This is a genomic window from Kitasatospora sp. NBC_01246 (genome assembly GCF_036226505.1).
Taxonomy (GTDB): Bacteria; Actinomycetota; Actinomycetes; order Streptomycetales; family Streptomycetaceae; genus Kitasatospora.
The window spans coordinates 288,358-343,187 of the sequence record NZ_CP108484.1; the positions used below are offsets into that span (position 1 = coordinate 288,358).

At 74.1% G+C, this 54,830-nt stretch carries 56 protein-coding genes and 1 pseudogene (1 of these 57 running past the window's edge); 31 read left to right on the top strand and 26 right to left on the bottom strand.

From position 1 onward, the window contains the following. From OG618_RS01240 to OG618_RS01260, 5 genes are all read right to left on the bottom strand, one after another. Window positions 1–38 carry the 5' end (the start) of a glutathione S-transferase C-terminal domain-containing protein gene (locus OG618_RS01240; protein ID WP_329485209.1) on the bottom strand. The gene continues 817 nt to the left of window position 1, outside the view, so the window shows 38 of its 855 coding nt (coding positions 1–38); it begins with the start codon at window positions 36–38; the stop codon falls past the left edge of the window. A gap of 104 nt (window positions 39–142) precedes the next feature. Then, entirely contained in the window at window positions 143–265 is a 123-nt protein-coding gene (locus tag OG618_RS01245) for a hypothetical protein (protein WP_329485210.1), read from the bottom strand. 317 nt (window positions 266–582) lie between these two features. Continuing rightward, on the bottom strand, window positions 583–1,602 hold the full coding sequence (locus tag OG618_RS01250; protein ID WP_329485211.1) for an LLM class flavin-dependent oxidoreductase: 1,020 nt from the start codon (window positions 1,600–1,602) through the stop codon (window positions 583–585). 269 nt (window positions 1,603–1,871) lie between these two features. After that, a complete protein-coding gene (locus OG618_RS01255; protein WP_380391752.1) occupies window positions 1,872–2,210 on the bottom strand; it encodes a beta/gamma crystallin domain-containing protein in 339 nt (112 codons plus the stop codon). A gap of 343 nt (window positions 2,211–2,553) precedes the next feature. Next, window positions 2,554–3,276, bottom strand: coding sequence for a TetR/AcrR family transcriptional regulator (locus OG618_RS01260; RefSeq protein ID WP_329485213.1), 723 nt, complete (start codon window positions 3,274–3,276; stop codon window positions 2,554–2,556). A gap of 131 nt (window positions 3,277–3,407) precedes the next feature. Here OG618_RS01260 and OG618_RS01265 point away from each other — a divergent pair, with 131 nt between their 5' ends. Beyond that, window positions 3,408–4,580 carry an FAD-dependent oxidoreductase gene (locus OG618_RS01265; protein WP_329485214.1) on the top strand — a complete coding sequence of 391 codons (1,173 nt, stop codon included), beginning with the start codon at window positions 3,408–3,410 and terminating at the stop codon, window positions 4,578–4,580. Window positions 4,581–4,640: 60 nt separating this feature from the next. On the opposite strand, the gene OG618_RS01270 is transcribed toward OG618_RS01265, so the two are convergent. Continuing rightward, window positions 4,641–6,113: an FAD-dependent monooxygenase gene (locus OG618_RS01270; protein ID WP_329485215.1), complete on the bottom strand. Its 1,473-nt coding sequence runs from the start codon at window positions 6,111–6,113 to the stop codon at window positions 4,641–4,643. Between the two features lie 91 nt (window positions 6,114–6,204). Here OG618_RS01270 and OG618_RS01275 point away from each other — a divergent pair, with 91 nt between their 5' ends. Continuing rightward, window positions 6,205–6,846, top strand: a complete 642-nt coding sequence (locus OG618_RS01275; RefSeq protein ID WP_329485216.1) for a TetR/AcrR family transcriptional regulator C-terminal domain-containing protein — start codon at window positions 6,205–6,207, stop codon at window positions 6,844–6,846. Window positions 6,847–6,883: 37 nt separating this feature from the next. Here OG618_RS01275 and OG618_RS01280 read toward each other — a convergent pair whose 3' ends face one another. Further along, a complete protein-coding gene (locus OG618_RS01280; RefSeq protein ID WP_329485217.1) occupies window positions 6,884–7,630 on the bottom strand; it encodes a phosphotransferase family protein in 747 nt (248 codons plus the stop codon). Window positions 7,631–7,830: 200 nt separating this feature from the next. Here OG618_RS01280 and OG618_RS01285 point away from each other — a divergent pair, with 200 nt between their 5' ends. After that, the gene (locus OG618_RS01285; protein WP_329485218.1) at window positions 7,831–8,043 is read left to right on the top strand and encodes a hypothetical protein; all 213 of its coding nucleotides are present in this window, start codon (window positions 7,831–7,833) and stop codon (window positions 8,041–8,043) included. Window positions 8,044–8,113: 70 nt separating this feature from the next. On the opposite strand, the gene OG618_RS01290 is transcribed toward OG618_RS01285, so the two are convergent. Both OG618_RS01290 and OG618_RS01295 read right to left on the bottom strand, forming a co-directional pair. Further along, window positions 8,114–8,779 (bottom strand): response regulator transcription factor, encoded by a 666-nt coding sequence (locus tag OG618_RS01290; protein WP_329485219.1) that lies wholly within the window; start codon window positions 8,777–8,779, stop codon window positions 8,114–8,116. Next, window positions 8,776–10,065: a sensor histidine kinase gene (locus tag OG618_RS01295; protein WP_329485220.1), complete on the bottom strand. Its 1,290-nt coding sequence runs from the start codon at window positions 10,063–10,065 to the stop codon at window positions 8,776–8,778. The genes OG618_RS01290 and OG618_RS01295 overlap by 4 nt, the downstream gene beginning before the upstream one ends. A 326-nt stretch (window positions 10,066–10,391) precedes the next feature. Here OG618_RS01295 and OG618_RS01300 point away from each other — a divergent pair, with 326 nt between their 5' ends. Beyond that, complete coding sequence (locus tag OG618_RS01300; RefSeq protein WP_329491974.1) at window positions 10,392–11,885, top strand: alpha/beta hydrolase family protein; 1,494 nt, start codon at window positions 10,392–10,394, stop codon at window positions 11,883–11,885. Window positions 11,886–12,075: 190 nt separating this feature from the next. Then, entirely contained in the window at window positions 12,076–13,365 is a 1,290-nt protein-coding gene (locus OG618_RS01305; RefSeq protein ID WP_329485221.1) for an amidohydrolase family protein, read from the top strand. Between the two features lie 66 nt (window positions 13,366–13,431). On the opposite strand, the gene OG618_RS01310 is transcribed toward OG618_RS01305, so the two are convergent. The 3 genes from OG618_RS01310 to OG618_RS01320 all read right to left on the bottom strand — a co-directional run bounded on the left by OG618_RS01310 (window position 13,432) and on the right by OG618_RS01320 (window position 16,011). Further along, the gene (locus OG618_RS01310; RefSeq protein ID WP_329485222.1) at window positions 13,432–13,893 is read right to left on the bottom strand and encodes an ester cyclase; all 462 of its coding nucleotides are present in this window, start codon (window positions 13,891–13,893) and stop codon (window positions 13,432–13,434) included. A gap of 322 nt (window positions 13,894–14,215) precedes the next feature. Further along, on the bottom strand, window positions 14,216–14,971 hold the full coding sequence (locus OG618_RS01315; RefSeq protein WP_329485223.1) for a dienelactone hydrolase family protein: 756 nt from the start codon (window positions 14,969–14,971) through the stop codon (window positions 14,216–14,218). 398 nt (window positions 14,972–15,369) lie between these two features. Then, complete coding sequence (locus OG618_RS01320) at window positions 15,370–16,011, bottom strand: DJ-1/PfpI family protein (protein WP_329485224.1); 642 nt, start codon at window positions 16,009–16,011, stop codon at window positions 15,370–15,372. 71 nt (window positions 16,012–16,082) lie between these two features. On the opposite strand from OG618_RS01320, the gene OG618_RS01325 reads away from it, so the two are divergent. After that, window positions 16,083–17,036, top strand: a complete 954-nt coding sequence (locus OG618_RS01325) for a DJ-1/PfpI family protein (RefSeq protein WP_329485226.1) — start codon at window positions 16,083–16,085, stop codon at window positions 17,034–17,036. Between the two features lie 221 nt (window positions 17,037–17,257). Here the strand turns inward: OG618_RS01325 and OG618_RS01330 are convergent, their stop codons facing one another. Together OG618_RS01330 and OG618_RS01335 are read right to left on the bottom strand one after the other, a co-directional pair. Beyond that, window positions 17,258–17,479, bottom strand: a complete 222-nt coding sequence (locus tag OG618_RS01330) for a hypothetical protein (RefSeq protein ID WP_329485227.1) — start codon at window positions 17,477–17,479, stop codon at window positions 17,258–17,260. 103 nt (window positions 17,480–17,582) lie between these two features. Then, entirely contained in the window at window positions 17,583–17,975 is a 393-nt protein-coding gene (locus OG618_RS01335; RefSeq protein ID WP_329485228.1) for a hypothetical protein, read from the bottom strand. A 214-nt stretch (window positions 17,976–18,189) separates the two neighbouring features. On the opposite strand from OG618_RS01335, the gene OG618_RS01340 reads away from it, so the two are divergent. Beyond that, window positions 18,190–20,571, top strand: coding sequence for an FHA domain-containing protein (locus tag OG618_RS01340; RefSeq protein WP_329485229.1), 2,382 nt, complete (start codon window positions 18,190–18,192; stop codon window positions 20,569–20,571). Between the two features lie 75 nt (window positions 20,572–20,646). Here OG618_RS01340 and OG618_RS01345 read toward each other — a convergent pair whose 3' ends face one another. Continuing rightward, window positions 20,647–20,811, bottom strand: coding sequence for a hypothetical protein (locus OG618_RS01345; protein ID WP_329485230.1), 165 nt, complete (start codon window positions 20,809–20,811; stop codon window positions 20,647–20,649). A 451-nt stretch (window positions 20,812–21,262) separates the two neighbouring features. Here OG618_RS01345 and OG618_RS01350 point away from each other — a divergent pair, with 451 nt between their 5' ends. Genes OG618_RS01350 through OG618_RS01360 form a run of 3 tightly spaced genes read left to right on the top strand, consistent with a single transcriptional unit; the run spans window position 21,263 to window position 23,780 of the window. After that, window positions 21,263–22,066: an alpha/beta fold hydrolase gene (locus OG618_RS01350; protein ID WP_329485231.1), complete on the top strand. Its 804-nt coding sequence runs from the start codon at window positions 21,263–21,265 to the stop codon at window positions 22,064–22,066. Further along, a complete protein-coding gene (locus OG618_RS01355; protein ID WP_329485232.1) occupies window positions 22,066–23,472 on the top strand; it encodes a PP2C family protein-serine/threonine phosphatase in 1,407 nt (468 codons plus the stop codon). The genes OG618_RS01350 and OG618_RS01355 overlap by 1 nt, the downstream gene beginning before the upstream one ends. Next, a complete protein-coding gene (locus OG618_RS01360) occupies window positions 23,469–23,780 on the top strand; it encodes an STAS domain-containing protein (protein WP_329485233.1) in 312 nt (103 codons plus the stop codon). Before OG618_RS01355 ends, OG618_RS01360 begins: the two co-directional genes overlap by 4 nt. Window positions 23,781–23,978: 198 nt before the next feature. On the opposite strand, the gene OG618_RS01365 is transcribed toward OG618_RS01360, so the two are convergent. Together OG618_RS01365 and OG618_RS01370 are read right to left on the bottom strand one after the other, a co-directional pair. Beyond that, the gene (locus OG618_RS01365) at window positions 23,979–24,152 is read right to left on the bottom strand and encodes a hypothetical protein (RefSeq protein WP_329485234.1); all 174 of its coding nucleotides are present in this window, start codon (window positions 24,150–24,152) and stop codon (window positions 23,979–23,981) included. Between the two features lie 116 nt (window positions 24,153–24,268). After that, a complete protein-coding gene (locus OG618_RS01370; protein ID WP_329485235.1) occupies window positions 24,269–25,573 on the bottom strand; it encodes a helix-turn-helix domain-containing protein in 1,305 nt (434 codons plus the stop codon). Between the two features lie 327 nt (window positions 25,574–25,900). On the opposite strand from OG618_RS01370, the gene OG618_RS01375 reads away from it, so the two are divergent. Both OG618_RS01375 and OG618_RS01380 read left to right on the top strand, forming a co-directional pair. Further along, window positions 25,901–27,151 (top strand): L,D-transpeptidase, encoded by a 1,251-nt coding sequence (locus tag OG618_RS01375; protein WP_329485236.1) that lies wholly within the window; start codon window positions 25,901–25,903, stop codon window positions 27,149–27,151. Between the two features lie 39 nt (window positions 27,152–27,190). Continuing rightward, a pseudogene (locus tag OG618_RS01380) lies at window positions 27,191–27,325 on the top strand (nuclear transport factor 2 family protein); the annotation flags it as partial. A gap of 125 nt (window positions 27,326–27,450) precedes the next feature. On the opposite strand, the gene OG618_RS01385 reads toward OG618_RS01380, so the two are convergent. Next, window positions 27,451–29,043: an AMP-binding protein gene (locus tag OG618_RS01385; RefSeq protein WP_329485237.1), complete on the bottom strand. Its 1,593-nt coding sequence runs from the start codon at window positions 29,041–29,043 to the stop codon at window positions 27,451–27,453. A 427-nt stretch (window positions 29,044–29,470) separates the two neighbouring features. Between OG618_RS01385 and OG618_RS01390 the strand changes: the two genes are divergently transcribed. After that, window positions 29,471–30,109 (top strand): hypothetical protein, encoded by a 639-nt coding sequence (locus tag OG618_RS01390; protein WP_329485238.1) that lies wholly within the window; start codon window positions 29,471–29,473, stop codon window positions 30,107–30,109. A gap of 291 nt (window positions 30,110–30,400) precedes the next feature. Then, entirely contained in the window at window positions 30,401–30,631 is a 231-nt protein-coding gene (locus OG618_RS01395) for a hypothetical protein (RefSeq protein WP_329485239.1), read from the top strand. Between the two features lie 137 nt (window positions 30,632–30,768). Here OG618_RS01395 and OG618_RS01400 read toward each other — a convergent pair whose 3' ends face one another. After that, window positions 30,769–31,233, bottom strand: a complete 465-nt coding sequence (locus OG618_RS01400) for a phage tail protein (protein WP_329485240.1) — start codon at window positions 31,231–31,233, stop codon at window positions 30,769–30,771. Window positions 31,234–31,888: 655 nt separating this feature from the next. Next, window positions 31,889–32,845: a LysR family transcriptional regulator gene (locus tag OG618_RS01405; protein ID WP_329485242.1), complete on the bottom strand. Its 957-nt coding sequence runs from the start codon at window positions 32,843–32,845 to the stop codon at window positions 31,889–31,891. A 102-nt stretch (window positions 32,846–32,947) separates the two neighbouring features. Here OG618_RS01405 and OG618_RS01410 point away from each other — a divergent pair, with 102 nt between their 5' ends. Next, a complete protein-coding gene (locus OG618_RS01410) occupies window positions 32,948–33,841 on the top strand; it encodes an NAD(P)H-binding protein (protein ID WP_329485243.1) in 894 nt (297 codons plus the stop codon). A gap of 95 nt (window positions 33,842–33,936) precedes the next feature. Beyond that, the gene (locus OG618_RS01415) at window positions 33,937–34,302 is read left to right on the top strand and encodes a darcynin family protein (RefSeq protein ID WP_329485244.1); all 366 of its coding nucleotides are present in this window, start codon (window positions 33,937–33,939) and stop codon (window positions 34,300–34,302) included. 206 nt (window positions 34,303–34,508) lie between these two features. Here OG618_RS01415 and OG618_RS01420 read toward each other — a convergent pair whose 3' ends face one another. Both OG618_RS01420 and OG618_RS01425 read right to left on the bottom strand, forming a co-directional pair. Continuing rightward, window positions 34,509–35,543, bottom strand: a complete 1,035-nt coding sequence (locus OG618_RS01420) for a hypothetical protein (protein WP_329485245.1) — start codon at window positions 35,541–35,543, stop codon at window positions 34,509–34,511. Window positions 35,544–35,845: 302 nt separating this feature from the next. Continuing rightward, window positions 35,846–36,016 carry a hydrophobic protein gene (locus OG618_RS01425; protein ID WP_329485246.1) on the bottom strand — a complete coding sequence of 57 codons (171 nt, stop codon included), beginning with the start codon at window positions 36,014–36,016 and terminating at the stop codon, window positions 35,846–35,848. 251 nt (window positions 36,017–36,267) lie between these two features. Between OG618_RS01425 and OG618_RS01430 the strand changes: the two genes are divergently transcribed. Together OG618_RS01430 and OG618_RS01435 are read left to right on the top strand one after the other, a co-directional pair. After that, window positions 36,268–36,579: a DUF4193 domain-containing protein gene (locus OG618_RS01430; protein ID WP_329485247.1), complete on the top strand. Its 312-nt coding sequence runs from the start codon at window positions 36,268–36,270 to the stop codon at window positions 36,577–36,579. A gap of 52 nt (window positions 36,580–36,631) precedes the next feature. Beyond that, entirely contained in the window at window positions 36,632–37,261 is a 630-nt protein-coding gene (locus OG618_RS01435) for a hypothetical protein (protein WP_329485249.1), read from the top strand. A 314-nt stretch (window positions 37,262–37,575) separates the two neighbouring features. On the opposite strand, the gene OG618_RS01440 is transcribed toward OG618_RS01435, so the two are convergent. Continuing rightward, window positions 37,576–38,484 (bottom strand): GlxA family transcriptional regulator, encoded by a 909-nt coding sequence (locus OG618_RS01440; protein ID WP_329491975.1) that lies wholly within the window; start codon window positions 38,482–38,484, stop codon window positions 37,576–37,578. A gap of 141 nt (window positions 38,485–38,625) precedes the next feature. Here OG618_RS01440 and OG618_RS01445 point away from each other — a divergent pair, with 141 nt between their 5' ends. The 10 genes from OG618_RS01445 to OG618_RS01490 all read left to right on the top strand — a co-directional run bounded on the left by OG618_RS01445 (window position 38,626) and on the right by OG618_RS01490 (window position 50,223). Next, window positions 38,626–39,219, top strand: a complete 594-nt coding sequence (locus OG618_RS01445; RefSeq protein WP_329485251.1) for an MBL fold metallo-hydrolase — start codon at window positions 38,626–38,628, stop codon at window positions 39,217–39,219. 1,603 nt (window positions 39,220–40,822) lie between these two features. Continuing rightward, window positions 40,823–42,211 carry a nitroreductase family protein gene (locus OG618_RS01450; RefSeq protein ID WP_329485252.1) on the top strand — a complete coding sequence of 463 codons (1,389 nt, stop codon included), beginning with the start codon at window positions 40,823–40,825 and terminating at the stop codon, window positions 42,209–42,211. Continuing rightward, the gene (locus OG618_RS01455) at window positions 42,192–43,658 is read left to right on the top strand and encodes a class I adenylate-forming enzyme family protein (RefSeq protein WP_329485253.1); all 1,467 of its coding nucleotides are present in this window, start codon (window positions 42,192–42,194) and stop codon (window positions 43,656–43,658) included. Before OG618_RS01450 ends, OG618_RS01455 begins: the two co-directional genes overlap by 20 nt. A gap of 27 nt (window positions 43,659–43,685) precedes the next feature. Continuing rightward, a complete protein-coding gene (locus tag OG618_RS01460; protein ID WP_329485254.1) occupies window positions 43,686–43,949 on the top strand; it encodes a hypothetical protein in 264 nt (87 codons plus the stop codon). Then, window positions 43,942–44,661 (top strand): dihydrodipicolinate reductase C-terminal domain-containing protein, encoded by a 720-nt coding sequence (locus tag OG618_RS01465; RefSeq protein WP_329485255.1) that lies wholly within the window; start codon window positions 43,942–43,944, stop codon window positions 44,659–44,661. Before OG618_RS01460 ends, OG618_RS01465 begins: the two co-directional genes overlap by 8 nt. Next, window positions 44,658–45,407, top strand: coding sequence for a class II aldolase/adducin family protein (locus tag OG618_RS01470; RefSeq protein ID WP_329485256.1), 750 nt, complete (start codon window positions 44,658–44,660; stop codon window positions 45,405–45,407). The genes OG618_RS01465 and OG618_RS01470 overlap by 4 nt, the downstream gene beginning before the upstream one ends. A gap of 89 nt (window positions 45,408–45,496) precedes the next feature. Then, window positions 45,497–46,765: an MFS transporter gene (locus OG618_RS01475; protein ID WP_329485257.1), complete on the top strand. Its 1,269-nt coding sequence runs from the start codon at window positions 45,497–45,499 to the stop codon at window positions 46,763–46,765. A 46-nt stretch (window positions 46,766–46,811) separates the two neighbouring features. Further along, window positions 46,812–48,263 carry a condensation domain-containing protein gene (locus OG618_RS01480; RefSeq protein WP_329485258.1) on the top strand — a complete coding sequence of 484 codons (1,452 nt, stop codon included), beginning with the start codon at window positions 46,812–46,814 and terminating at the stop codon, window positions 48,261–48,263. After that, complete coding sequence (locus OG618_RS01485; RefSeq protein WP_329485259.1) at window positions 48,260–49,087, top strand: HAD family hydrolase; 828 nt, start codon at window positions 48,260–48,262, stop codon at window positions 49,085–49,087. Before OG618_RS01480 ends, OG618_RS01485 begins: the two co-directional genes overlap by 4 nt. Continuing rightward, on the top strand, window positions 49,084–50,223 hold the full coding sequence (locus OG618_RS01490) for an acyl-CoA dehydrogenase family protein (protein WP_329485260.1): 1,140 nt from the start codon (window positions 49,084–49,086) through the stop codon (window positions 50,221–50,223). The genes OG618_RS01485 and OG618_RS01490 overlap by 4 nt, the downstream gene beginning before the upstream one ends. 117 nt (window positions 50,224–50,340) lie before the next feature. On the opposite strand, the gene OG618_RS01495 is transcribed toward OG618_RS01490, so the two are convergent. Continuing rightward, on the bottom strand, window positions 50,341–50,844 hold the full coding sequence (locus OG618_RS01495) for a GNAT family N-acetyltransferase (RefSeq protein WP_329485261.1): 504 nt from the start codon (window positions 50,842–50,844) through the stop codon (window positions 50,341–50,343). A 505-nt stretch (window positions 50,845–51,349) separates the two neighbouring features. On the opposite strand from OG618_RS01495, the gene OG618_RS01500 reads away from it, so the two are divergent. The 3 genes from OG618_RS01500 to OG618_RS01510 all read left to right on the top strand — a co-directional run bounded on the left by OG618_RS01500 (window position 51,350) and on the right by OG618_RS01510 (window position 53,134). Continuing rightward, entirely contained in the window at window positions 51,350–51,724 is a 375-nt protein-coding gene (locus tag OG618_RS01500; RefSeq protein WP_329485262.1) for a hypothetical protein, read from the top strand. 397 nt (window positions 51,725–52,121) lie between these two features. Beyond that, the gene (locus OG618_RS01505) at window positions 52,122–52,448 is read left to right on the top strand and encodes a hypothetical protein (protein WP_329485263.1); all 327 of its coding nucleotides are present in this window, start codon (window positions 52,122–52,124) and stop codon (window positions 52,446–52,448) included. Then, the gene (locus tag OG618_RS01510; RefSeq protein WP_329485264.1) at window positions 52,448–53,134 is read left to right on the top strand and encodes a rhomboid-like protein; all 687 of its coding nucleotides are present in this window, start codon (window positions 52,448–52,450) and stop codon (window positions 53,132–53,134) included. Before OG618_RS01505 ends, OG618_RS01510 begins: the two co-directional genes overlap by 1 nt. Before the next feature lie 135 nt (window positions 53,135–53,269). On the opposite strand, the gene OG618_RS01515 is transcribed toward OG618_RS01510, so the two are convergent. Then, window positions 53,270–54,157, bottom strand: coding sequence for a carbon-nitrogen hydrolase family protein (locus tag OG618_RS01515; RefSeq protein WP_329485265.1), 888 nt, complete (start codon window positions 54,155–54,157; stop codon window positions 53,270–53,272). Between the two features lie 184 nt (window positions 54,158–54,341). Then, window positions 54,342–54,740 (bottom strand): VOC family protein, encoded by a 399-nt coding sequence (locus tag OG618_RS01520; protein WP_329485266.1) that lies wholly within the window; start codon window positions 54,738–54,740, stop codon window positions 54,342–54,344. Between the last annotated feature and the right edge of the window lie 90 nt (window positions 54,741–54,830).

Here is a 54,830-nt window from a genome sequence, read left to right on the forward strand (position 1 = left end):
CGGAGGGAGGGGACGGCGGAGGAGGAGGCGTCGGACATGGGTCTCCCAGGGGTCGGGGGTGCGCGCACGCGTGTGCGACGCATCGGGTGCGGGAGGAGCGGGGGAGGGCGGAACTCGGGGCGGGCGAGTGCCCGGTGGGGAATCAGACGGCGAGGGCCGCCGGGCCGTGGGGAGCGGGCGCTCCTGCCAGGCTGCTGCAGACCCGCTGCAGGTCGATGTGGCGGCGGCACGTCAGCACCGGGCGCAGCCGGACAGCGTGGGCCACGCCATCGACGACCGGCTCCGCGTGCCTCACGGCTCTCCCACCCACGTTCGAGGATTCCTGCTCCGGAGTGTCATCCCGGATCCGCGCCGCGTCAAGGGCCCCGGCACCGGAGGACCGGCCGTCCCGCATGGTGGGACGCGCGTCCCGCTCCGGCCGGACCGGCGCACCCGCAGAAGACGGAGGCTCATAGCGAACGCCGGTGCGCCGGCCGTGGGTTCACCCCCGGGTCCCGGCGGGGCCGCCGAGGAGCGGGGCCCGGCCGGCGCCCCCTGACTTCACGTCAGGCGCGCCGCGGGGACGGCCGCGGCAGGGGTGTCTCAGTGCGCGGGCCGCCAGCCGAGCGCGGGGCCGAGGCCGGTGGCGATGTCGGTGAGGATCTGGACGTAGTCCTCGAAGTCGAAGGAGAACGGCAGTGCGAAGACGACCTCGTCGACCTCCCGGAACCCGGCGTGGGCGTAGAGCTGCTCGGCGATCTCGGCGGACGTGCCGATCAGGTCCGGGGCGAAGAGCATCCGCGCCGGCCCCTGCGGGGCGGTGGTGCGCGGGATCCGACTCCGCACGTACGCGCGGTACTTGGCGCGCTGCTGCGCCGAGGCCCCGTCGGTGGGGATGACGACCAGCCCCTGGGAGACCCGGGCGCTGGCACCGGCGGGGTGGTGGGCGCGGAAGGCGGCGATCTGCGAGCGCTGGATCTCGGCGAAGTCCTCCGACTCCTCGGCCCGCACCACGCTGCTGGTGAGCAGGCTCAGCCCCTGCTCGCCCGCCCACCGGGCCGAGCGCAGGCTCCCGCCGCCGTACCACAGGCGGTCCGCCAGGCCGGGCGCGACGGGCTGGACGCGGTCGGAGTACACCTCGATGCCCTCGGTCCCGCTGAAGTCGGTGGCCCGCTCGCCGCGGACGAAGTCCAGCAGCCGGCGCACCCGTTCGTAGCTGAAGTCCTCGGCCTCGGCGGTGTCGGGGTAGAGCGCGGGGGCGATCCGGTCGTAGTGCCCGGGACGGCCCACGCTGACACCGGGGTTGAGCCTGCCGCCGGACAGGAGGTCGACGGTCGCCAGGTCCTCGGCCAGCCGCAGGGGGTTCTCCCACCCCAGCGGGATGACCGCCGTGCCCAGGTGGATGCGGCTGGTGCGCTGGGTGGCCGCGGCCAGCACCGCGACGGGCGAGGAGATCCCGTACTGCAGGTGCCGGTGGCGCAGCCAGGCGCTGTCGAATCCCAGGCGCTCGCCGAGTTCGACGAGCCGCAGCGTCGACTCGTGCCCGTGGCGGGGATCGGCCGGGTCGAACAGGCCGATGGTCAGGAATCCCAGCTTCCGAAGCGGTTGCGAGGGCGAGGGCACCGGTTCCTCCGTCCTCCGCGACGGGCCCGGTCGGAGCTGCGCGGTTCGACTGTCACGGCCCGGATTTCGATCACCGGACGTCGGCCCCACACTCACACAACGCCCGGCGGCGCTCAAGTGCTCCACCGGAAGCGCAATCCGGGGAAACACGCACGTGACGCGCCCGTCAAGGACCGCGCGGTCCGGGGGCGAGAGACGTCGCCCGGTCGGTTCCACGTGGGCCGCCGCCCGCGCGCAGGGCGGCGGACCGCCGGGGAACCGTCAACGCGTCAGAGGATCTGGATGTCCTTCACCTTCGGAGGGTTGTTGGGGAAGGTGATGTCGTGCCAGCGGTCGATCCGCACCGAGTCGCCGTTGGCGTCGTAGTAGATCAGGTCGTTGTTCCCGGTGGAGATGCGGTCGACCCACCAGTTGCCGAAGCTCGTCCTTCCGGCGTTCGCGTAGCAGTCGACGCTCTGGCGCCCGTCGAGGTGCGACCAGATCTTCAGGAAGTCCTCGCCGCCGACGCACTCCACGTGGTTGATGGCGTAGGCGTTGCCGCTCGGCAGGGTGATGGTGAACGCGGTGGCCGTGGCGAGTGCCACGGCCAGGGAACGCGCGAGCCTCATCTTCTTCGAAAGCACGAGCTCTCCTTGCTGGGGGGGGACCGACGCATGGTGCCCGGCCCGTCGGCGGTGTCGCGCCCTGGCGGAGCGTTGAGGTCGCCGAGGCACGGAACCGGCGGGAGACCGCCCCGGGCCCCGGCCGGGGCCGGGGCCGAGGGGGTCCGGGACAGCCAACATAGCGACCGCCGTTCCCCCGTCCGGCGGATACGTTCCGGACACGAATGACCGGGGAGGAATTTCACCCGTTCGTGGAGAGCGGCTCCCACGGGGCCGGCCGAGGAGCCGGGGATTTCCGGATCCGGAGCCAGTGGCGACGGTGCGGCACCCGGCGGCCGAACGGCCGGGGTCAGACCTCGCGCGCGGGCCCGGTCGCCGGCGGGGCCGCCGCTCGGAGCCGGGCGGTGATGCCGGTCAGGATCAGGTCGATGCCGGTGAGGAACTCCTCGCGGTCGTCGTGCTCGCGCATCTGGCCGGCGACGGTGCGGACGAACGCGAACTCGTCGGGGTCGAGCTCCGCCCAGGCGGTGGAGGTGGCGGCCAGGAAGGCGGTCCGGCTCGTCGGCGGGCGGTGGGTGGCGGCCGCGACGGCGTTGGCGGCGTTCTGGTTGCTCACCCCGAGGATGTAGTGCAGCAGGGCGGACGCCGAGCCGAACAGCTCGGGTTCGGGGACGCCGAGGGCCTGGACCTGGCGGCCGATGCCTTCCATCAGGCGCAGCAGCGGCGACGGCGAGAAGGGCCGGGCGAGCTGGGCGCCGGCCCAGGGGTGGGCGTCGATCGCGTCGAAGACGCCCAGCGCCAGGGAGCGGACGGCCTGCTGCGGCGTGCTGCCGGGGGCGGCGGCGGTGAGGGCGCCGGTGAGGACGGCGGCGGTGGCCGCGCCGAGGAGCTCGTCCTTGTTCGCGATGTGCCAGTAGATCGCGCCGGGGCCGGTGGCGAGCTGCTGCGCCAGGGCGCGGAAGGTGAGACCGCCCTCGCCGGACCGGTCGAGGAGTTCGACGGCCGTCTCGACGATGCGCTCGCGGGAGAGCGGCTCCTCCCGCCGCTCGGCGCGGCGCGCGCTGGTTGCCATGCCTCCATCCTGGCACACCTGGAACACCGTTCCAGTTTGACAGGGCTGGAACGGTGTTCCAGTCTGGCCCTGGAACGACGTTCCATGGTTCGGCCAGGCGGAGACCGCCCGCGAGTAGAGAGGGCACCGCCATGACCACCGCACCGACCGTGCCGAACGCGCCCGGCACTCCCGGCACTCCCGTCACGATCATCGGCGCCGGGCTCGGCGGACTGGTGCTCGCCCGCGTCCTGCACGTCCACGGCATCCCCGCGACGGTCTACGAGGCCGAGCCCTCCCCGCAGGCCCGGACGCAGGGCGGCCAGCTCGACATCCACGAGCACGACGGGCAGCGCGCGCTGGCGGCGGCCGGCCTCACCGAGGAGTTCCGCGCGATCATCCACGAGGGCGGCGAGGCCTCCCGGGTGCTCGACCGGCACGGCACGGTGCTGCTGGACGAGCCCGACGACGGCACCGGCCGGCGCCCCGAGGTGCTCCGCGGCGACCTCCGCCGGATCCTGGTCGAATCGCTGCCCGAAGGGACGGTCGTCTGGGGGCGGAAGATCGCCGGGGCCCGGCCCCTCGGCGGCGGCCGGCACGAGGTGGCGTTCACGGACGGGTCGGCCGTGACCACCGGACTGCTCGTCGGCGCCGACGGCGCCTGGTCCCGGATCCGGCCCCTGCTCTCCGGGGCGGAGCCGGAGTACCTCGGCACGTGCTTCGTCGAGACCTACCTCTACGACGCCGACGAGCGGCACCCGGCGGCGGCCGCGGCGGTCGGCGCCGGGTCGATGTTCGCGCTCGCCCCCGGGCAGGGGATCTCCGCCCACCGGGAGGCCGAGGGAGTGCTGCACACCTACGTCCAGCTGACCCGCCCCGCCGACTGGATCTCCGGGATCGACTTCGCCGACGCGGACGCGGCCAGGGCCGCGGTGGCCGCCGAGTTCGAGGGGTGGGCGCCGCAGCTCACCGCGCTGATCACCGAGGGCGAGAGCGCACCCGTCGGGCGCGCCCTGCACACACTGCCGGTCGGACACCGCTGGGACCGCGTGCCCGGGGTGACGCTGCTCGGCGACGCCGCACACCTGGCGCCCCCGGCGGGCGAGGGCGCCAACCTCGCGATGCTCGACGGCGCCGAGCTCGGGCGGGCGATCGCCGCGCACCCCGGCGACACCGAAGCGGCCCTCGCCGCGTACGAGGCGGAGCTGTTCCCCCGCAGCGCGAGCGCCGCCACGCGTGCGTCCGCGATCCTGGACCTCTGCATCGGCGACCGGGCACCGTACGGGCTGGTCGAGTTCTTCACCGGCGGCGGACCGGTGGGGTGAGCCGCCGGTCCGGTCATGGACGGGGACTCCCCGAGGTTCGGGGCGGGTGCGGCGTGCGCGTCAGCGGGCCGCCACCGCAGCGGTTCCGACGCCGACCGACCGGAGGTAGCCGGCGAGGTCGGCGGCGTCCTCGGTGGCCAGCCCGACGTAGCCGTCCGGCCGGATCAGGAACAGCCCCCGGCCGTAGCCGTCCACCCGTCGCGAGCGGACCCCGGCCGGCACCGCCGGCGGTTCGCAGCCGGCCGCCACGAGGGTGAAGTGCGGCCCGCGCAGGACGTCGAACAGCCGGTCGCCGTTCGGGAGTTCCGCGTCGGGGGCGCGGTCGCCGGCCCGCACGGCGTCCTCGGGCAGGCCGCTGCGGCGCTCGATGCTGAGCGGGCCGCCCCGGTAGGCCAGGCCGAGTTGTTCGGTGCGCTCGCCGCGTCGGACCTGCTGCCCGTCGCCGTCACTGTCGGCGCCGCTGCGGGCGCGGTGCAGCGAAGTGCTGATCTCCAGCACGTCCGAGGCCACCGGCAGCCGTTCGGCCTCGTAGCTGTCCAGCAGGGCGGGGGCCGCGCCGTGCCCCAGCACCTGGCCGAGCTTCCAGCCGAGGTTGTAGGCGTCCTGGACGCTGGTGTTGAGGCCCTGACCGCCGGCCGGCGAGTGGATGTGCGCGGCATCGCCCGCCAGGAACACCCGGCCCTGGCGGAAGCGGTAGGCCAGTGCGGCGCGCGGGCGGAACCCGGAGGCCCAGCGGACCTCGGTCACCGCCGCCTCCGGAAGGTGGGTGCGGTCGGCCACGAGGCGCCGGATCGCGTCGACCGAGGTGTCCGGGGCGGTGTCGGGGTCACCGTCGTCGAACAACGCGAACAGCTGGAAGCCCGGCGTGCCGGGCAGCGGACAGAGCAGCAGGACGCCGCCCGGCGCCGTCGGCCAGATGTGCCAGTCGTCATGGTCCAGACCGCTGATCCGTACGTCCGCCACCAGGGCCGGGCGCGGATCCACCGTCTCACCGGCCATCGGGATGCCGACGGCCCGCCGCACGGTGCTCCGCCCGCCGTCGGCGGCGACCAGGTAGTCGGCGGTGACCGTGCGCGGGGCGCCGTCCGGGCCGGTGAGCCGCGCGGTCACGCCGTCGTCGTCCTGGGTCAGGTCGGTGAGCGCGGTGCCGAAGACCGCCTCGCCGCCCAGTTCCCGCAGGCGGGTGTGCAGGATCTCCTGGGTGCGCCACTGGGGCAGCATCCAGACTTCCGGGTACGGCACCGACGGGTCGCCCGGCTCCCGGCGTTCGATCAGGTCCCAGCGGGCGCCGCGCTCGCCGTCCGCCCAGCTCTGCATCCGCGGGTAGCGGCCGCCGGCGGCCAGCACCGCGTCGATCACGCCGAGGTCGTCGAGCACCTCCAGGGTGCGGGGCTGCAGGCCCTTGCCGCGGGAGCCCGGGAACAGGCCCGTTGCCCGGTCGACGAGCAGTGCGGACACGCCCCGGCGGGCGAGGTCGCAGGCGAGCGTGAGGCCGGTCGGCCCGGCCCCGACGATCAGCACTTCGGTGTGCATCCCAGTCTCCTTAACGTTGTTAAGTTGCGGTGCCCCGAGCGTGTCCTTAACGGTGTTAGATTGTCAAGCGGCGACGACGAGGAACGAGGACATGGCACCGAAACTGGACCGGGCACAGGTGGCCGACACCGCCCTGCGACTTCTCAACGAGGTCGGTCTCGAAGGCCTGACCCTGCGCCGGATCGCCACCGAGCTCGACGTCAAGGCACCCGCCCTGTACTGGCACTTCGCCAACAAGCAGGCACTGCTCGACGAACTCGCGACCGAGATGCTCCGCCGGATGCAGGCCGCCGGCCCCGCTCCCGCCGCCGACGCCCCCTGGGCCGACCACCTCACCGCCGCCTGCCGCGGACTGCGCCGCGCCCTGCTCGGCTACCGCGACGGCGCCAAGGTCTTCAGCGGCACCCGGCTCACCGACACCGGCCACGCCGCCGCGCTGGAGGGGTACCTCGCCGCCCTCCGCCGGGACGGCTTCGACCTGCCCGACGCCGTCGACGCCTACTTCACCGCCTACAGCTTCACCATCGGCTTCGTGATCGAGGAGCAGGCCGTCCACCCGATGCCCGGCGAACGCGCGCCCGGCTACGACGCCGCCGAACGGGCCGAGCGGATCGGCTCGGCCCACCCGCTCGCGGCCGACGCCGGCGCGGACCTGTTCGGCGGGTACGACCGGCGGTTCGAGCGCGGCCTGGCCATCCTCGTCGCCGGCATCGCCGCCCGGCCCGGGAGCTGAACAGGGCGACGACGAACTCGGCGGACCGGCAGCAGCCTCACATCCGGGCTCTCAGCACATCGACCTCACAGCCCGGTGCGAAGGGGTCGAAGCCGTGCTCGATCAGCCAGCGAACCGCCAGCAGGCTCCGCAACGACCACCACGCGTGGATCACGTCGAGGTCGAGGTCGGTGCCGTAGCCGCCGATGACGTCGTCGAGGTGCTCCTCGTGCCCGAGCGTGAAGGTGGCGAGGTCGTACAGGGCGTCACCCCGACCCGCCTCGGACCAGTCGATGATGCCGGTGACCTCGCCGCCGTCGACGAACACGTGCGCGATCTGCAGATCGCCGTGCGTGAACACCGGAGTCCACGGCCGGAGCGCGGCCTCGGCGACCCGGCGGTTACGGGTGACCAGGTCGCCGGGCAGGACGCCGTTCGCCACGAGCGCCTCGCACTCGGCGTCGAGTTCCGCCGCCAGCGCGACGATGCTCCGGCCGGCCCGGCCCGTTCGGGGCGGCAGCGGCGCGTCGTGCAGCTTCCGGATGGCGGCGCCCGCCGCGGCCCACGCCGCCGGTGACCCGGTCGACGGCCCGCCGAGGCGCCCGAGCGTCGCCCCCGGGAGCGCGGCGATCGCGAGCACCGGCGGCTTGCGCCACAGGACCTTCGGGGTCGGGACCGGCGCGAGGGACATCGCCTCGACCTCGACGTCGATGCGCGACTGATCGGCGTCCACCTTCAGGAACACCCCGCCGACGCGCAGGGTCGCGCGCTCGGAGTGGGCGACCACGACCTCGACCTCATCCATGGCCGACCAGTATCCCGGGGACGCCCGCCGATGTCGCCGGATTTGTCGTGTGCGGGGACGCGCCCCGCCCGACCGCGTCCCGCTGCCGAGCCGGGCGGCCCGGCTCGCCGCACGCACCCGCCCGGCTGCCCCGGGCTGGGGCCGGTGGAAGGCTGGAGGTGTGCACGCGCGGGGCAGCCGTGCCGCCGCTCACGCCGCCCGTGCCGCAGCAGCCTCGGGGGACGGCCGCCGCCGGCCCGCGCTCCCGTGCCGGGCACGGGGTGATCGCCGGGACGGCCGCCACCGTCCGGCGCGCGGCGAAAGGGGACCACGATGACGGGACGAGAATACTGAGCTGCGCCACCATGAAGAAGCCGGTCAAGCTCGGCAGTCGGGAGATCGCCTCCGAGGAACGGACGTTGGACGACCTGTGACAGGACCTCGGCGCCCTGCAGGGCTCACCCGACGCCACGGCCGCCCACCTCGCGCTGCTGCGACAGCGGATCACGCCGGGTGGATGAGGCGGCTGTCGTAGGCGAAGATCACGGCCTGGACCCTGTCGCGGAGTTCGAGCTTCTGCAGGATCCGCCCCAGATGGGACTTCACCGTCCCCTCCGCGAGGTACAGGGTGGCCGCGATCTCGCTGTTGGACAGGCCGCGGCCCACCTGGACGAGCACCTCGCGTTCACGGGCGCTGAGCCGGCTCAGCCGGTCGTCGCCGTCGGTGCCGCTGCCGCCGCCGGGGATGTGCGGGCGGAAGTTCTCCAGCAGGCGGCGGGTGATCCGCGGGGACACCACCGCGTCGCCCGCGGCGACGTTGCGTATCGCGGTGAGCAGTTCCTCGGGCCTGGTGTTCTTCAGCAGGAAGCCCGAGGCTCCGGCGTTGAGTCCGGCGAAGGCGTATTCGTCCAGGTCGAAGGTGGTGAGGATGAGCACTCTGCTCTGCGGGGCGGTCTCGACGAGCTGCCGGGTCGCCTCGATCCCGTCCGTCCCGGGCATCCGGACGTCCATCAGGACGACGTCGGGGCGCAGCTCCCGGGCGAGGCGCACGGCCTCGGCGCCGTCGGCGGCTTCGCCGACCGGTGCCATGTCGGGCTGGGCCTCCAGGACGGTGGCGAAGGCCATCCGGAGCAGGGCTTCGTCGTCGGCGATCAGGATGCGGATGGTCATGCGGACGACGCTCCGCCGCTGTCGAGGAGGAGGCGGGTACGGACTCCCCAGCCGCCCTCCGGGAGAGGTCCGGCCTGCAGCGCGCCCCCGTAGGCGGCCGAGCGCTCGCGCATGCCGGGGATGCCGTGGCCGGACGGTGCGGCGGCGGGCCGTGGCCGGTGGGGGCCGCTGTCGGTGACGTCCACGGTGACGGCCTCGGTCGAGCACCGGATCCGGACCGTCGCGCGGGTGCCGGCGGGGGTGTGCTTCAGGGTGTTGGTCAAGGCTTCCTGTACCAGGCGGTAGACGGTGAGTTGCGCGGTGGCGGGGATGTGGGTGTGGCCGCCGTGGACCTCCAGGCCGGTCGGCAGCCCGGCGGCGCACATCTGGTCGGCGAGCGCCTCCAGTTGGGCGATGCCGGGCAGCGGGTGGCGCTCCGCGTCCGGCTCGTCGGTCCGCAGGATGCCGAGCGAGCGCCGCATGTCGGTCAGGGCCTGTCGGCCGGTCTCGGAGATCTGGAGCATCGCGGCGGTGGCCTTGTCGGGCGACCGGTGCTGCGCGTAGACGGCGGCGTCGGTGAGCGCGACCATGACGGACAGGTTGTGGGTGACGATGTCGTGCATCTCCCGGGTGATGCGTGTCCTCTCCTCGGCGACGGCCAGGCGCGCCTGCTGGTCCTGTTGCTGTCTCAGGCGGTCGGCCCGTTCCTCCAGGGCCGCGAGGTAGGCGCGCGTGGTCCGCACGTTCACACCGAGCACGGCGGCGGCGACGACCATCGCGGTGACCGCGACGAAGGGGGTCAGGAACGCGCCGTGCGGCGCCCAGCGCAGGCAGGCCAGCAGGGCGCCGGCCTCGACGAGGGCACCGGCGACGAGCGTCCCGCGGCGGCCCGAGTTCGCGGCCGCCGTGTAGAGCGCCACCAGCAGGGCCACGTCGGCGGGCAGTTGGATGCCCATCAGCCACTGGACGAAGGCCGCGGCCGTCACGGCGGCGAACACCGTGAGCGGGGCCCGGCGCCGCCACAGCAGGGGCAGCGCGAGGGCGGCGGTGAGGGCCACGGCCGCCGGGAACTCGTGCGACCCGTCCGTGGTCACGATGTTGAGCAGCAGGAGCGCCGGCAACAGCGAGTCCCAGACCAGGGGTGGCAGCCGGACGCCCCGGCGCCAGGCGGCGGGTGCCGGTCGCGCCGCCCGCCCGGTGGCCGGGTCGGCGTACCGCGCCGGCCGCAGGGCCGTACGCGCCAACCGCCCCCGGTCGCGGCGGCGGCCCGGGTGGGTGGCGCCGGGTTCCGCGGCCGCCTCGGTCATCACACGTCCCTGTCGTTCCAGCACCGGCGTGGCCCCGGCCGGGGCCACGTCCGCGTACCACCCGCAGCCGAGGCGGGTACGGTAAACGTCCGCCTCGCGCCGCACGGCAGGTACCGCGGCCCTGCTCACGGTAGGTCACGGGCCCCGCGACGCACATGAGTCCAGCGACTGATCGGCACCGGGCCGCATACGACCGCAGGAGGAGCCGCGCCACCTCCCGTGGTCGCAGGCCGGCCGCTGGTCCGGCGCAGCCGGTTGCCACCGCGGTCGTACGGGGCCCGCTCCGGATGACGACCGCGGTCGTGCCCGGCGACGACCCGGGATCGATGTGGCGGCGCAGGCCCGGCGCCGACGATGGGCGGGTGACCGAGATCATCACGGGGCTGTCCATGTCCCCCCTGGAAATAGTTGTCCTGCTGGGCGCCGTCGCACTGGTGGTGGCGCGCTGGCTGCCCCCCGCCGCCCGCCCGCGCGTCACGATCGCGGCCGGGGCGGTCGAGGTGCTGTCCGCGATCCTGCTGGCCATGGCGGGAGTCCGCTGGCAGATGCTGCCGGTACTGGCGGGCGCCGCCTTCGCGTTGCCGTTCGCCGTCCTTCCCCTGCGGCGACGCCGTACCGGCCGGCCCGCGTGGCGGGCCCGCTGGTGGCTGGCGCTGCCCGGATCACTGGCCTGCGCCGGCCTGATCGCCACCGGCCCGGCGGCCGCCTGGGCCTTCCCCGTACCCGTCTTCCCCGAGCCGTCGGGCGACTTCGCGGTCGGCACCCGGGTGGTGCAGTGGACCGACCCGCTGCGCCCCGAGACCTTCACCGCCGACCCGGACGACCGGCGCACGGTCGTGGTCCAGCTCTGGTACCCCGCGCAGCGGAGCCCCTCGGGCACGCGGCGGGCCCAGTACCTCGGACGCACGGAGCAGGAGGCGCGTACCGTCTCCGACGCCCTCGCCCGGGGGGTCGGCCTGCCGGGATTCCTGGTCGACGGGGTTCCGCGCGCCCGCTCCCGCTCGGTCTTCGACGCCCCGGTGGACGGTGGCGGGGGCCGGTTCCCCGTCGTGCTGTTCTCTCCCGGGTCGGGCGGGGTGCGCACCCAGAACACCGCCTGGGCGGAGGAACTGGCCAGCCACGGGTACGTGGTCGCCGCCCTCGACCATCCGTACGACTCCGCCGCCGTCGTCCTCGCCGACGGCCGGACGATCACCACCGAGACCGCCTCCAGCGGCGACCCGGACGAGGACGAGAAGCTCGCGGCCGGCTGGACCGCGATCCGGGCCGCCGACCTCGGCTTCGTCCTCACCCAGTTGGACGGTCTGGACCGCGGTGCGATCGCCGACCCGCTGAACGGACGCCTGGACACCGGCCGGGTCGCGGTGGCCGGCCATTCCATGGGTGGGGCCGCGGCGCTGCAGGCGGCCCGGCAGGACCGCCGGTTCGACGCCGTCATCGACCTGGACGGCTTCCCCCACGGCCCGACCTCGCCGTCCCTCGTCCAGCCGGTGCTCGCGCTCACCCAGGCCATCACCCCGGCGACCGACGCCCGCTACCTGCCCCGCCTCACCGAGGCGCTCGGGTCCAGTACCGCGACGAGCTACCGGCTCACCGTCCCCGGCGCCGCGCACCTCACCTTCATGGACGGCCCCCTCTATCTGCCGCCCGTGCCCTCGATCGTCGGCACCCTGGGCCGCGTCGAGAGCCCGCGCGTCGTCGCCGCGGCCACCCGCGCCTTCCTGGACGCCGTCCTGCGAGGCGCACCCGGCGACCAGGCCGGCGACCTGGCCGCCGTCCTCCCGGCGTACGGCGAGCTCAGCGTCCACCGCCCCGGATAGCCGCCGCCGAAGAACCGCTGAGCTCGTGTGGGGTCGGTGCCGTCCGCGGACGGCACCGACCCCGCACCGGTGGGTCGGTGCGGGTCGTAGACTCCCTGCGTGGCGGGCGGCTTCCGCGCCGGTGAGGTCGAGGACCTCGGGTGGCCTCTCGCCGTCCCGCGCTCTTCAGGATCCCCCGGGGGTGGACGCCATGGCCACGGCAACGACGATCGTGAACGCCAAGGTGTTCGACGGCACGAGGTCGCGGGACTGGACTTCGGTCCGGTTCGCCGACGGGCTGATCACCGAGTGCTCGGCGGCCCCGGCCACCCGGGACGGCGACGACGTCGTCGACGCGGGTGGCGGAACGGTGTTCCCCGGACTGATCGACGCGCACGTGCACCTCGTCCCCGGCGCCCTCGCACAGTCGTTGGCGTTCGGCGTCACCACCGTTCTCGACATGTTCAGCAAGCCCGACCTGGTGGCGCGGGCCAAGGAGCAGGCCGGTTCCCGTCCGGACGTGGCCGATGTGCGTTCCTCGGGTGTCGGTGCCACGGCGCCCGACGGACACCCGTCGCTGATGTACGCCCCGTTCCCGACCCTGACCGCCGCCGACCAGGCCGAGCGGTTCGTCGCGGAGCGGATCGCGGCGGGTTCGGACTATCTGAAGATCATCTCCGGCACCGGCGGTCTCTGGCCGTCGTTGGACTCCGGGACCGTCACCGCGCTGGTCACCGCCGCGCATGCCCGCGGCCTGCTCGTCGTCGCCCATGTGAGCTCGGTGGCCGGCGTCGAGGAGGTGGTGGCCGCCGGTGTCGACGTGCTGGCCCACGTCCCCGTGGACGCCGAGCTGGGCGAGGCTCTGGTCGGACGCATGGCCGAGGCCGGGATCGCGGTCGGTCCGACGCTCGCCACCATCGAGAACACCCTCGGTGAACCGGGTGGCGCGGCCGTGGCGGGCGACCCGCGGCTCGCCGGGCCGCTCGGCGAAGCCTGGACACGGCGGTTGACCTCGGCCGCCCCGGGCCGGCGCGGCCGGGCGATGCCTCCCTACACCCGGGCCGAGGAGAACGTACGGCGGCTGGCCGACGCGGGGATCACGCTGCTGGCGGGCACCGACGCCCCGAACCCGGGGACCGTGTTCGGGGCGAGCCTGCACCGGGAGCTGGAGCTCCTGGTCCGGTGCGGCATCGGCCCGGCGCGGGCCCTGGCCGCCGCCACGGCCGAGCCGGCCCGGGTCTTCGGCCTCGCCGACCGGGGACGCATCGCGGCCGGGCGGCGCGCGGATCTGGTCCTGGTGTCCGGTGACCCGTTGACGGACATCACCGCGACCCGCGCGATCGAACGGATCTGGCGCGGGGGCACGGCCTGTGACCGACGCACCTTCGTCGCGAGCCCCGCCGAGGCCGAGCAGCTCGACGCCTTCGACGCCCAGGTCGCCAGGGCGGTGGCGGCCGTGCGCGAACGCCGGTCCCCCTTCGCCCCGAGGAGGGCCCGCTGACCGCGAGCCGGCACGACGCGTGGTCCCCGGCCGCTCCGACCGGCGCAGCCTGGGCCTGGCAGGGTGTCAGCCGGGACCGCTCCCGGGCGCCGCTCTCGCGGCGGCCCTGATCTCCTCGGTCGACAGTCCGGCCTGTTCGCAGAGCGTGGCGAGGTCGAAGTAGATCCGCTCGCCCGCCATCCGGCCGTCCTTGAACGGCGCGACGTTGGCGAACGGCACCACGAACGACCCGCCACCCGGCGGGACACCGAGCCAGGGGCCGCCGCTCGTGCCGCGCAGCTCGCCCCAGACGACGATCACGTCGTCGCCGAAGGTCATGCCCTGGTCGACGGGCACGATGTCGGGGAAGGCGGTGAAGAAGGCCGCGTAAGCGGCACGGGTGGCCGCCTTCCCCTCGACCCGGCGTCCGAGGGCAACCGTCTCGAAGAAGCAGTCGTCGGTGAAGGTCGCGAGCACGGCATCGAAGTCGCGCGCTCTCTCGGCTTCGCGGTGGACCTCGAAGAGGTGCAGCATCTCGTCACGTTGCATGCCAACGTTCTCCCGTCGGCCGGGCCCCGCCCAACGCAAGAGACCCGTTCATCAGCCGTTCGGCCCCCGGCGTCACGCGACGGACCGGCGGACCGGCGGGCGCCGCCCGAGCCCGTCGAGTTCTCCCCGGTGGACGTGGTCCGCGGCGACATCCCGCCGGACACCCGCCGGGGCCGACGTCGGGACGGTCCCGGCCCTGCCACACGCGCGCAACAGGGCGTGCCCGGTCCGGGCCTGCGGGCTCTTCTCCCACGTGACGCACGGCGGCGAACACCGGTGTCCCCGACACCGCCTCGTTCGCACTCCATGCCAGCCAGGAGATTCACCCGACCCGTCCGTTTCGGACCGGCGTGGCCACGGTGCGGTCCAGGAGTGGGAGCAGCCGGTCCCAGTGGCGCTCCAGCCCGGACGGGCTGAAGGCGTCGGTGTCGGCCATGGTGAAGCCGTGGAGGGTGCCGGGGTAGATCTCGGAGGTGTGGTCGACACCCGCGACGTCCAGGGCCCGGTTGAGCTCGGCGAGTGCCTCGGGTGTCATGTCGCCCTCGGCATGGCCGAGGTGGACCTGGGCGGTGAGCCTGGAGAGGAGGCCGGGCCCGTCGGCGCCCACGGGGCCGTGGAACGCGGCGACGGCGGCCACCCGGCCGGGGTGGGCCGCGGCGGTGCGCACCGCCAGGAGACCGCCGACGCAGTAGCCGGTCACCGCGACCGGACCGTCGCCGACCTCGGGCCGGGTGGTCAGGAATCCGAGGTAGGCCTCGGCGTCGCTCAGGGCGCGCTCGGCGGTGTGCGCCTCGATCAAGGGCATCAGCTGGGCGAAGACCGCGGGCCGGGCCTCCGCTCCGATGTGCGCGGGAAGGTCGAGCACCGGTGTCGGGCCGTGCCGGTAGAGGACGTTGGGGACCAGCACGTAGTATCCGTGCCCGGCCAGTTCGAGGGCCAGCTCCCGCAGCACGGGCCGGATACCGAAGCCGTCGGCGTACATCAGCACCCCGGGGTGCCGCTCGCCGTCGTCGGGGAAGGCGGCGAACGCGTCGGCCTCGCCGTCCGGGGTGGGAATCCGCAGCGTCTCGATGGGCATGAACTCTCCTGTCGTGGTTGATGTGTCGAACCCGTGGTCAACACGACAAGGGGTGGAGCCCGGGCGGCGGCGCCGGGTGCGGGCCGAGAACCCGGGCGCCGCGACGCGCCGGGCGGGCCGCTCCTCGGCCGGCCGGGCTGCCCTCCCTCGAACAGCCGTCCCGTACCGGCCCGTTCGGCGCTCAGGAGAGCACCGGGTCGCCGATCCGTGTGTGGCGCGAGGCCGTCCCGGTAGTCATGGTCACGAAGCGTAGTCCACCGGACCGGGCCGCGGCCGGGACGGCATGCCGACTTGGCGGTTGGCAAGGATGATCTCGGCCAACGGTGCGGGGGCGACCTGGCGGCGTCCGGCCCGCCGCCGCGCGACCGGGCCGGACGGGATCCGGACACCCACCGCGATCAGGGCCGCCCGGCCCCGGCGGCGGTGCTCTCGGGCGTCCAGGTGTATTCCATCTGGCGGGCGGTGCGGCGGGCGAGCCGTTCGCCGAGGAGCCGGCCCACGAGGTGCAGGCTGGCGTCGATCCCCGCGCTGATCCCGGCGGAGGTGACGATGTCGCCGTCGTCGACCCACCGGACGTCGGTGCGCACCCGGATGCCGGGCCAACGCCGGGCCAGCTCCTCCTGGTCCTCCCAGTGGGTCGTGGCCGGGCGGCCGTCCAGCGCTCCGGTGGCGGCGAGCAGGAAGGCCCCGGTGCAGATGCTGAACGTCAGCGCGGAGGTCTCCCGGCGCCGGGCCAGCCAGTCGATCACCTCCCGGTCCGCCTCGACCGCCGTGGTGACACCGCCGGGGATCACCAGCACGTCGAAGGGCGGATCCTCGTCCAGGGTGTGATCCGCCAGGATCCCGAGCCCGCCGCGCGCACGGACCGGGCGGTCGCCGGCCGCGACCGTCACGACGCGCAGCAGGGGCCTGTCGTCGGCGGTGCGGGCCAGCCGGCCGGCGGTGCTGAAGACCTCGAAGGGGCCGCCCATGTCGAGGACCTCGACCTCGTCGAAGAGGAGCATTCCGAAGGTGAGCGGTGCGGTGCTGTCGATTGGCATGCCATCAGGTTCGGGCCTCGCGGGCCTCGCCGGACAGTGTCGGAAACGACGCGTGCCGCTAGGATTCCGCCATGCGTAGCCACCGGATCGCCTGCCTGGCCTTCGACGGCATGGCTCCGTTCGAACTCTCCACGGTCGCCGAGGTGTTCGCGGTCCCCCGGCCGGAGCTGGCGGTGGACTGGTGGTACCGGTTCGAGCTGTGCGCCGAGACCCCCGGACCGCACCGGGTCGTCGGGGGCTTCGACATCGTGGTGCACCACGGGCTGGACCGCCTCCGGTACGCCGACACCGTCATCGTCCCGGGGGTCGCGGACGTGCGCCGTGAGGTCGCCCCGGCCGTGCTGGACGCGCTGCGGGACGCGCACGCGCGAGGAGCGCGCGTGGTGTCCATCTGCAGCGGCGCCTTCGCCCTGGCCGCCGCCGGCCTGCTGGACGGGAAGGAGGCGACCACGCACTGGCGGCACGCGCGGCTGCTCCAGGAACGTCATCCGGCGGTGGCGGTCGACGCGTCGGTGCTCTACGTCGACCACGGGTCGGTCGTCACCGCCGCCGGAACCGCCGCCGGCATCGACGTCTGCCTGCACCTCGTCCGCACCGACCACGGCGCCGACGTCGCCGCCCGGGTGGCCCGCCGCATGGTGGTGGCCGTACACCGCGAGGGCGGCCAGGCCCAGTTCGCGGAGCATCCGGTGGGCAGGGCGCCGTCCGACGATCCGGTCGACACCGCCATGCGGTTCGCGCGGGACAACCTGCACCGGCGCCTCGCCGTCGAGGAACTGGCCGGGCTCGCGCACCTGTCGGTCCGGCAGTTCGAACGCCGCTTCGTCGACGCGGCCGGTCTGCCGCCGGGACGCTGGATCACCCGGGAGCGGATCCGGGCCGGCGCCGTCCTGCTGGAGTCCGAGGACCAGCCGATCGAGGGGGTGGCCGCCCGGGTGGGACTGACCGTCGCGGGCTTTCGCCACCACTTCCGGGAGACGATGGGCGTCAGCCCCGCCGTGTACCGGCGCCAGTTCCGGCGCTGACCGGCAGGGTCGACGCCTCCGGGCGTCACGTGGTCCTGGTGGCCCCGGCCCGGCGACTCGTCGTGTGGCCGGTCCAGGTCCGGCAGCCCGGCCGCGCCGGCGAAGCGAGGTCGCCGAAGAGAGGTCGCCGGAGTGAAGTCGCCGGAGAGAGCGCGGCGAACGCCCGGGTGATCGGGCGGCCGCCGCAGGTCAGGACCACGCGGCGGCACGCACGGAGCCGGTCAGATCTGCCGGTCCGGGTCGGAGAAGGTCAGGCCGCCGACGCCGAGCGGGCGCCGCACCGGGGCGGGCTCGTCGACGGTCTCGGTGGGCGGCTGGCGGAAGTCGGCGCCCTGCTCGACCGGCAGCGGTCGGTGGCCGCCGGACTGGGCGGGCACGGCGGAGGCATCGGCGACGGGCTCGGAGAACGCGGGCAGCCCGAGGCTGCGACGGTCAGGGGTCATGATCCCAGTCTCGCAGCAGAGCGGCGTGAACCAAAGCACGATCGACGTGACGAAGATCCGGCCCCGCCGGCGGCACGGACCCCGGCCCGCTTCGTCGGGCCCGCTACCAGAGGGTGGCCGGTCCGGTGAGGACCCAGCCGGTGTCGGTGGGCCTGACCCAGAAGCCCAGGGCCAGCTCGATCCTCCGGCCGCGGCAGGTGAGCTCCACGTAGAGGTGGCTGCTGGTGGGCCCCCAACTGAAGTCGGCGAGGTCGAGGTCGCCCAGCCAGGACAGGTCCCGCTCCCACGCGTCGGCCGCGGGGCCGCGCACCGCCCCGGCCTCCTCGGCGCCGGTTTCGCGAGCGCCCGCCCACAGGGACGTGAGCACGTGCCGGACCGGCGCGTGATCGACGAGCTGTTCGGCCTCGGAGATCCTTCCGGACCGCAGCAGGCCGAAGTAGCGGCGGACGACGGCTTCGACATCGGTCTCGGCGGGGAGCTCAGTCCAGGTCTTCACCAGCGGGATCGTAGACGCCCTCCGGCGCCGGTCCGCGCGGGGCGGCCGACCGGGGCACGGGCGGGCTCGTACGCGGGCCGCTGTCCCGGTCCCGGGGGTGACCGGAACCCCGGCCGTCACCCGCCGTAACCGAGCGCCGCCCCCACGTCCGCGGCCCCGCCGGGGGCCCGGCCGGCTGGGGAACTATCGGGCCGACTCGTCTAGCATCGGTGGTATGGCAGAGCGAGAATTCGCGCTCACCGCGCCGCAGCTCCTCATCGAGACCGACAGTGACTCGCAGGTGATGAGCCCGGGGCACAGCTACGCCGTCGGGCGTGACCCCACCAGCGACGTCGTGCTCACCGACCCAAGGGTGTCCTGGCACCACGCCGTCCTGCACGTCGACGACGGCCACTGGATGCTCGACGACGCCGGCTCCACCAACGGCACCTTCTGCCAGGGCCACCGCGTCCGGCACCTGGACGTCGGCCCCGGGTACATCCTGCGGTTCGGCAACGCCTCCGACGGCCCCTGTTGCACCCTGAGCGCCCTGCACAAGCCGACCGTGGTCAGGGACCCGCAACCCTCCGCGCTGACCGCCATCACCGGCCTGGACCGGCCGCCGACCAGCGTCCGCCGGCTGCCCGCCAAGGTGATCCGGATCGGCCGGGCGCCCGACAACGACCTGGTGCTCGGTGACCTGTCCGTCTCCCGGCACCACGCCGAACTGCGCGCCCATTCCGACGGCCGGTACGAGATCGCCGACCTGGACAGCCACAACGGCACCTACCTCAACGGCCTGCCGATCCGGCAGGCCCTGGTCGGCCCCGCCGACATCGTCGGCATCGGCCACTCCGCCTTCTGCCTGGTCGGCGACCAGTTGCAGGAGTTCGTCGACACCGGCGACATCGACCTCGACGTCGAAGGCCTCACCGTCGAGGTGGGCGACGGCCGCGTCCTGCTCGACAAGGTCTCCTTCCCGGTCGGCCAGCACTGCCTGCTCGCCGTCGCCGGTCCGAGCGGCGCCGGCAAGTCCACCCTGCTCAACGCTCTCACCGGCCTGCGTCCCGCCGACCGCGGCACCGTGCGCTACGACGGCCGCGACCTGTACCACGACTACGCGGAACTGCGGCACCGCATCGGCCTCGTGCCGCAGGACGACATCCTGCACACCCAGCTGACCGTCCGCCGGGCCCTCGGCTACGCCGGTGAGCTGCGCTTCCCCGGCGACACCGCCCCCGCCGAACGCTCCGCCCGGGTCGAGGAGGTGATCACCGAACTCGGTCTGACCAAACGCGCCGACCAGGTGATCTCCACCCTCTCCGGCGGCCAGCGCAAACGGGTCAGCGTCGCCCTCGAACTGCTCACCAAGCCGTCCCTGCTCTTCCTCGACGAGCCCACCAGCGGCCTCGACCCGGGCATGGACCGTTCGGTGATGCAGATGCTGCGCGGCCTGGCCGACGACGGGCACACCATCGTCGTGGTCACCCACAGCGTGCTCAGCCTCGACCTGTGCGACCGCCTGCTGCTGCTTGCCCCCGGCGGGCGCCTCGCCTGGTACGGGCCGCCCGGCGAGACCCTCGACCACTTCGGGTTCAAGCACTGGTCCGAGGCCTTCGAGGCGTTCGAGAACGAGACCGACCGCGACTGGGCGGGCCAGTACCGCGCCTCGCCGCCGTACAAGCGCTACATCGCGGGCGCGACCGCACGGCCGCCCCAATCCGGGCAGCTCGGACAGGCCGGGCAGCCCGGCGGCGCCGCCCCGGCGGCCGCCGTGGTGCAGCCCCTGCCCAAGCCCAAGCCGCGCGGCTGGAGCAAGCAGGTCTCCACCCTGGTACGGCGGTACGCCACCGCGCTCTCCGCCGACCGCACCTTCCTCGCCGTCATGATCGCTCTGCCGTTCGTCATGGGCGCCCTGACCCGGGCCCTGGCCGGCAGCCGCCTCGACGACTCCACCGCCCTCAACACCCTGCTCATCCTCTGCGTCAGCGGCGTACTGATCGGCGCCGCCAACGCGGTGCGCGAACTGGTCAAGGAACGCAGTATCTACCAACGCGAGAGAGCCGTCGGCCTGTCCAGATCCGCGTACCTCTGCTCGAAGATCGTGGTGCTCGGAACCATCACCGTCGTCCAGTCGGTGGTCCTCACCATGGTCGCCCTGGCGGGGGTGCAGCTCGGACCACCGGGCACCGAGGGCGTCCTGCTGCCCCCGCTGCTCGAAATCACCCTCGCCGTCGCCCTGCTCTCGGTGACCGCGATGATGCTGGGCCTGGTGATCTCGGCGCTGGTGAAGAAGGAGGAGGTGACCATGCCGCTGCTGGTGCTAGTCGCCATCGTCCAGGTCGTCTTCTGCGGCGCACTGCTCCAGCTGAACGGCGCGCCGGTGCTCAATCAGCTCTCCTGGCTGGTCCCCTCCCGCTGGGCCTTCGCCGCGATGGCCGCCACCCTCGACCTCGGCGCGGCCTTCCCGGCCACCTTCAGCGACGACCCGCTCTTCACCCACTCCGTCGGCACCCTGCTGCTCGACCTGGGCATGATGGTCGTCCTCTCGGTGCTCTGCGGGGTGCTGGTCAGCCGACTGCTGCGCCGCCACGAGCCCGCCATCATGCGCGGGTAGCGAAAGCCACGGTGGGCGGGGTCGGGACGCGGGGCACCCCCACGACCGGGCGCACCCCTACGACCGGGTGGCCGCCTACGAGCAGGTCACCGGTACGAAGGCCGCTCCCCCGCCGGGCGGTTCGAGCACACGGCAGCCGAGCTGGTGCAGCCGGCGCAGCACCGCGCGGGCCTCGCGGTCGTTCAGCGAGAAGGCGGACGGGCCCGGGAGGAGCAGGGTCCCGATCCGGCCTTGCTCCACGTGTCTTTCGAGCCGTTCGAGTCCCGGCAGGCCGTCGGCCGGGCGGCGGCCGTCGTCCAGATAGGTACAGGGCGCCCCGGCAGCCCGTGGTCCCGCGCGAGCAGTTCCAGGGCCTGGCGCCGGCAGTCCGTCCCGGCCGGGTCACGGGGGTAGCAGCGGAGGTAGAGCGCGGTTCGCGCAGGATCTACCGGCCTTCCCTTGCCAATGAACATGCCACTCACCTGCCAGTGATCTCGGAGGAACCCCGTGCGGACCGCCGACTCCACCGGACACCACGGAACAGTGCGGGATACATGGCGGCCGGTACCTGTTCCGAGCGAACATTCCCTACGCATGCGGCCCACGAAAGGGTGGGGGCGGCCGGGTCCCGCAGCCGGCGCGGTGGCCGGGCGGGCCGTTCTCGTCGGGCCGACTGCGGTTACCTCCCCGGCGAGGTGGCAGGATGCGTGGCATGGACATTCGCCGCAGGAACAACGTGAGATTCGCCGGCCCCGCCGACGGGCCGGTGGTCGTGCTGGCGCACGGGTTCGGCTGCGACCAGAACATGTGGCGCCTGATCGTGCCGGCCCTGGCAGAGCGGTACCGGGTGGTGCTGTTCGACTACGTCGGTTCCGGTGGGTCCGACCTCTCGACCTGGAGCGAGGAGCGGTACTCCTCGCTCCGGGGCTACGCGCAGGACGTGGTGGAGGTGTGCGAGGAGCTGGACCTGCACGACGCGGTCTTCGTCGGGCACTCGGTCAGCGCGATGGTGGGGGTCCTGGCCGCCGAGGCGGCGCCGCAGCGGATCGGCGCGCTGGTGATGGTGGCCCCCTCACCGTGCTACATCGACGGGGAGGACTACCGGGGCGGCTTCAGCACGGAGGACATCGAGGAACTGCTGACCTCCCTGGAGTCGAACTACCTGGGCTGGTCCTCCGCCATGGCACCGGTGATCATGGGAAACCCGGAGCGGCCGGAGCTGGGGCAGGAGCTGACGAACAGCTTCTGCGCCACGGACCCGGACATCGCCCGGGTCTTCGCCCGGACCACCTTCCTCACCGACAGCCGCGGGGACCTCGCGAGCGTCCGGGTGCCGACCCTGGTCCTGGAGTGCTCCCAGGACGTGATCGCCCCACGCGAGGTCGGCGCGTACGTGCGGTCCGCGATCCCCTCCTCGCGCCTGGTCACCCTGGACGCCACCGGACACTGCCCGCAGCTGAGCGCGCCCGAGGCCACCGCCGAAGCGATCCTGGCCTTCCTGGAGGAGCGCCGGTGATGACCCGCCCCGGTGACGGACCGGAGCGGGCGGGAGCCGGCGATCAGGCCGCGACGACGGCCGCGTTCAGCGCTCTCCTGGAGGACAGCGCCGAGGACCTGTACGAGTCCGCGCCCTGCGGCTACCTGTCGACGCTGATGGACGGCACCATCGCCAAGATCAACACCACCCTGCTCGACTGGCTCGGCCTCGAACGCGCGGAGGTGGTGGGCCGGATGCGCTTCGCCGACCTCCTGACCGTCGGCGGAAAGCTGTACCACGAGACGCACTTCGCGCCGCTGCTGCAGATGCAGGGCGAACTGCACGGCATCGCGCTGGAGATGAGGACCGCGGCCAGGGGCCGCCTGCCGGTGCTGGTGTCCTCCGTGGTCAAGCGCGGCACCAGCGGGAAGCCGCTGCTGATCCGCAGCACCGTCTTCGACGCGTCCGACCGCCGCGCCTACGAGGCCGAACTCCTGCACCGCCGCCAGGACGCCGAGCGGGCCCGCGCCGAGGCGGAGCGGGCCCAGGCGGAGGCGGAGCGGGCCCGGGCGGAGGCCGAGCGGGCCGGCGCCGAGGCCGAGCGCGCACGGGCGCAGGCCGAAGCCGCCCTGCGGCAGGCCGAGGCCGACCGGCAGCGGTTGGCCGAGGCCCTCACCGTCCTGCAGAAGTCCCTCGTCCCCTCGTCACTGCCCGCCGTACCGGGGCTGGAGGCCGCCGCCTACTACCACACCGCCTCCCCCGACCGGCTCGGCGGCGACTTCTACGACCTGTTCCCCCTCGACGACGGCCGCTGGGCGTTCTTCCTCGGTGACGTGTGCGGCAAGGGGCCCCAGGCAGCCTCCCTCACCTCGCTCACCCGCTACACCCTGCGCGCCGCGGCCCTGCACGACCCCGAACCCGCCATGGCACTGACCACCCTCAACGCCGTCCTGCACGAGCACTATGCCGCCGCGGGCGACCCGCGCTACTGCACCGCCGTCTTCGGCGTCGTCGAACCCGCCGACGACGACGGCCGCGTCGGCGTGCGCATCGCCTCCGGCGGCCACCCCCCTGCCCTCGTCCTGCGCGCCGACGGCAGCACCGAGTACCTTCCCACCCCGGGCGGCCTGCTCATCGGTATCCTGCCCGACGCCCCGTTCACCACCGCCCGCACCACCCTGGCGCCCGGCGAGACGATCCTCCTCTACACCGACGGCCTCACCGAGGCCCGCACCGGCCCGACCCGGGAAAGCCTCTTCGGCGACGACGCCCTGCTCGCGTTCGCCGCCGACCACGCCCCCGCCCCACCCGACGAGACGATCAGCGCCCTCACCGCACTGCTGAAGAGCTTCGGCGACGGCCTGGACGACGACACCGCTCTGCTCGCCCTCGGCGTCCCCGCCACCGCCTCCCCCATCCGCCCGACGACGAACCCACGGCGATGAACCCACTGAACATCACCCACCGCGACGCGCCCACCGGCCCCGCTCTGCAGGTCGTCGGCGACCTCGACTACGAACACGCTCCCACCCTGCGCGCACGCGTGGAGTACCTCGCGCTGCGCCCCGGCCAGTGCCTGGTCATCGACCTGTCCGGCGTGGAGTTCTGCGACTCCAGCGGCATCACCGCCCTCCTCGCCGCCCGCCGCCACACCCAGGCCGCCGGTGCCGAGCTGACCCTGACCGCGGTGCCCGAGAACACCCTGCGCATCCTCGCGATCACGGGCCTCACCCAGATCTTCACCATCGTGTGAGGACGGGGCACCGGGCGGGCGCGGCCGACCGCCCCGGCGACCGCTCCGGCGACGGCTCCGGGACGGCGAGTCCGAGCACACGCAGCGGTTCGTCCGGGCACTCGCCCTGCGTCGACCACGTCCGCGGCGCGTACGACCGCGCCCTCGACGTGGGGAGCGCCGTAGCCAGCCGACGTCAGGCTCCGGAGCGAGCGGCTGTCAGGCGGAACCACCCCGACGGGAGGGCCTGGCGTGCCTCGGCCTGCGGATCCGGTCGTCCCGGACCACCGCCGCCCGTGGCCGCCGGTGGTGGTGCGCCGGGGACGGAGCCGTGGCGGCCAGGATCGCCGCCAGCACCAGCGGGCCGAGCAACAGCACGAGGTTCACGGTCATGTGCGCCTCCCAGGGGTTCCGGAGCGGACACCGGCCGTCTGCCCCACACCTCCGGGCCCATGCCGAGCCGGCTCAGACTCCCCGCTGCCGTCCGTACGCGGCGCGCCGGGCCGCCGTCACTGCTGGAACGGACTCGGCTCCCAGGCGTGCCCGCCGATCGGGTAGACGAACAGCGGCCGGCCCTTCACCGCGCTGGTGCGAAACGGCGTGCCGTGGCCCAGGTCGACCGGGACCGTCCCCTTCCGGTCGCCGCTCGACCACTCCAGTTCGAGGTACCAGCTCACCTCGTGCGAGGTGGTCTCGGCGGAGACCTCGATGACCTCCGGGTCGTTCTCGCTCACCTTGACCGGCAGACCGGTGCTGCCCTCGGTCACCACCGCCCGCGGGTGGGCCGCGTCCAGATCGAGGTCGTAGGAGTGGACGTCGACTCCGCCGCCGCAGCCCTCGCCCATGGAGTAGGCGTTCCAGGCGAGGGGAGGCCCGATCCGGACGACCCGGACGTTGAGCTTCGAGAGCACCACGGTGTCCTTGCCGGTGCCCTGCACGACGACCTCGATCGACTGGTAGTGACCGGGAACCGCGCCGACCTGGGAGACCCAGCCCGCCACGTCCGGCAGCTCGGGCGGGCGGGGGACCTCGGACGGCGGGCGGTCCACCACGTACTGGTCGCAGGCGGTGTCCCAGCCGGACGGCCGGACCGAGACCGTGAACGGGGGGCTCGTATCCGCCCCGCCGGTCGGCCCCGGCGAGCCCGGACCCGCTCCGGCGGACGGGGAGGCAGGGGCGGAGGCGGAGACCGGGGCGGAGGCGGAGACCGGGGCGGAGACCGGGGCGGAGGCGGACGGCGAGTCGTCAGCGCCCGGGGCCGGGGAGCCCGCGGACGACTCCAGCCCCGTGGCGACGGCCCCGACGGCGGCCAGCACCGCGGTGACCGTCACCGCGGCCAGGATTCCCCGCCGGCGGACCCGCCTGAGCCGCTGCGCGGCCCCGGGAACCGGGTCCGGTCCGACGCGGTCGGCGACCACCGGCCCCACCTCGGCGGCACCTGCCGGGTCCGGAGCCTCCGGCGTCACCGAGATCACCGGAGCGGCCGAGGCCGCCGCTTCCGTCCGAGTCCCCGCCGGATCGGCCGGTCCGGACCCCGGTGACGTCCTGCTCCCCCGCGCCGCGTGGACGATGACCCACAGTCGGTACAGCTCGACCAGTTCCTCCGGCGTCGCCCTGCACAGCCGCGCGAGGAGGTCCAGCGGGGCGAACTCCGTCGGTACCACGTCGCCGGTGCAGTAACGGTGGAGCGTCGAGGTGCTCAGATGCAGCCTCTTCGCCAGCGCCCCGTAGCTGAGCCCCGAGCGGCTCTTCAGCTCCCCGAGCAGCCGGGCGAGCTCGTCCCGCTCCCCCATCTCCCCCAACCCCTCCGCCACCGTTCCTCCGCCCCGCTCTTCCCTGTCCGCAGTGCTCGCGCCGTACGGTCTCCGGCCGCTTCCGGCGGTCGGACTCGGCGCTGTGGCGCCCCGCCGCGGCCGGATCACCGTGAAGCGATCTTCGGAAGAGAAGCACGCCGCGCACCGTCCCACGGTTCCCGAGGCCGGTCTCGCCGTTGCGCCGTCCCGTGGACGCGTCCCAGGAAGGTTACGTCCTCCCAGCTCAAAGCCGGTAGAGCCGTCCCCGCGTCCCAGATCGCCCGGCTGCCGTTGCGGCTGGGACGAAGCGGCCGAGAAGCTTCCGGCGAACACCGAAGAGGAGCACAAGTGAGCACTGTTCAGGCACCCCGGACCGCGATACGCCCCGGCGACCGTTTCAACCGCGGCGCGGTGGCGCTGACGATGGGCGGCATCCTGCTGCTGACCGCGGCCTGCGGCGACGACGGGGGCAAGGGCGACGAGGCCCCCCGGGCAGCGGGCACCGCCGCCGCCGACGGGCCGGCGGCCACGGCCACGGCCCTGCCCAAGACCTCGGCCGCCGTGCTGGACGTCGCGCCGAAGGACGGCGCCCGGGGCGTCGCACCGGACGCGCTCCAGGTGTCCGTCTCCCACGGCAGGCTCACCAACGTCGACGTGACCGACAAGAACGGCAAGCCCGTCCCCGGCTCGATCAGTGCGGACGGCACCGGCTGGAAGCCCGCCGCCGCACTCGCCCCCGGCACCGCGTACACGGTGAACGCCCAGGCGCTGGACGCCGACGGCCTCGCGGCCGCCTCCACGAGCACCTTCACCACCCGCACGCCCGACAAGCAGGTCTCCACCAACGACAACATCGCCGACGGCCAGACCTACGGCGTGGGCATGATCGTCAAGGTGGAGTTCAGCAAGAAGATCACGAACAAGGACGCCGTCGCCAAGGGCATCACCTTCGAGACCGACAACGGCACCGAGGTGAAGGGGCACTGGTTCGGCGACGACCGGCTGGACTTCCGCCCCGCCGACTACTGGAAGCCCGGTACCAAGGTGACGATCCACTACCGGCTGAAGAGCGTCGAGGTCTCGCCCGGCGTCTACGGCGACGTGGACAAGGACGAACCGTTCACCGTCGGCCGCTCCCAGGTCTCCACGGCCGACTCGGCCGCCCACACATTGACGACCGTCCGGGACGGCAGGAGCACCACCGTGCCCGCCACGCTCGGCGACGACAAGCACCCCTCGTGGGGCGGCACCATGGTGATCATGTCCAAGGAGAAGGTCACCCACATGAACTCCCGGACGGTCGGCCTCGGCGACGAGTACGACATCCCCGCCGCCCCGCACGCGATGCGGCTCACCAGCAGCGGCACCTACCTCCACGGCAACTACTGGTACAAGGGCGACCCGTTCGGCAAGGCGAACACCAGCCACGGCTGCGTCTCGCTCAAGGACGTGGAGGGCGGCAGCGACACCTCCGTCGCGGGGGCGTTCTTCAACAACTCCCTGATCGGCGACGTGGTCACGGTCGTGAACACCAAGGAGAAGACCGTGGCGCCCGACAACGGACTGGGCGGCTGGAACCTCCCCTGGGCGAACTGGTAAACCCCGGCGGCCGTTTCATCCCCCGGGAAATCGCGTGCGCTGCGCACGGTCGTGACCGGCGGCTCCGTCGAGGTCCACAACGAGCTCGTCGACGGCGGCCGCTTCCGCCGCATCGAGGAGACCACCCTCATGCTCGAAGGCACCGACGGCGACCGGAACCCGGGCAGCGCCCGCCGACACCCCGCGCCGACCCTCGATCGTCTCGCCGGGACCGGGGACGGGGACGGGGGAACGGTCCTCGCGCCCGCCGGATGTGGCGCCCTCCTCCGGTGCGGAGCGAGCGCCACACCCGGGCCCGGTCAGCCCGGGAGGGTGTCGCGCAGGCGCTTCCTGTCCGGCTTGCCCACGGGGGTGAGCGGGATCTCGGGCACCAGGTGCAGGGCCTCCGGGGCGTAGATGCGGCCCTGGCGGGCGGTGACGAAGGCCCGGATCTCGTCCAGCTCCGGACGGTGTCCCGGGGCGGGGACGACCACGGCGTGGACGTGTTCGGCCTGCTGGGCATCGCGCAGGCCGAGGACGACGCACTCGGCGACGGCCGGGTGGGTGAGGAGCACGTCCTCCAGCTCGGAGGGGTAGACGTGCCCGCCGACCACGATGATCTTGTCGGTGAGGCGGTCGGCCAGGTAGAGGAAGCCGTCCTGGTCGAGGTGGCCGATGTCGCCGGTGTTCAGCCAGCCCTCGCGCAGCACCTCGGCGGTGAGGTCGGGCCGCTTCCAGTACCCCGCCATGAGGGTGCGCGAGCGGACGTGGATCTCGCCCAGCTCACCGGCCGGCAGCTCGGTGCCGTCGCCGGAGCGGATCGCCACCTCGACGCCCGGGAGGGGGCGGCCGACGGAGAGCCGGCCGCCGTGCCCGACCCGGTCGTGCTCGTGCGGGCCGAGGGCGGCGATGTTCTGCGCCTCCGACATCCCGTAGCCGCTCGCCAGGATCGGCCCGAACACCTTGATCGCCTCGCGGACCCGGGTCGGTGAGGCGACGCAGCCGCCGTACAGGATCCGCTCCAGGCTGGACAGGTCGGTGCCGGTGATCGCCGGGTGGTCCAGCAGCCGGTAGAGCAGCGGAGGCAGGACCCACAGATCGGTGATGCGTTCGCGCTCGACGGCGGCCAGCACCTCCCCGGGGTCGAAGGAGCGCTGCAGGAACACCGAGCCGCCGTGGTACAGCGTCAGATCGGCCAGCACGCCCGCGAGATGGGCCAGCGAGGTGGCCGCCAGGAGGCGGCGCTTGTCACCCTGCGGGCCGAACGGGACGTCGAAGACCCTGCGGTAGGGGCCGTGCAGACTGAGGATGCCCTTCGGGATGCCCGTGGTACCACCGGTGTGCCGGATGCCCAGGTCGTCGTCCGGGCCGACCCGCACGGCCGGGGGCTCGGCGGGCCGGCGGGCGGCGGCGGCGATCACGTCCTCACCGATCGCGTCCCCGCCGACCGCGTCCCCGCCAACCGCCCCCGGGCCGGGGCCCAGGGTCAGCACGGTCGGCACGTCGACCAGGGCGAGCAACTCGGGTGCGGTCGCGTACCGTTCGGCATCCACGAGGAGGACGGCGGTGTCGACGCTCGTGACGATCTCGGCGAGCACCGGGGCGCTCATGCCGTCGTACAGGTTGACCAGCCGGGCGCCGGCGAGTCCGGCGGCGTAACGGGCGCTGAGCGCCTCGGGTGTGTTGCCGGTGAGCAGCGAGACGGTAGAGCCCCGGGTGACGCCCCGGGCGAGGAGTTCCTGGGCCAGGCGGTAGGTGGCGTCGACCAGTTCGCCCGCGGTGATCGTGGCACCGTCGGCGGTGGTGACGGCCGGCCGATCGGGGTCGCGGGCGAGGGACCGGAGGATCAGCGCGGGGGCGCTGACGAACTCCGCGTCGTACATGGCCACTTCTTCTTTGTAGTTTGCAACCATATCGACAGGCTAACCCCAACCCGGCTGCCGCGATGCCGATTCGGGGACGGGGAGCACACCGGCCGGGCTCCGCTCCGGCCGGCCGGGCGAACCCGTCCCATCCGCCGGGCAAGTGATGGGCAAGGCGCGGTAAAGGCTGTGCGCAGCTCCTTGAGGGATCCAACGGCCCGTCAGTAACGTCATGGCCACTTCAGCAGATGGTGGGTCCGCCGACATCCCGCACGCATGTCACGGCCCCGACAGTGGGAGGCGCCCCCTCAGACTCGGGGCGCCCCGGTCCCCGTACAGCGCGCCGCACCAGCCGGCCCCCGGCCGACCGCCGGGGCGGGCCCGCACATGCCGAGTACCGTCAGCACGGGCCCGAGCCCGTACCGGCGCGCACCCCCGCCGGCACCGGCCGCGCCCTCGTCCCACGGAGGGTCGACCTTTGCGCCACCACTCCCCCCGCAGCCCGCGTCCGTCGCGGCCGCGCGGACTCCTCGCCGTCCTGTCCGCGCTCGCCGTGGCGGCCACCGGCCTGCTCGCCGTCGCCCCACCCGGCGCAGCGGCCGCCACCTCCGACGCGTCCGGATCGGCCTCCTCCGGGTGGACGGCCACCGGCACCGGCGACAGCTGTACCGGCATCCAGCTGCTCGGCAATCCCGGCTTCGAGACCGGCAGTGCCGCGCCCTGGACCACGACCGCCGGCGTCATCGACAACGCCGGTCGGGAGCCCGCCCACAGCGGCGGCTGGAAGGCCTGGCTCGGCGGCTACGGCTCGTCCCACACCGACACGCTGTCCCAGTCGGTCGCCCTCGCGGCCGGCTGCCGCGCCACCCTCGGCTTCTACCTGCACATCGGCACCGCCGAGTCCGGGGCGACCGCGTACGACAGGCTGACGGTGTCGGCCGACGGCACCACGCTGGCCGCCTTCAGCAACCTCGACGCCGCTCCCGGCTACACCCTGCGCGGCTACGACCTGTCCGCGTTCGCCGGCCGGACCGTGACGATCACGTTCACCGGTACCGAGGACCCTTCGCTCCAGACCACCTTCACCGTGGACGACACCCTCGTCCGCACCTCCTGACCGCCGCCGAACGGCTGCGGCGCCCGGTCGCGGCCCAGCCGACCGCCCCCGCCCGCGCCCGCGCGGCGGGCGGGGCGCGGGACTCGGCCGGGACGCGCTCTCACCTACCGTATTCGCCCCATCACCCTCGGCGGCGGCTTGCTTCATGAGTCGAATGATCGACTGAGAAGGTGCTGCGGAATCCTTCGGAATCGGCGGGCCCTGGCGTACCTTCAAGGAAGCAGAGGCCAATCGAACAGTTTGTTCGTCCACTTGTTGAACTCAAGGCCGAGGCGGTCAGAGGAGGGTTCCATGGTCAGCAGTACCGGCGACGGCCCGGTCCGCGGCGGGAGGCCCACGGCCAGGTCCGGCCGGACGACGGGGCGGATGTGGATCCGCACGTACCGGGTGGACGCCGACGGGCGACCACTGGACGCCGTCGAGCGGCGGGAGGAGTACGCGCCCGTCGCCCCGGTGCCGCTCGCCAAGAGCACCTGGCCGCCCTGCGCGTGCCCCCGACACAGCGCTTCGCGGTCCGCATAGCTCCCCGGGGCCACCGGCGACGCCGACGACGGCCGCCGGGCAGGTCCGGCGACCGCCGCTCACGAGGTGCGCCCACAGCGGCAGGCCTCCGGCCCTGTGTCTGGTTCCGCAAGATCCCTTTCCGGCTCGGGCGCGGCTCAGTACTCGTTCTTGATGACGAAGTACGATCCGCGGATCGTCCCGGCGAGCTTCGACTTCTGGCGGGCGAACTTGAACCGCTGGGCGAGCTCCTCCGGAACGTCCATCCCGTCCGAGAGCTTGAACCCGACCGCTCGCTTCCCGGCATCGTCGACGGTGTACATCACGTTGACCGACAGTCCGCTCTCGTAGAAGACGTAGGCCATCCGGATGTCCTCGACCTGGAAGGACGTGGCCTCCAGGGGCCTGGACGCGATGACGATCTCGCGTTCCTCCCGCAGGATCCGGTGCACCCAGTCGACGACCTCCGCGGCCTGGTCCGCGGGTTCCACGGTGAAGACGTGGTCGTACTTGTTCTTGAAGTAGCGGGCCTCGTTCGCCCGCAGGCCGGCGAGTGCGTCCGCGACGGGCGACGACTCCAGGCCGACGGTCGATACGGTGCCGAAGTCCACGGCGTAGGTCATGGCGGATTCCTTCCCAGGGACACGGGCGGACGGCAGGGGCTTGGGGCGGTCCGCGCGAAGGGCGAGGTCACGCCCCCGAAGCGGCGCGGAACGGCTCGACCGGCGGGCGTGCCGTGCACTGGTTTCGCGCGCGGCTCCGGCGACGGAGGCGGGTCCTCGGCGGGCGCCGTCCGTGGCTCCGCCCCGCACCGCTTCACCGGCGCCGATCGTACTGGTCAGGCATGCTGTGGGCCCGGAGCGACCGACCGGCGTGTCCAGCGTGCGGCTGAGTACCGTTGATGCCGATGCCGCCGGAGTCGCGGGCCGGGATCCGCCCCGGGCCACCGGGCGCCGAAGCGGACCGTGCGCCGACGACGGCCCCCGGCGCGGGGGGCAGGACGCCGGCCGTGGCGGGGCGGTGTCGAACTCGGTCGGCCGACGGGGTTTGCCCGACGTGATCGGGGTCAGAAGGGCGTCAGGGCGTCGCACCTCCCGACCGGGCCATCCCCCCGGGTCGGTCGGGGTCAGCGCGCGACGCCCGTGCGGTTCCCAGGACCGTCGCCATCCCCCCGGTGGCGGCCCTGGGTCCGCCCCGCCCGGCTGCCATGCGTCGGGCGTGGCCGGGGCGGCACAGCCCCCCGGCCACCGATCGCCGACGCGGACGGCCGACGGCCTCTCAGGTGGCAGCGGGGTTCCCAGGTGGGCCCAAGGTCCGGCGGACGGCGTCGCGCAGCCAGTGGTGGGCCCGGTCGGCCGCGTGGCGCGGGTGCCACGCCATGCCGATCGTCACGGGCGGCAGTGCCAGCGGGATGTCCAGCAGGCGCAGTCCGAGGGCGAGCGCGTCGTCGGTGAGGGGCGAGGGCGCGGCACCGGGGAGTGCGGCCGGTACGAGGCAGACGACGTCACTGCGGGCGGCGAGGGCCATGGCGGCCAGGTGGCTGGGGAGGACGACACCGACCCGCCGCCGGAGGTCCTGCTCGGCCAGGGCGGTGTCGAGGGGGCCGGTGAACCGGCCCCGGCGGCTGACCGCGACGTGCGGGGCGGCGGCGAGCCGAGCCGCGGTCAGGGGTCCTTCGGTCAGCGGATGGCCGGGCCGGACGGCCGCGACCATTCGCAGGCCCACCAGTTCCTCGACCCTGGTCTCGGGGTCCACGTGGTCGATGGACCCCACCTCCAGGTCGATCCGGCCGTCGCGCAGGGCCGGGCCGGCCTCCAACTCCTCGGCCAGGAGCCGGAACGAGACTCCCGGCGCCTCCCGCTCGGCCAGGCGCAGCAGCCCGGGGGCCAGGGCCGCGCCGACCAGGTCGGCCGCCTGGAGGGTGAAGGTGGTGCGCAGGGTGGCGGGGTCGACGCCGGTCCCGGGGCTGAGCAGGACTCCGAGGCGCTGCACCACGGCCGCGGCCTCCTCGCGCAGGGCCTGGGCGCGCGGGGTGGGGACCATGGTCTGGCCGGCCCGGACCAGCAGCGGATCCTGCAGCGTGCGGCGCAGACGGGCCAGCGTGCGGCTCATGGCGGCGGGCGAGGTGTGCAGCCGGGCGGCGGCGCGGGTCACGCTGTGCTCGGCCAGCAGGGCGTCCAACGCGACGGCGAGATTGGCGTCGAGGACCGGATCCGGGCTGCTCACCAGCATCATTCCATTTCAGTCAATGATTGCGTGCCGAAGTTCCCATTGTGGCAGCACTGGAGTCCTCAGCAGGATGGGGGCCTACCGACCGGCACGAACCACGAGGTTTTCATGATCGTCATTACCGCTCCCACCGGCAACATCGGCCGTCCGCTGCTGTCCCGGCTCCTGGAGTCCGCGCCCGCCGCGGGCGAGGAACTGCGCGTCGTCGTGCGCGACCCCGACCGGCTTCCGGACGCGGCGCGCGGACGCGTGGAGGTGATCGCCGGCTCGCACGGGGACGCCGAGGTCGTCGACCGGGCCTTCCGGGGCGCGGACGCCGTCTTCTGGCTCGCCCCGCCGGACGCCTCCCTCACCCCGTACGACGCCTACAGCGGCTTCAGCGGACCCGCCGTGCGGGCGCTCGCCGACCACGGCGTCGGCCATGTGGTGGGCGTCTCGGCGCTCGGCCGCGGCACCCCGCTCGCCGACCGGGCCGGCCTGGTCACCGCCTCGCTCGCGCTGGACGACCTCATCGCCCACAGCGGTGTCGCCTACCGGGCCCTGGCCAACCCGTCCTTCTTCGAGAACCTGCTGGAGGAGGCCGACTCGATCCGCGAGACCGGCGTCTTCACCGACGTCGTCGACGCCGACCGCAAGGCCCCGTTGGTCGCCGCCGCCGACATCGCGGCCGTCGCCGCCGGTCTGCTGCTGGACCGCTCGTGGACCGGCAACGGCAGCGTGCCCGTCCTCGGGCCGCAGGACCTGTCCCCCAACGACCTGGCCCGCATCATGACCGAGCAGTTGGGCCGCCCGGTCCGCTACGAGCGCCAGGCCTTCGACGACCTGTACACCACCCTCGTCCACTACGGCCTCGACGAGGCGTTCGTCCGGGGCATCGTCGACATGAAGCGGGCCAAGGACCAGGGCCTGGACGCCGGTGTCGTCCGTACTCCGGACACCGCCTCCCCCACCGGCTTCGAGCAGTGGTGCGCCCGGACCCTCAAGCCCGCCGTCCTCTCCTGAGGCCCCGCCGGCCTCTCCCGAGGCCCCACCGTCCGCCGCCGGGACCCCCGGTGGCGCGACGTACCGAGACCACCTGCCGCTCTGGAGGCACCCCGATGTCCGCTGAAGTCACCGAACCGCCGGTCACGGCGTTCATGCTCGTCAAGACCACCCCCGAGTGGCTCGCGCTGACCGTCCCGCAACGCGTCGAGGCCTTCACCACCCAGGTCCTGCCCGCGATCGAGGCCAGGACCACCGGTGTCCGGTCACGCTTCTACGACACGGAGTTCTACTCCGCGCGCGTCACCGACGTCTGGGTGTGGGAGGCCGACAGCCACCACGCCTACCAGCTGCTCATCGACGCACTGCGCGAAACCCCGTTCTGGGACCGCTACTTCGAGGTCGTCGATCTTCTCGTCGGCACCGAGAACGGCTACGCCCGCACCTACGGCCTGGAGCCCGTCGCCACCATCGCCACCTGACGGACCGGCCACGCCCGCGCCGCCCTCCGCCGTCACCGGCCGGAGGGCGGCGCGGCCGCGTCCCCGGGCCTGAGCCCGCTCCCCCACACACCCGCCCCCGACAGGGGTGTGGGCCAACCGATCCGGGACGAGCCGCCCACCGGGCGGCGGCGCCACCGGGCCGCGACGGCGAGCGGATCACGCACCCGCGCGGCCCGCCACGGGTGTCAGGTACGACGGACGGCCCGGCGGCCGGCCCCGACGCTTGTACGACGACGCCGGGGGGTGAGCGCGTGGGTGAGCGTCAGCACGAGGACGGCGGCCTCGCAGGCGAGCGCGGCCGGCCCGAACCGGCCCTGCCACTCGATGATGCCGACCGCCACCCGCACGGGGACCATGGTGTCGAACAGCAGGTAGCCGGCGAACGCGGCCGCGGCCGGCACGACGCCGGCGATCCACGTCCACGGCGTGCCGCGCACGCCGAGCGGGACGGCGAGGAGCAGGCACAGGGCGCTGAGGCCGGCGACCACCGAGACGTCCGGGTTCTGGCCCCAGAGGGCGGCCACCAGCGGCACATGGAGCGCACCCGTCATCACCAGGGCCGCGGCGGCGGGCCACCGGAGCGGCGGGCGCTCCTCGCGGGGCCGTGCCCTCGACAGCACCCGCGCCGGCGGCAGAGCGGCGGCGTCGGGCGGGGCCTGCTCCGCGACGGCCGCCAGGGGTTCCGTGTCGTCACCGCTCGTCGAGGGCCCGGCCGGCCGGTCCGCGACCGGAGCGGGCCGGAGCAGCTGGACGAGGTGGGCGACATCGGCCACCGGGCGCAGCGACGCGGCCGCGTGCAGGGCCGCCTGGATGCCGCTGTCGGCTTCGGCCGCGAGCAGGGCGGTGAGGTGGGCGACGTCGCCCGTGGGTCTGGTGAGGACGGCGGCGCGCAGGATCTGGTCGGCGCCGGTGCTGTCGCGGGGTCTCAGGAGGATCAGGAGGCGGACCAGGTCCTCGACCGGGCGGGCGGCGACCGCTCCGTGGAGGACCGGGGCCAGGGTCGGAGTGTGGGCCGGGTTCAGGTGGCAGAGCAGATCGGCGACTTCCTCCACCGGGCGGCTGGCCGCGGCGCTCATCATCGCCGCCGCGAGGTCGCCGCCGAGCGGGGCGGGGGACGGCTGGTTCACCCGCAGGGGAACGGGGGTGAGGTCGGGGGCGGCGGTGTCGGGTACGGGACCCGACCCCGAGACAGGCAGGGTTATGGTCAGGGGGCGGGACATCGAGGTCTCCTGGATCGGGGGAACGGGCCGGCGCCGGGCCGGGCGGGCGAAGGAAGCAAACGGATCTGCCCGGTTCAAGCCTGGCCCGCATTACGCCGACTGCCACTCCAGGCGATCATTCGGGCGACGCCCGAGCCGCACCGGTGCGGCGGGCCGGCGTTCCCCTCCCCGGTGAGCCGTCCCAGCACGGCCGCCTGCCGCGGCGACCACCCTTTCGGGGAGGACCTGGTCCGGACACGCGGCGGCGGGGCGCACGCTCCACGCGTGCGCCCCGCCGCCGGGCCGGATCCTGAGGGCGTGACCTACCAGCGGTACCACCGGTGGCGCCGGCCCGAGGAGTGCGTACCACGGGCCACGAAGCCCACCAGCCACAGCACCAGTACGGCGATCGCCACCCACCAGAGAATCTTCAGTGCGAACCCGGCGCCGAACAGGAGCAGAGCGAGCAGGAGAACGAGAAGAAGGGGAACCATCGGAACCTCCGCAGTCGGTGTCGAGCACCCGACTGCCCCGGGGGCCGCTCGCCTATTCGTACGAATCTTTCCGGCGGCCCGGGGCAAGGGCCTCGCTTGTTCGGCGGCGGCGGGCCGTCGGCGACCGTCGCGGACGCCCCGGCCGGCGACCCCGCCTGCGTGATCGGCGGGCGCGGGGGACAGTGGTCCGAGGCGTGACGATCCGGTCCGCCCCCCGCGCGTACCGGATCCCTCCGACGGAAGGTGCAGCAGTGGCAACCGACTACGACGCCCCGCGTACGAACAGCGACGACGAGGAGGTCGACAGCGTCGAGGAGTTGAAGAGGCAGCGTGCCGAGCGTTCCGGCGGGACGCCGGACGTGGACGTGGCGGAGGAGGCGGAGTCCGTGGAGCTGCCGGGCGCCGACCTCTCCGGGGAGGAGCTCACCGTCCAGGTGGTGCCCGTCCAGGGGGACGAGTTCACCTGCGCGCGGTGCTTCATGGTCCACCACCGCAGCCGCTTCTCCCGTGAGGAGGACGGGCAACCGGTCTGCCGGGACTGCGTGCCCGCCCCCGGCGACTGACCGGGCGGGCGGCGAGCGGGCGGCCCGCTACGTGCACCAGAAGAGGAACGGCATGCAGGTGGGCGTCGGCTTCGCGGTGACGGTGGCCGAGGGGTGCGGAGCGGCCGTCGAGGGCTGCGGGGCGGTGGGCGGGGCCGTGCTCGATGCGGCCGGGACGGGAGGCGGCGACTCCGGGGCACGACTGCTCGTCGGCGCGGCCGGGGCGGTGCTCCTGGTGGCCGGGGCGGTGGCGGAGGCGGTACGGCTGGCGCCGGTGCGCTGTGTGGTCGGCGCGGCCGGGACCGTGGTCACGCCCGTCGCGGTGGGGGGCGCGGCGGAGGTCGGGGCACTCGGCGTGGGCGTCGCGACCGGCCCGCCCGCGGCCGGCGCGGGCGAGGCGCCCTCACTGCCGTTCGCGGCGAGGGCCGCGACACCGAGCCCCGCGACTGCCAGGCCGACGACGGAGAGCGCGAGCACGCCGGCCCGCCGCGCCGGCCGGCGCCCGGAACGCCGGGACCGGGCCGGTGCGGCGGACCGGCCGGCCGCCGGAGGCGGTGGCACAGCGGGCGGTGGCACGGCGGCCGGTGGTCCCTGGGACAGCGTCAGGGTCGCGTCCGGCAGGGTCTCCCGGGTCGCCGCGGGGGCCCCGCAGCCGGGGCAGGTCATCGCGCCGTTCAGATGGCGGCGGCAGGGTGCGCAGTAGTCCATGTGGTCTTCCCGTGCTGCCGGGGTGGCCGGCCCACACCGGTCGTCGGCGGCTCCGCGCACGTCGTCGTACGCATGCGGAGCCTAGGCAGCCCGGCTGTGAGGGTTCCAGACCCAGCTGTGACGCTTCTGCGAAGATTGCGCACCCTCCGGAGCGGCGAGTCCCCGTACCCGCGGCCGGGATGGGAGGAGGGTCCGACAGCACGGCCGCCGTCCGCGAACGCCCTCGTGCCCCGTAGGGCGCACGGCCGGACGTCCGCCGGGCGTGGGGCGACGGTGGACGTCGGGGGCCGGGGCGGACCTGCCGGGCCGTCACGGCGTGCCGGTGAAAGCGCGCCGGTAGGCGCGGGGCGGGACTCCCCGGCGCCGCACGAACTGTTCGCGCAGGACGGCGGCGCTTCCGTAGCCGACCCGGCGGGCGATCTCCTCGACCGGCAGGTCGGTGGCTTCGAGGAGTTCCTCGGCCCGGCTCAGGCGCAGGTCCCGCAGCCAGGCGTGCGGGGTGGTGCCGGTCGCGGCGGTGAAGCGGCGGGCGAAGGAGCGCCTGCTCATCAGGGCGCGGCGGGCCAGTTCCGTGACGGGCAGGGGCTCGTGGAGGTGCTCGCGGGCCCAGCCGAGGACCTCGGCGAGCCGCTCGTCCTGGCCGTTCCCGGGGACGGGCGCGGCCAGGTACTGGGCCTGCCCGCCGTCGCGGTGGGAGGCCAGCACCATGTCGCGGGCGACGGCATTGGCCAGGGCGGCGCCGTACTCCCGCCTCAGCAGGTGGAGGCAGAGGTCGAAACCCGCGGCGGCTCCGGCGCCCGTGACGACGTCTCCGTCGTCGATGTAGAGCGCGTCCGGGGCCACCGTGACGTCCGGGTAGCGGCCGGCGAGCAGGTCGGCGAACCGCCAGTGGGTGGTCGCCCGCCGGCCGGTGAGCAGTCCGGCGGCGGCGAGCGCGAACGTACCGACGCAGTGGGCCGCGACCACGGCGCCGCGCGCGTGCGCGGCCCGCAGCGCGTCGAGCACGGCGGGGGCGGGCGGTTCACGGAATCCGGCCCCGGGCAGCGCGATGAGCAGATCGGCGCCGGCGAACCGGTCCAGTCCGTGCGGGACGGCGAGCGGCACTCCGCAGTCCGTGGGCACCGGTCCGGGGCGGTCGGAGCAGAGGGCGAAGTCGAAACCGGGCACCGCCGCTCCGTGCGGACCGAACACCTCGGTGACGATGCCGACGGCGAGCATGCCCACGCCGGGCGGGACGTAGGCGGCGACGGTCCGGAAAGGCGGCACGCAGGCAGTGTCGCACAGGGTTGGCACGAATCCTGCGATCACCGGCAGACGTGCCACTCGTGAGCCGCCGTCAAGACCGGAAGGATCGAAGCCATGACAGACGCACCGCTCGGCCGCAGCGCCGCCTTCAAGGTCCTGACCACCGGCTACGTGGGCTCCACCGGCCCCGGGGTCGCCGCCACCGTCTCCTACATCTCCGACGCCGGACGGCACGTGATCTTCGACCCGGGCATGGTGGCGAGCCGTGACCACATCCTCGCCCCGCTCGCGGAACTGGGCCTCGGCCCCGACGACATCACCGACGTGGTGCTCAGCCACCACCACCCCGACAACACCATGAACGTGGGCCTCTTCGGCCGGGCCCGGGTGCACGACCACAAGGTCGAGTACCTGGGCGACCACTGGACCAACCGGGACGCCGAGGGCTACGAACTCACCCCGTCGCTGCGGCTGATCCGCACCCCGGGCCACAGCCCCGAGGACATCACCCTGCTGGCGGGCACGGACTCGGGCGTGGTGGCCTTCGCCGGCGACCTGTGGTGGCACGCCGACGGCCCGGCGGACGACCCGGTGGCCCCGGACCGCGAGGTGCTGCGCGCCTCCCGGCTGCGGGTGCTGGCCGCGGCGGACCTGATCGTGCCCGGCCACGGCGGGCCCTTCGTGGCGGACGACACCACCCCGCGGTAGCGGTCCGGCCGGCCCGGTCGGGCGCCGCCCGGCGGAGTCCACCGGGACCCGGAACCGCCAGGACACGAGGACGCGTCCTCGCCCGTACGAACTGCGCCGATCCCAGGGGGGCCGTCCGCACTCGCACGAGTGCGCAACACCACGACGGGCGGACCGAGTCGTGGGGCCGGTGGTGCCGCGCCGCGCGACCGGGCCGCCCCGCCGCCCACGCCCACCGGCGCCGAACCCGAACGCGGCACAACGGCGAGCCGAACGCCGCGGAACGGGGAGCCGATCGCCGACGAAGGAAACCTCCGGCGCTTCGGCGGGCGTCATGGACCGGTCGGTGATGTCGGCGCGCTCCCCGTGCGGGAATGCGGGACGCGCGACCGGTTCGCGCGTGCGGACCGGCCGGGTTCGGCGCAATCCCGGCCGGTCCGACCCGAGGGCGCCCGCGGGGATCTCCAGCCCGCCTTCCCCGGCGCGGTCGCCCAGGTGGGCGCCCTGCTCGGCGGCGCTCCGGAGGTCCGTCGGCGGGGGTTCGGTTCCGCCGGCCCCGGCCTCGGAATCCGCTGGGCAGAGGCGGTCGGCCGACGAGTCGCCGGGCCGCTCGGAGCCGGTCCGGAATTCCCGGTGGCGCCGACCGGACCCCGCGCCCGGGCGGCCCGTGACGATGGATCACCGGCGCCGTCGGGCACGTCTCGGAGCGGGCGGATGCGCGGCGTTCCGACCGGTACCGATTACCCGCGACCAGGGAATCCGGCCGACGCCGGATATCGCCCGTTCCGGCGAACACCGGAAATTCCTCGGACATACTTCGCGCCGGTTCGCCCAAGGCATTTGACGAATTCTCGGCCGAGGCCGAGGACATTCCGTCCGGCTCCGTTCCGGATCGAATCACCGTCGGGCCGGTCCGCTGATACCTGTCCCGCGGTATCGACCGGGGCAGCGCGGACCGACCGGTCTGCGCCGGCCCGGCGTCCGGCCGGCGGGGCGGACACCCGGGGGCGGACACGCGGGTCGTCAAGCGACCGCGCGGGTGGGTCTCCGCCACCGCCGGGAGCGAGCGCTCCGGCCGGCGCCGGTCGCGCCGCCCGGGACGGGGGGGCTTGGGCCCAATGTCGGCATTGTCCGCGAACCAACGTCTGCGACAAGCGATTTGAGTAACCGCCAGCTCCGCGCCACGGTCACTTTCGGCAGGTCGCGACCGTCCCGCCGGGCGCCGCCGAACAGTCCCTCGATGGTCTACGCCAATCCTTGACAGCGCTCACGTGGGTGCCACAGGATGATCGCCAGCCGCCGCTTACCCAGGGCGCGGAACAGGTGATTCATCCACTTCACACAGGCCGTTCACGGGGGACGGGCTGTCGACGCCCGCAATGACGCGGGCGGCACAGTCATGTCGAAGTCTGTACACAGTTCCCTGTAGCCGCCGCATGCCATCTGCCGAACTGGCCGGGGGGCTTTCGCCTGCCCTCTCGCAGGCCCGGTCGGCCGTGCCACCAGACGAGATGAGGTTTCGTCAGACGTGCAAGGCAATGCAGACACATCAGCCATACCCGCCGTACGAGCAGTACCCCTCGCCCGTAGACCCGAGCACGCGCCGCCGGACTTCGAAGCCGACATGTGGGCCCGGATGGCCCTGCCCGCCGCACCGTCCGAGTCGCCCGCCGAGTCGGCCGCGGCTCCGGGCCTCAGGCTCGCGCTGTCCCTGCTGGAGGAAGGCGCGCTGACCAGCCGGGCCGACCGTTCCCGCAGGTCGCACGGGGCTCGGGCGGTCCCGTCCGCCGGGGCCGTGTACCCCTACGAGTTCGCCGTCCTCACCATGGAGAACGGCGCGCCGGCCGCCTTCCGGGTCGACGCCGACCGCCGGACCTGCACCCGGCTGGCCACCGGGGACGTCGCCGGAGCACTGCACGCCTCGACGCTGGCGATCCCCGGAGACGGCGGCGCGGTCATCGTCACCCTCACCCGGCCCTGGTTGTCGATGCGCAAGTACGGCGACCGCGGCTACCTGTACACCCAGCTCGACGCCGGGCACGCCGCCGGGAACCTGCTGCTGGCCACCACCGGCCGGGGCGCGCCGGGGACGCTGCGGCTGCGCTTGCCCCGGTTACCCCTCTCGGACCTGCTGGAGGCGGGCGAGAACTGCCGGGAGGTGCACTCCGCCCTCCTGGTACCGGCGGCCGAGGCCGACGACGCCTGGACCCGCTGGACGGTGCACGACGGCGCCGCCCGGGACGGACACGCGCCCACCTGGCGGTCCTGGCTGGAGCAGACCTGCTGGGACTCCCTCTCCGCGCGGGCGGAGCACCCCGGGACGGACGGCGCACCCGACGCCCTCGCCCCCCTCGCGGACCTGCGCGACCGCGCGCGGCCAGGCGGTGGCCAGCCCGGTCTGGGCGATCCGTCCGAGTGGCCGAAGCTGCTCGCCACGCGGGCCTCCAGCAAGGCGTTCGTTCCCGGTACCGTCCCCGCGGCCGACGTCTGGCAGGCCGTCTCGGCCCTCTCCACGCCGGTGCGGACGGACCTGCCGGCCGCCTCGCCGATGGGCGCCACCCTGGTCCTGCGGTCGGCCGAGGAACCGGAGCAGAACGCCGTGCACCCGTTGACCGGCGAGGGCGCGCGGCGCACCGACCGGCTGCCCTCCGCCGACGAGGTGGTGCGCGCCTGCATGCAGCAGCGCACCCTCGCCGGCGCCGCCGCCGTGGTGCTGCTCCACGCACCGCGCACCGCGCTCACCGACAGCGCCGGCGACTCGGCCGCCGGCGCCGAGGACCTCCGCGAGCTGGCCTTCCGCTGCGGCGCCCTGGGGCAGCTGCTCTATCTGGGAGCGAACCGCGCCCGGATCGGCGTGACCGGCGTCGGCGGGTTCGACGCGGCGCTCTGGCACACCCTGGCCGGGCTGCCGGAGAGCGACGAGATCCTCTACGTCCTGATGCTCGGCCGTCCGGACGACTCCGGTGTCAAGCTCGACCGGCTCGCCACCGCCCATGCCCAGAACGAGCGGTGAGGCCACGATGAACGCCGTCCTTCCCCACGCCTTCACGGACGCCCTCGCCCGCCACGGCGACCGCGTGGCGGTCACCGACCCCGACGCGTCGCTCAGCTACGCCGAACTGGCCGACCGGGCCCGGGCCGCCGCCGCCCGCCTCGCCCCGTACGGCGTGGCCGGCGACCGACTGCGGATCGGCCTGTACGCCACCAACTCCACCGACTACGTGGTGGGTTACCTGGCGGCACTGTTCGCCGGCGCGGTCCCCTTCCTGGCCGACTCGGCCTTCGGACCGTTCGAGCTGTCCCGGATCGCCGAGGACTGCGGGCTGGACCTGCTGATCCACGCTCCGGACGCCGACGTCGAGCAGGTCACCGCGGAAGTCCTCACGGCGGGAGGCGAGTTCGGCGCCCTCACGGTCAGCCGGGTGCGCCGCTCCGCCACCCCTCCCCCGCCGCTGCTGCCCGGCACCGAGGTGTGCCGCTTCACCTCCGGCTCCACCGGCCGGCCCAACTGCATCGAGTTCTCCGGCACGGCCGTGCTCGCGGCGGCCCGCAACTGGGCCGAGGGCACCGGACTCTCGGCCCAGGACCGGATCGCCTGCCTGGCCGCGCTCTCCAATGGCCTGGCCTTCAACACCTCGCTGCTGGCGGCCTTCCTGCCCGGTGCCTCGCTGCACCTGTCACGCGGCCTGCCGACCGCCTCCCGGATCGTGCGGCTGCTGGAGAGCACCGGCGCCACCCGCCTGGTGGCGTTCCCGGCACTGTACGAGTCGATCGTGCGGCGCTCCTCGACCGGGGGCTTCACGGGTGTCCGGGCCGCGATCTCCTCCGGCGCCCCGCTGCGCGACAGCGTCCGCGAGGAGTTCACCCGGCTCACCGGCGTACCGGTCCACAACTACTACGGCGTGGCCGAGGCCGGGCCCCTGACCTACGCGGCCGACGGTGACGGCACCGGGCTCGGCACCGCGCTGCCCGGCGTGGAACTGATCGCCGACGAGCAGGGCGTCCGGGTCCGGAGCGAGTCTATGGGCTCGCGCTACCTCAACGCGCCCGGCGTCTTCGAGGAGCGGATCGACGCCGAGGGCCGCTACCTCACCGGCGACCAGGGCCACCTGGTCGACGGCGTGCTCCACCTGACCGGGCGCACCGGGCGGCTGGTCAACGTCGGCGGGCGCAAGATCGACCCGATCGAGGTCACCGAGGTGCTGCGTGAGGCCGCCGGGGTGCTGGACGCGGTCGCCTTCGAGGCCGAGAGCCGGCACGGCGAGCCGATCCTGGCCGCCGTCGTCGCCGTCGGGCCCGGTCCGACCGCGCAGTCCCTGCGCAGCCACTGCTCGGCGGTGCTGCCCTCCTTCAAGGTGCCCTCGGTCCTCCACCTGGTGGACCGGATCCCGGTGAACTCGATCGGCAAGCCTTCCGTCGAGCGCCTGCGGCGGCTGCTCGCCGACGCCCAGAGCAACTGAGCCCCTCCCCCAGCCCAGGAGAACCCCATGGACAACAGCTCCCTCCACACCAAGATCCTCGACCTCGCGGTCGCGGCCGGCGACGGCAGCTTCACCGCACGCGAGCTCGCCGAGGCCGGCTACTCGCTGCGCGCGGTCAGCTTCTCCTCGCTCTCCTACATGCGCCTGATCGACAGCATCGAGAACGACCTCGGCGTCTACCTGGACCCGGAGGTCGACGCCGAGCACTACGAGACCATCGACAGCGTCGCGGCGCTGGTGGTCGCCAGCGGTGTCGGCGCCGATGCCTGAGGCACCCGCGACCGGCGGCCCCACCCTGGGCGTCGTCGGTCGCGGGCGGCTCGGCGCGGCGCTGCTGGCGGCCTGCCGGGCGGACGGCACGCGGGTTTCGCTGACCGCCTCCCGCGGCGGCGGCTGGCAGGTCGACGCCGTGCCCGACGTCCTCGTGGACGCCAGCGCGCCCGACGCGCACCCGGACGTGCTCGACTACTGCGCGGCGCACCGGGTGCCGCTCGTCGCCTGCGTCTCCAACCTGACGGACGCCCAGTGGACGTCCCTGGCGGAGCTGGCGACGGTGGTCCCGGTGGTCCGGGCCACCAACCTCTCCTTCGCCCACTACCTCCAGCTGCGCATCGCCGAGTTCACCGCGGCCCTCACCCGGGGTCCACTCGGCGCGGCCACCACCACCGTCCGGGAGCGGCACCCGATCGGCAAGGCGCACCGGCCGAGCGCCACCGCCGTGGTCCTGGCCCGGGCCTGGGCCGGCGCGAGCGGCCGGGAGGTGGCCGACATCGCCGACGAGCGAGCCGGACTCCCCGTCAGCGAACACGAGTTGACCCACACCTGGGACGGCGAGTCGCTGCACGTACGGCACCACGTCGGCAGCTGGGCGGTGCCGGCCAGGGGTGCGCTGACGGCCGCCGACTGGGCCCGCACCGCGCCTCCCGGCCTGGTCACCATGCGGACCGTCTACGACGACCTGACAGCAAGGAGCACGCCATGACCACCGCAGAGGGGCGGCCGCTGAGCCCCGCCGAACGCCGGCTCGTCCTCCAGGTCGCGGTCGGCGCGCGGATGCTCTCCCTCGACGGGCACGACGACTTCAACCAGGGCCAGATCTCGGCCCGGATCCCCGGCCGGGACGAGTTCTTCATCAAGGGCGCCCTGGTCGGCTTCGACGAGGCCGCCCCCGCCGACGTGGTCCGCTGCCCGGTCGACCACACGCTGCCCGCCCCGCCACTGGCGCCCCCGGAGCTGCCGCTCCACCAGGCGATCTACCGGGCGCGCCCGGACGTCAACGGCATCGTGCACAGCCATGCGCCGTACACCCTGCTGTTCGGGGCCACCGACCTGCCGATGCGCCCGATCTCGCACGACGGCGCGTACTTCCGGGACCGGATCGGGCTGTTCACCGAGACCAGCAACACCGTCCTGGACATCGACACCGGTGACCACATCGCCAAGGACCTCGACGACCACCCGGCCGTCCTGCTCCGGAACCACGGTGGCGTGATCGTCGGCAAGAGCGTGCGGCACGCCGCCGTCTTCGCCCAGGTGCTGGAGCGCGCCTGCCGGCTCCAGCTGACCGCCGAGGGCACCGGCGTCCCGTACGCCTGGTCCACCGAGCAGGACGTGGCCGCCAAGCAGGACTTCATCTACGCCGACCTCTCCGTCCGCTCGTACTGGGACTACGCCGTCCGCCGGGTCGGCCGGCACTGGCCCGAGACCGCCGACTGGGCCCGCGGCTGACCCGCGGGCCCGGCCCGCCACGGGCCGCCCCTCGGGGCGGCCGGAGATCCCCCCACCACCCCCGCAGACACGCACAGAGCCGGAGCGCCATGCCGACCTTGACCACCACCACCGACCCGCCGCGCCACGACCGCGCCCGGGTGCAGCGACGGACCGTCCGGACGCTCGTCGTCGCCGAGGTGATCAGCGGCAGCGGCATCGCCACGGGCTTCGCCGTCACCAGCCTGCTGGCCGAGGACCTCGGCGGGAGCGCCACCCTCGCCGGCCTGTCGCAGACCGCGGCGACGCTCGGCGGCGCGGCCGCGGTGGGGGCGATCGCGGCGATCACCCACGTCCGGGGGCGCCGGCCCGGGCTGGCCACCGGCTACCTGGCCGCCACGGTGGGCGCGGTGGCCTGCGTGCTGGCCGCCGTGGCGCGCAGCTTCCCGCTGTTCCTGGTCGGCATGGTGCTCTACGGCGCCGCCGGGGCGACCGGCCTGCAGGCCCGCTTCGCCGCCGCCGACCTGGCCGAACCGCAGCACCGGGGCCGGGCGATGTCGCTCGTGCTCACCACCACCGTGGTCGGCGCCGTGATCGGCCCCAACCTCACCGGGCCCGGCGCGGCGATCGCCGAACACCTGGGCCTGCCGCCGCTCTCCGGCACCTACCTGTTCGCGGTCGTCGGCTTCGCGATCGCGTTCACCGCGATCGCCGTCCTGCTGCGCCCCGACCCGCTGCTGCTGGCCCGCGGGCAGGACGAGGCCGGGGAACGGGAGAAGCCGCCGCCGCTGCGCACCATGCTGAAGGCGCTGCGCGGCAACCGGCCGGCCGTGCTGGCGATCCTCAGCATCGTCGCCGGACACCTGGTGATGATCGCCGTGATGTCGATGACCGGCATCCACATGCACCACGCCGGTACCGGCCTGGGCGTGATCGGCATGGTGCTCAGCGGCCACCTGGCCGGGATGTACGGCTTCTCCACCCTGTTCGGCTGGGCCGTGGACCGCTTCCGGAGCACCCCGGTGCTCTACGGGGGCACCGCCGCGATGCTGCTGTCGCTGTGGCTCTGCGGCACCGCCGACGGCGACGACGTCGTCCAGCTCTCCATCGCGCTGGCGCTGCTGGGGCTCTCCTGGTCGGCGGTGCTGGTGGCGGCCTCGGTCCTGCTCTCCGAGAGCGTGCCGGTCACCGAACTCCCGGCCGCCCAGGGGTTCTCCGACATGGCGATGAACCTGGCCGCGGCCGCGGGCGCCGCACTGTCCGGCGTCGTCCTGGAACGCCTCGGCTTCGCCACCCTGAGCGCGCTGTCCGCGATCGTCCTGCTGCTGCCCCTGCTCGCCCACCCCGCGCTGCACCCGAAGTCCGACCGATCCGCCTGACTCCCCGGCCGCCCCGGGCCTCTCCCTGCGAACGGACCGCCACACCATGACGATCCCCACCACCGTCCACGTCACCCGGCCGGAACCCAACACCTCCACCGAGGTCCGCCCCGCCACCCGGGGCGCGGCCGTCCCGGCCACCCACACCCAGCGGGAGCGCCTGCTCTGGGGCCGGCACGTGCACCAGGTGAACAACAACATCGCGCTCGGCCTGCGCTTCGACGGGCCGCTCGACGTCGCCCTGCTGGAGCGCAGTCTGAACCTGCTGGCCGAGCGCCACGAGACCCTGCGCACCGTCTTCCCCGAGGTGGACGAGGCGGCCGGGGAGGAGCACGTGATGCTGCTGCTCCCGCCGGAGCCGCGCGCCCTACCCGTCCTGGAGGCGCCCGACGAGCCGGCGCAGACCCGCCTGCCGCGCGTGCTGGCCCTGCTCGCCGAGCACGCCAACCAGCCCTTCGACCTGGCCGCCGGACCGCTGTTCCGCCCCGTGCTCGGCCGCGTGAGCGAGAGCCTGCACGTGCTCTCGATGACCACCGACCACATCGTCTTCGACGCCTGGTCGGCCCGGATCATGATCAACGATCTGCTGACCATCTACGCCACCGAGCAGGGCGACGCCGTCCCCGCGCTCCCCGAACTCGGCGTCCAGTTCCCCGACTTCGCGCTCTGGCAGCACGGCCACCTGGACGGCGTCCAGCTGGAGCGCCAGCTCGGCTACTGGCGCAAGCAGCTCGACGGCATCACCCCGATCCCCGCCTCCGGCCTGGCCGACCCGCAGGCGCCGACCGGCGCCGAGCCGGGCGTGACCAAACTGCTCGAACCGATCGGACCGGAACTGAGCGCCACCGTCGAGGAGTTCGCCGCCCAGGAGCGGGTGACCTCGGCCGTGGTGGTCTCCGCGGCGCTCAAGGCGGCCATGTGGCGGCTGCGCCTGGAGACGGTGGGCGAGGACGCCGCCGGCGACGTGGCGACCTTCGGTTCGCTCGCCAACCGGACCCGGCCGGAGACCGACGCGATGGTCGGCTACGTGGCCACCCCGGCCACCTTCCGCACCCGCTTCACCGGCGCGACGCCGTTCGGCGAACTCGTCCGCCTGGAGGCGCAGACGCTGTTCAACGCGATGCGCCACCAGCGGATCCCGTTCTCGCTGATCAGCCGGGAACTCGCCCCCGAGCAGTACGGCATCCGCTTCCGCGAGCCCGGCAGCGTGCCGATCTACCTCAACTTCGACATGGACATGGTGGAGGACGAGCGCGAGCCGCTGCTCCAGCCCACCGGCCTCGGCGTGCAGCCGATCGGCATCCCGATGCCCGAAGTCCCGCGCGGCGGCCTGCGGGTCATCGGCTACCAGCGCAAGGACGGCATCGCGCTCGAACTCCGCTACCGCCACGACCTCTACGGCCGCGACTGGTCCACGCGCTTCGTCCGCCTGATCCACGCGTTCCTGCAGCACGGCGTGGACGCGCCCGGCACCCCGATCGAGGAGCTCCCCGCATGACCGCCACCCCCGACCTGCCCCGACTGATCGCCGTCGACCTCGACGGCACCCTGCTGCGCCCCGACTACTCGGTCGCCCCGCGGACCCGCCGCGCCGTCGCCCTGGCCCACGAGCAGGGCATCGAGACGGTCTTCGTGACCGTCCGCCACGCCGCCGCCATCGAGTACATCGTCGAGGCCCTGGACCTGACCGGCGAGGCGATCTGCTGCGGCGGCGCCGCACTCTGGCAGGTGCCGTCGATGGAGCTGACCGAGGCGTCCACGATCGACGCCGCGACCGCGCGCGAGACGGCCGCCCGGCTGAAGCGGGCGCTGCCGGACGCCAGGATCGGCTGGATGCTGGCGGACCGCCGGGTCGGCTACGCACCCGACTACCCCGAGCCGCTGCTGATCGGCGAGTCCTACCGCGCCGACCCCGGGACCATCGACGTCCCGGTGCTCAAGCTCTTCGCCGTCACACCCCGGCTGCGCGAGATCGACACCGCGGAGGTCGAGGAGATCCTCGGCGGGCTGGTCACCGTCTCCCACCACCACAGCGGTGTGGTCGACCTGGTCGCCCACGGGGTGAGCAAGATCGCCGCGCTGGAGAAGCTCTGCGCCGGGCGCGGCATCGCCCCCTCGGAGGTGATCGCCTTCGGCGACGCCCGGACCGACCTGGACATGATCCGCTGGGCCGGCCGCGGGGTGTTCATGGCGAACGCCGACCCCGCCCTGCACGCCGAGGCCGACCTGATCGCGCCCTCCAACGAGGAGGACGGCGTCGCCGTCGTCCTGGAGAACCTGCTGCGGTCGCAGCACCCGACGCTCACCGAGGTGGCCCGATGAAGGTCCAGCGCATCCTGCCCACCGAGGAGGCCGCCGACCTGCTCGACCTGGTCCGGGACCTCACCGCCAACGAACTCGCCCCGAGGGTCGCCGAGTTCGAGGCCAACCACGAGTTCCCCCGGGAGGTCGTGCGCACCCTCGGCAAGGCCGGACTGCTGAGCCTGCCCTACCCCGAGGAGTACGGCGGCGGCGGGCAGCCGTACGAGGTCTACCTCCAGGCGCTGGAGGAGGTCGCCTACCACTGGCTCGCCGTGGCCGAGTCGGTCAACGTGCACAACCTCGCCTGCTTCGGCACCGCCACCTACGGCACCCGGGCCCAGCGCGAGGAACTGCTGCCCGCCATGCTCGGCGGCGAACTCCTCGGCGCCTACTGCCTGTCCGAGCCGGAGGCCGGGTCGGACGCGGCCTCGCTCACCACCAAGGCGGTCAAGGAGGACGGCGGGTACCGGATCTCGGGGACCAAGTCCTGGGTCACCCACGCCGGTTACGCGGACTTCTACAACGTGTTCAGCCGGACCGGCGGGCCGGGCGCCCGCGGCCTCTCCTGCCTGGTGGTGCCCGGCGGCACACCCGGCATGGTGGTGCACGAGCGGGAGAAGAAGCTCGGCGTCTGGTCCTCCCCCACCGCCCAGATCGGCTTCGACTCCGTCCAGGTCCCCGCGGACCGGCTGATCGGCCGCGAGGGCAAGGGCTTCCTGATCGCGATGGGCGCGCTGGACTGCGGCCGGCTCGGCATCGCCGCCTGCGCGGTCGGCCTCGCCCAGGCCGCCGTCGACTACGCGGTGCGGTACGCCAAGGAGCGCCGGCAGTTCGGCGAGCGGATCATCTCCTTCCAGGGCATCGGCTTCATGCTGGCCGACATGGCCACCCAGGTCGCCGCCGCGCGGGCGCTCACCCTGGCGGCCGCCCGCCTCAAGGACGCCGGCCTGCCCTACTCGCTGGAGGCGGCCAAGGCGAAGCTCTTCGCCACCGACATGGCGATGAAGGTGACCACCGACGCCGTCCAGGTGCTCGGCGGCGCGGGCTACGTGGCCGACCACCCGGTGGAGCGCTGGATGCGTGAGGCCAAGCTGCTGCAGATCGTCGAGGGGACCAACCAGATCCAGCGGCTGGTCATCGCCCAGGGCCTGGCCTGACACCGCGGTGTGGTGCGCCCGGCCGGACCGGTCGGGCGCACCACACCGTCACGCTCTCCCGTGCGGGCCCGGACTCCCGACAGCGCCGCGGGGCGGGCGCTCCGGCGCAGCCCGGTGCTACGCGCCGGGGTGCGCCGGCAGGGCGAGCCAGCGCGACCAGGAGATCTCGCGGCCGACGAAGCGCGGCCGCCCGAACGGCCAGTCGGCGGCGATCCACTCCGGTACCAGCGCGTCCAGCGCCCGCTCGACCCCGCTGCCCACCAGCTCGTCCACCACCCACCAGGAGATCTCGGCGTCCGCGCCGGCCCGCTCCGGCGGGTCGATGTAGACGCAGCCCAGCAGGGCCGTCTCCGCCGTGTCGAACAGCGCGTAGTTGAAGGACTGGTGTGCGGCGATCTCCTTCTCGTGCCGCAACAGGTCGGCCTGATCGGCCTCGTAGGTCATCGTGGCCGCGGGCCAGCCCCAGGCCGGACCGAAGAGGGTCCACAGCCGCTCGCGCGAGCCCATCACCGCCGGATAGTCCAGCGGGGCGTCCGCCTCCCGGATCGGCCGCAGATGATGACCGCCACCCGGCAGCGGCACCAGGACGGGGTGGACGAAGTCGTCGGGAAGCCAGTTCATGGCGCCCGACCGTAGCACCGCGCGGGCGTCCGGGCTCCTGGATTTCCCCCGCACCCCGCCCGGTGGTCACCGCCGGGCCCAGGCCTGGCACGCCATCTCGTGCCAGGTCGTGCGCACGGCCGCGCCGCCCAGCGTGAGGTGCTGGCTGGACCAGGTCCGACAGCACCCGCCCGTCACGCGCGGCCGGGCCGGTGCCGCCGGCCTCGCCACGCGGACCGGGGCGGCCGGGGAGGCCGGACGGCGCCGGCGTGGTGGACCACTGGTCGAAGGTGTCGTCATGCCGCAGGCTCTGCCCACGTCGCCGGGGCACCGAACCCCGCCGCCACTCGAACGGCCCAGCCCAAACCGCCCCCAGGCGTACGCTGCGCCGCACCGGACAGCCGGAGGCCGGGCGGGCGTGCCCGCCCGGGGGCGCCCGGCGTCGACGGCCGGGGACCGACGGATAATGGCCTGGCCGCAGGCCGCCCGCGCCGGTGGCAGTGACCGACGGAGAGGCGGAGAACGGATGACCCTGGACGAGGGCCGACGCGTGAGGTTGGCCGAGGACCTGGCGATCGGTGAGGCGGTCGCCGGGGAACCCGGGGCCGCCGTCGGGTTCCTCTCGCTGGGGGCCGGGGCGGAGGGCACCGTCGAGCGGGTGGACGGGGAGCTCCCGGAGAGCACGGAGGTCCGCGAGTACCAGCGGCTCAAGGCACTGTTCGAGGACTACGGGCACACCATGCCGGCGGCGAGCCGGGAGCGGCTGGAGACGGAGATCGCCGCGCTGGAGCCGGCGTGGGCCGCGTACCGGGAGCGGGGGCGGCGGGTGACGGTCCGGGTCCGGCTGGACAGCGGCTTCGTCCTCGACGGGCTGCACCAGGACGTCCTCACCCCGCTGTGACGCAGGGCGTCCCGGTGCGACGGCGGCGGCCGGGGTTCCCCTCGGCGGACGGAGAAGCCCGGTAACGGGACGGCCGGTGGCACCGGTGCCCCGTCCGGTCGGCAAGGGCCGGTCTCCCGCGGGCAGCGGAGGAGCCGGGGCCGGCTCCGGCCCGCACCACCCGTACGCTGGTGGCCGGTCCCCTCGCGTCGACGAGCGCGAGGGGGCCGACCATCTTCGCGGGCCGTCCACAGCCGGGGGCCGCCGGGGTGGGTGGAGCGGGGCCGGGGCGGGGTGGGTGGAGCGGGGCCGGGGCGGGGCGGGTGGAGCCGGGGCGGCATACGATCGGCGGGTGTCGGAACGCAACGATCCCTCGTCATCGGCTCTGTCGGCCTCGGTAGCCGCAGCGGCCTCGTCCGTGTCGTCCTCGCCCTCGTGGTCCCGGTGGTCCGAGGACTCCACCCTCTCGATCGGCTCGGTGGCCTCGGTGCTGTCGATCGGTTCGGTCGGCTCGGTGCTCTCGGTGGGGTCGGTCGGCAGCGTGCTGTCGATCGGCTCCGCCGGTTCGGCCCTGTCCGTGCTGTCCGCCGGGTCGTGGCTCTCCCTCGGGTCACTGCTGTCCGCCAACTCGCGCTGGTCGGTGCTGTCCTGGCGCTCCCGCCACGGGCTGATGGCCGCCGGTGCGGTGGCCGTCGCCGCGGGCGCCGTGCTCGTCGGCGGTCCGCGGCCGCGGCGCGCCCGGTAGTGGCCGGCCCGCGCCCGACGCGCGCTTCGCTGCGGCGGCTGATACGGAACCCGGCGTTCTGGTTCGTCGCCGTGCTCGCCGTGATGTGGCCGGTCCTGCGGCTGATGCCGCCCGAACAGGTGCTGGCACTGCGGGAGTGGGCGTCGACCAACCTCGACAACCTGCGCCTCTGGCCGTCGGGGCACCCCGTCGAAGCCCTGACGGTGTCCGTGTTCGTACCGCAGAGCACCCTCTGGGTGTGGCCGGTCTTCGCGCTGTCCGTGTTCGCCGTGGTGTCGGCGCTCGGCGCCCGGCGCGCGGTGGCGGGACTGGCCCTGGCCCACCTGACCGCGACCGGGCTGACGGAGGCGCTGGTGTGGTGGCGCATCGAGCACGGCGAACTGCCCGCCGCCGAGGCGCACGTGCTGGACACCGGCCCGTCCTACGTGGTGGTCGCCGCGCTGGCGGTGGCGATCGTAGTGGCCCGTCCGGCGTGGTCTCGGGCGGTGTGGCTGGTGATGCTGGCGGTGGCCGCACCGGACCTGCTGTCCGGGCTCGGGGACGGCGAGGTGTCCGCCGTGGGCCATGTGCTCGCCTTCGCCGCCGGCCTGGCCATCGCGGGCGCCCACCGGCTCGGCCTGCCACCGGTGGCCCGCCGGGCCCGTCCGGGCACGGCGCCGGCGCCGTCCGGAGGCCCTCGTCGCTGAGGCGCCGCCGCTGAGGGCGCCGCCGCTCCGGGTGGAGGCCGCTCGACGGGCCGGCCTCCGCAGGTCGCCCCACGCGCGGGAGCGCCGGGCCGGGGACACCGAGAGCCCGTGCCTGCGGGACGGGATCGTCTGCCGTCAGAATGCGGTGCGGTCGGCGCTGCGGGGGTCGTCGGCCGCCGTGTGGCCGTCGTAGAGGCCGGTGCGGGCGAGGCGGCGCCAGGGGCGGACGAGGTGCAGGGCGGTGTGGATGTCGGGCGCGGTGCTGTCGAGGTCGGCGATGGCGAGGCCGGGCCGGCCGTCGCCGGGGCAGCGCGCGAGCCAGCGGCCGCCCGGGGCGACCAGGCCGGCGGGGACGGTGGCGCTGTACTGGGCGGGCAGGGCGTAACCGAGCCAGTAGGAGTGGAGGTTTGCGTAGGCCTGGGCGAGGGTGGCGCGGGCGGCGTCGTCGACCATGACGGAGAGCAGGACGCAGTCGACGTCCAGGGCCTCGTACTCGGCGAACAGGGCGGGGAAGTTCGCCTCGATGCACAGGGCGGTTCCGAAGCGGATGCCGTCCACGTCGAAGACCAGCGGGTCGGTGCCCGGGGTGTAGAGGTAGGAGAGCTCCGTGTGCGAGAGGAAACGCTTGTCGTAACGGGCGCTGAGGCGGCCCTGGTCCGAGAGCACGTAGAGGCTGTTGTGCGGGCGGCCGGGGGCGGTGAGGGGGTGGATCGAGCCGAACACCGTCCACAGGGCCAGCTCCCCCGCGAGCGCGGCGACCGCCTCCGCCTCCTCGCGCAGGACGTCCCAGGCGGCCCCTTCCCAGTTCGCCGGGCCGAGGCCCCCCTCCGGGCGGCCAGCGACCACGTGCTTGTCCGGGTAGACGAGCGAGCCTTCCGGGAACTGCACCAACCGGACGCCCGCACCCGCCGCCTGACGCATCAGCGCCCGCATCTGCCGCCCGGCGCCCCGGATCGCCTCCCCGTCCCGCGGGTCCTCCGGGACCGTGCTCTGCGCCACCGCCAACCGCAATGTCCTCGCCATCGGGCGACGATACAACGCCACGCTCGCCGGCCCTGGGGAACGGCCGCGGACGGGCCGCCGATGACCGGATCCCGCGCGAGCGGATTAGGCCACCGACCGGCCCACGTCCCGCGCCCCGGCCTGTGCGGACGAGCCGCGGCCCCGCCCTCCGGGTGCCGCGGCTCGCCGTTCCGGACCGGGGAGGTCAGCGGGCGAACTTCTGCCGGGCGGCCGGGGTCACCGGGGTGAAGAAGTTCACCAGGTTGCCGTCGGGGTCGCGGAGGAGGAGCGAGCGGTTGCCCCAGGGCATGGTGGTGGGCTCGTTGACGAAATCCTCCACGACGCCGGTCAGGTCGCGGTGCACGCGGTCGACGTCGTCGACGAGGAACTCGATGATGACGCTGCGGTTCGCCCCCGGCTCGGCGGAGCCGGGCGCGAAGAGCGGGACGGTGCGGGTGCTGCCGATGGCGAGCGCGGCCGTGGCGGTGGTGAGTTCGGCGAAGTCTTCGTTGGCCCACTGCGCCGTCACGCCGGTGGCGCGCTCGTAGAAGCCGACCAGTCGTGCGACGTCGGCCGTGATGACGCGGATCGAGACGAGGTTCACGGGTGTTTCTCCTGGGGTACGTCGTGCTGTCGACCACACGTTATGGCCGATACCGGACAGAATCGGCCCGGTATCGGCGAGAGGATTCCG

Excerpts from the sequence above, each read along its gene's own strand:
- OG618_RS01255 (WP_380391752.1), bottom strand. The coding sequence starts at position 2,210 with ATGAGGCTCGCGCGTTCCCTGGCCGTGGCACTCGCCACGGCCACCGCG.
- OG618_RS01260 (WP_329485213.1), bottom strand. The coding sequence starts at position 3,276 with ATGGCAACCAGCGCGCGCCGCGCCGAGCGGCGGGAGGAGCCGCTCTCC.
- OG618_RS01265 (WP_329485214.1), top strand. The coding sequence starts at position 3,408 with ATGACCACCGCACCGACCGTGCCGAACGCGCCCGGCACTCCCGGCACT.
- OG618_RS01270 (WP_329485215.1), bottom strand. The coding sequence starts at position 6,113 with ATGCACACCGAAGTGCTGATCGTCGGGGCCGGGCCGACCGGCCTCACG.
- OG618_RS01275 (WP_329485216.1), top strand. The coding sequence starts at position 6,205 with ATGGCACCGAAACTGGACCGGGCACAGGTGGCCGACACCGCCCTGCGA.
- OG618_RS01280 (WP_329485217.1), bottom strand. The coding sequence starts at position 7,630 with ATGGATGAGGTCGAGGTCGTGGTCGCCCACTCCGAGCGCGCGACCCTG.
- OG618_RS01290 (WP_329485219.1), bottom strand. The coding sequence starts at position 8,779 with ATGACCATCCGCATCCTGATCGCCGACGACGAAGCCCTGCTCCGGATG.
- OG618_RS01295 (WP_329485220.1), bottom strand. The coding sequence starts at position 10,065 with ATGACCGAGGCGGCCGCGGAACCCGGCGCCACCCACCCGGGCCGCCGC.
- OG618_RS01300 (WP_329491974.1), top strand. The coding sequence starts at position 10,392 with ATGTGGCGGCGCAGGCCCGGCGCCGACGATGGGCGGGTGACCGAGATC.
- OG618_RS01305 (WP_329485221.1), top strand. The coding sequence starts at position 12,076 with ATGGCCACGGCAACGACGATCGTGAACGCCAAGGTGTTCGACGGCACG.
- OG618_RS01310 (WP_329485222.1), bottom strand. The coding sequence starts at position 13,893 with ATGCAACGTGACGAGATGCTGCACCTCTTCGAGGTCCACCGCGAAGCC.
- OG618_RS01315 (WP_329485223.1), bottom strand. The coding sequence starts at position 14,971 with ATGCCCATCGAGACGCTGCGGATTCCCACCCCGGACGGCGAGGCCGAC.
- OG618_RS01320 (WP_329485224.1), bottom strand. The coding sequence starts at position 16,011 with ATGCCAATCGACAGCACCGCACCGCTCACCTTCGGAATGCTCCTCTTC.
- OG618_RS01325 (WP_329485226.1), top strand. The coding sequence starts at position 16,083 with ATGCGTAGCCACCGGATCGCCTGCCTGGCCTTCGACGGCATGGCTCCG.
- OG618_RS01330 (WP_329485227.1), bottom strand. The coding sequence starts at position 17,479 with ATGACCCCTGACCGTCGCAGCCTCGGGCTGCCCGCGTTCTCCGAGCCC.
- OG618_RS01340 (WP_329485229.1), top strand. The coding sequence starts at position 18,190 with ATGGCAGAGCGAGAATTCGCGCTCACCGCGCCGCAGCTCCTCATCGAG.
- OG618_RS01350 (WP_329485231.1), top strand. The coding sequence starts at position 21,263 with ATGGACATTCGCCGCAGGAACAACGTGAGATTCGCCGGCCCCGCCGAC.
- OG618_RS01355 (WP_329485232.1), top strand. The coding sequence starts at position 22,066 with ATGACCCGCCCCGGTGACGGACCGGAGCGGGCGGGAGCCGGCGATCAG.
- OG618_RS01360 (WP_329485233.1), top strand. The coding sequence starts at position 23,469 with ATGAACCCACTGAACATCACCCACCGCGACGCGCCCACCGGCCCCGCT.
- OG618_RS01365 (WP_329485234.1), bottom strand. The coding sequence starts at position 24,152 with ATGACCGTGAACCTCGTGCTGTTGCTCGGCCCGCTGGTGCTGGCGGCG.
- OG618_RS01385 (WP_329485237.1), bottom strand. The coding sequence starts at position 29,043 with ATGGTTGCAAACTACAAAGAAGAAGTGGCCATGTACGACGCGGAGTTC.
- OG618_RS01395 (WP_329485239.1), top strand. The coding sequence starts at position 30,401 with ATGGTCAGCAGTACCGGCGACGGCCCGGTCCGCGGCGGGAGGCCCACG.
- OG618_RS01400 (WP_329485240.1), bottom strand. The coding sequence starts at position 31,233 with ATGACCTACGCCGTGGACTTCGGCACCGTATCGACCGTCGGCCTGGAG.
- OG618_RS01405 (WP_329485242.1), bottom strand. The coding sequence starts at position 32,845 with ATGATGCTGGTGAGCAGCCCGGATCCGGTCCTCGACGCCAATCTCGCC.
- OG618_RS01410 (WP_329485243.1), top strand. The coding sequence starts at position 32,948 with ATGATCGTCATTACCGCTCCCACCGGCAACATCGGCCGTCCGCTGCTG.
- OG618_RS01415 (WP_329485244.1), top strand. The coding sequence starts at position 33,937 with ATGTCCGCTGAAGTCACCGAACCGCCGGTCACGGCGTTCATGCTCGTC.
- OG618_RS01420 (WP_329485245.1), bottom strand. The coding sequence starts at position 35,543 with ATGTCCCGCCCCCTGACCATAACCCTGCCTGTCTCGGGGTCGGGTCCC.
- OG618_RS01425 (WP_329485246.1), bottom strand. The coding sequence starts at position 36,016 with ATGGTTCCCCTTCTTCTCGTTCTCCTGCTCGCTCTGCTCCTGTTCGGC.
- OG618_RS01435 (WP_329485249.1), top strand. The coding sequence starts at position 36,632 with ATGCAGGTGGGCGTCGGCTTCGCGGTGACGGTGGCCGAGGGGTGCGGA.
- OG618_RS01440 (WP_329491975.1), bottom strand. The coding sequence starts at position 38,484 with ATGCTCGCCGTCGGCATCGTCACCGAGGTGTTCGGTCCGCACGGAGCG.
- OG618_RS01445 (WP_329485251.1), top strand. The coding sequence starts at position 38,626 with ATGACAGACGCACCGCTCGGCCGCAGCGCCGCCTTCAAGGTCCTGACC.
- OG618_RS01450 (WP_329485252.1), top strand. The coding sequence starts at position 40,823 with ATGTGGGCCCGGATGGCCCTGCCCGCCGCACCGTCCGAGTCGCCCGCC.
- OG618_RS01455 (WP_329485253.1), top strand. The coding sequence starts at position 42,192 with ATGCCCAGAACGAGCGGTGAGGCCACGATGAACGCCGTCCTTCCCCAC.
- OG618_RS01460 (WP_329485254.1), top strand. The coding sequence starts at position 43,686 with ATGGACAACAGCTCCCTCCACACCAAGATCCTCGACCTCGCGGTCGCG.
- OG618_RS01465 (WP_329485255.1), top strand. The coding sequence starts at position 43,942 with ATGCCTGAGGCACCCGCGACCGGCGGCCCCACCCTGGGCGTCGTCGGT.
- OG618_RS01470 (WP_329485256.1), top strand. The coding sequence starts at position 44,658 with ATGACCACCGCAGAGGGGCGGCCGCTGAGCCCCGCCGAACGCCGGCTC.
- OG618_RS01475 (WP_329485257.1), top strand. The coding sequence starts at position 45,497 with ATGCCGACCTTGACCACCACCACCGACCCGCCGCGCCACGACCGCGCC.
- OG618_RS01480 (WP_329485258.1), top strand. The coding sequence starts at position 46,812 with ATGACGATCCCCACCACCGTCCACGTCACCCGGCCGGAACCCAACACC.
- OG618_RS01485 (WP_329485259.1), top strand. The coding sequence starts at position 48,260 with ATGACCGCCACCCCCGACCTGCCCCGACTGATCGCCGTCGACCTCGAC.
- OG618_RS01490 (WP_329485260.1), top strand. The coding sequence starts at position 49,084 with ATGAAGGTCCAGCGCATCCTGCCCACCGAGGAGGCCGCCGACCTGCTC.
- OG618_RS01495 (WP_329485261.1), bottom strand. The coding sequence starts at position 50,844 with ATGAACTGGCTTCCCGACGACTTCGTCCACCCCGTCCTGGTGCCGCTG.
- OG618_RS01500 (WP_329485262.1), top strand. The coding sequence starts at position 51,350 with ATGACCCTGGACGAGGGCCGACGCGTGAGGTTGGCCGAGGACCTGGCG.
- OG618_RS01515 (WP_329485265.1), bottom strand. The coding sequence starts at position 54,157 with ATGGCGAGGACATTGCGGTTGGCGGTGGCGCAGAGCACGGTCCCGGAG.